The organism is Aestuariibacter salexigens DSM 15300, assembly GCF_000429145.1.
Classification (GTDB): Bacteria; Pseudomonadota; Gammaproteobacteria; order Enterobacterales; family Alteromonadaceae; genus Aestuariibacter; species Aestuariibacter salexigens.
Window position 1 is genome coordinate 1 of sequence record NZ_AUBH01000011.1, and the last position, 57,671, is coordinate 57,671.

Annotated in this window: 47 protein-coding genes and 1 pseudogene (1 of these 48 running past the window's edge); 28 read left to right on the forward strand and 20 right to left on the reverse strand. The window is 49.6% G+C overall.

Annotated elements, in window-relative coordinates:
- Window positions 1–298 (reverse strand): annotated as a pseudogene (locus G441_RS0113545) (IS3 family transposase); the annotation flags it as partial.
- A 26-nt stretch (window positions 299–324) separates the two neighbouring features.
- Between G441_RS0113545 and G441_RS0113550 the strand changes: the two are divergent.
- The gene (locus tag G441_RS0113550) at window positions 325–4,347 is read left to right on the forward strand and encodes an ATP-binding protein (RefSeq protein WP_156896374.1); all 4,023 of its coding nucleotides are present in this window, start codon (window positions 325–327) and stop codon (window positions 4,345–4,347) included.
- Here G441_RS0113550 and G441_RS0113555 read toward each other — a convergent pair.
- Window positions 4,344–4,976 carry a hypothetical protein gene (locus G441_RS0113555; RefSeq protein ID WP_156896375.1) on the reverse strand — a complete coding sequence of 211 codons (633 nt, stop codon included), beginning with the start codon at window positions 4,974–4,976 and terminating at the stop codon, window positions 4,344–4,346. The two genes, G441_RS0113550 and G441_RS0113555, sit on opposite strands and share 4 nt — an antisense overlap.
- A gap of 325 nt (window positions 4,977–5,301) precedes the next feature.
- On the reverse strand, window positions 5,302–7,452 hold the full coding sequence (locus G441_RS0113560; protein ID WP_156896381.1) for a GspE/PulE family protein: 2,151 nt from the start codon (window positions 7,450–7,452) through the stop codon (window positions 5,302–5,304).
- 466 nt (window positions 7,453–7,918) lie between these two features.
- Here G441_RS0113560 and rpsJ point away from each other — a divergent pair, with 466 nt between their 5' ends.
- From rpsJ to G441_RS0113625, 13 genes are all read left to right on the forward strand, one after another.
- Window positions 7,919–8,230, forward strand: coding sequence for a 30S ribosomal protein S10 (gene rpsJ, locus G441_RS0113565; protein ID WP_026376852.1), 312 nt, complete (start codon window positions 7,919–7,921; stop codon window positions 8,228–8,230).
- 18 nt (window positions 8,231–8,248) lie between these two features.
- On the forward strand, window positions 8,249–8,887 hold the full coding sequence (gene rplC, locus G441_RS0113570; protein WP_026376853.1) for a 50S ribosomal protein L3: 639 nt from the start codon (window positions 8,249–8,251) through the stop codon (window positions 8,885–8,887).
- 18 nt (window positions 8,888–8,905) lie between these two features.
- Window positions 8,906–9,511 (forward strand): 50S ribosomal protein L4, encoded by a 606-nt coding sequence (rplD, locus tag G441_RS0113575; RefSeq protein WP_026376854.1) that lies wholly within the window; start codon window positions 8,906–8,908, stop codon window positions 9,509–9,511.
- Window positions 9,508–9,810 carry a 50S ribosomal protein L23 gene (gene rplW / locus G441_RS0113580; RefSeq protein WP_026376855.1) on the forward strand — a complete coding sequence of 101 codons (303 nt, stop codon included), beginning with the start codon at window positions 9,508–9,510 and terminating at the stop codon, window positions 9,808–9,810. Before rplD ends, rplW begins: the two co-directional genes overlap by 4 nt.
- Before the next feature lie 14 nt (window positions 9,811–9,824).
- Window positions 9,825–10,649 carry a 50S ribosomal protein L2 gene (rplB, locus tag G441_RS0113585; RefSeq protein WP_026376856.1) on the forward strand — a complete coding sequence of 275 codons (825 nt, stop codon included), beginning with the start codon at window positions 9,825–9,827 and terminating at the stop codon, window positions 10,647–10,649.
- Window positions 10,650–10,664: 15 nt separating this feature from the next.
- Window positions 10,665–10,940, forward strand: coding sequence for a 30S ribosomal protein S19 (gene rpsS / locus G441_RS0113590; protein ID WP_026376857.1), 276 nt, complete (start codon window positions 10,665–10,667; stop codon window positions 10,938–10,940).
- 10 nt (window positions 10,941–10,950) lie between these two features.
- Window positions 10,951–11,280 carry a 50S ribosomal protein L22 gene (gene rplV, locus G441_RS0113595; protein ID WP_026376858.1) on the forward strand — a complete coding sequence of 110 codons (330 nt, stop codon included), beginning with the start codon at window positions 10,951–10,953 and terminating at the stop codon, window positions 11,278–11,280.
- Window positions 11,281–11,289: 9 nt separating this feature from the next.
- Window positions 11,290–11,994, forward strand: a complete 705-nt coding sequence (gene rpsC, locus G441_RS0113600) for a 30S ribosomal protein S3 (protein WP_026376859.1) — start codon at window positions 11,290–11,292, stop codon at window positions 11,992–11,994.
- Window positions 11,995–11,996: 2 nt separating this feature from the next.
- Window positions 11,997–12,410, forward strand: coding sequence for a 50S ribosomal protein L16 (rplP, locus tag G441_RS0113605; protein ID WP_026376860.1), 414 nt, complete (start codon window positions 11,997–11,999; stop codon window positions 12,408–12,410).
- Window positions 12,410–12,601, forward strand: a complete 192-nt coding sequence (gene rpmC, locus G441_RS0113610) for a 50S ribosomal protein L29 (protein ID WP_026376861.1) — start codon at window positions 12,410–12,412, stop codon at window positions 12,599–12,601. Before rplP ends, rpmC begins: the two co-directional genes overlap by 1 nt.
- On the forward strand, window positions 12,601–12,858 hold the full coding sequence (rpsQ, locus tag G441_RS0113615) for a 30S ribosomal protein S17 (protein WP_026376862.1): 258 nt from the start codon (window positions 12,601–12,603) through the stop codon (window positions 12,856–12,858). The genes rpmC and rpsQ overlap by 1 nt, the downstream gene beginning before the upstream one ends.
- Window positions 12,859–12,975: 117 nt before the next feature.
- On the forward strand, window positions 12,976–13,602 hold the full coding sequence (locus G441_RS0113620) for a YiaD family glycine zipper/OmpA-like lipoprotein (RefSeq protein WP_026376863.1): 627 nt from the start codon (window positions 12,976–12,978) through the stop codon (window positions 13,600–13,602).
- A gap of 162 nt (window positions 13,603–13,764) precedes the next feature.
- Window positions 13,765–14,946, forward strand: coding sequence for a 3-deoxy-D-manno-octulosonic acid transferase (locus tag G441_RS0113625; RefSeq protein WP_156896376.1), 1,182 nt, complete (start codon window positions 13,765–13,767; stop codon window positions 14,944–14,946).
- Between the two features lie 2 nt (window positions 14,947–14,948).
- On the opposite strand, the gene G441_RS19355 is transcribed toward G441_RS0113625, so the two are convergent.
- Both G441_RS19355 and G441_RS0113635 read right to left on the reverse strand, forming a co-directional pair.
- Window positions 14,949–15,671 (reverse strand): substrate-binding periplasmic protein, encoded by a 723-nt coding sequence (locus G441_RS19355; RefSeq protein WP_169726086.1) that lies wholly within the window; start codon window positions 15,669–15,671, stop codon window positions 14,949–14,951.
- 112 nt (window positions 15,672–15,783) lie between these two features.
- The gene (locus tag G441_RS0113635) at window positions 15,784–17,898 is read right to left on the reverse strand and encodes a cyclic nucleotide-binding domain-containing protein (RefSeq protein ID WP_026376866.1); all 2,115 of its coding nucleotides are present in this window, start codon (window positions 17,896–17,898) and stop codon (window positions 15,784–15,786) included.
- Between the two features lie 141 nt (window positions 17,899–18,039).
- On the opposite strand from G441_RS0113635, the gene G441_RS0113640 reads away from it, so the two are divergent.
- Entirely contained in the window at window positions 18,040–20,118 is a 2,079-nt protein-coding gene (locus G441_RS0113640) for an EAL domain-containing protein (protein ID WP_026376867.1), read from the forward strand.
- 2 nt (window positions 20,119–20,120) lie between these two features.
- Here G441_RS0113640 and G441_RS0113645 read toward each other — a convergent pair whose 3' ends face one another.
- The 3 genes from G441_RS0113645 to G441_RS0113655 form a co-directional block, all read right to left on the reverse strand.
- A complete protein-coding gene (locus tag G441_RS0113645; protein WP_026376868.1) occupies window positions 20,121–20,537 on the reverse strand; it encodes a type 2 periplasmic-binding domain-containing protein in 417 nt (138 codons plus the stop codon).
- Window positions 20,537–21,730, reverse strand: coding sequence for a TonB-dependent receptor (locus G441_RS0113650; RefSeq protein WP_034475181.1), 1,194 nt, complete (start codon window positions 21,728–21,730; stop codon window positions 20,537–20,539). Before G441_RS0113650 ends, G441_RS0113645 begins: the two co-directional genes overlap by 1 nt.
- Before the next feature lie 95 nt (window positions 21,731–21,825).
- Window positions 21,826–24,018: a M3 family metallopeptidase gene (locus tag G441_RS0113655; RefSeq protein WP_026376870.1), complete on the reverse strand. Its 2,193-nt coding sequence runs from the start codon at window positions 24,016–24,018 to the stop codon at window positions 21,826–21,828.
- Between the two features lie 185 nt (window positions 24,019–24,203).
- Here G441_RS0113655 and G441_RS0113660 point away from each other — a divergent pair, with 185 nt between their 5' ends.
- Window positions 24,204–24,773: a DUF885 domain-containing protein gene (locus G441_RS0113660; RefSeq protein ID WP_026376871.1), complete on the forward strand. Its 570-nt coding sequence runs from the start codon at window positions 24,204–24,206 to the stop codon at window positions 24,771–24,773.
- Here the strand turns inward: G441_RS0113660 and G441_RS0113665 are convergent, their stop codons facing one another.
- Genes G441_RS0113665 through G441_RS0113675 form a run of 3 tightly spaced genes read right to left on the reverse strand, consistent with a single transcriptional unit; the run spans window position 24,774 to window position 29,103 of the window.
- Window positions 24,774–25,988, reverse strand: a complete 1,215-nt coding sequence (locus G441_RS0113665) for an efflux RND transporter periplasmic adaptor subunit (RefSeq protein ID WP_051275609.1) — start codon at window positions 25,986–25,988, stop codon at window positions 24,774–24,776.
- A 17-nt stretch (window positions 25,989–26,005) separates the two neighbouring features.
- Window positions 26,006–28,387: an ABC transporter permease gene (locus tag G441_RS0113670; protein WP_026376873.1), complete on the reverse strand. Its 2,382-nt coding sequence runs from the start codon at window positions 28,385–28,387 to the stop codon at window positions 26,006–26,008.
- Window positions 28,387–29,103, reverse strand: a complete 717-nt coding sequence (locus G441_RS0113675) for an ABC transporter ATP-binding protein (RefSeq protein WP_026376874.1) — start codon at window positions 29,101–29,103, stop codon at window positions 28,387–28,389. Before G441_RS0113675 ends, G441_RS0113670 begins: the two co-directional genes overlap by 1 nt.
- Before the next feature lie 113 nt (window positions 29,104–29,216).
- On the opposite strand from G441_RS0113675, the gene G441_RS19360 reads away from it, so the two are divergent.
- Complete coding sequence (locus G441_RS19360; protein ID WP_051275611.1) at window positions 29,217–30,032, forward strand: DUF6065 family protein; 816 nt, start codon at window positions 29,217–29,219, stop codon at window positions 30,030–30,032.
- Window positions 30,033–30,038: 6 nt separating this feature from the next.
- Here G441_RS19360 and purU read toward each other — a convergent pair whose 3' ends face one another.
- Window positions 30,039–30,893 (reverse strand): formyltetrahydrofolate deformylase, encoded by an 855-nt coding sequence (gene purU / locus G441_RS0113685; RefSeq protein ID WP_026376875.1) that lies wholly within the window; start codon window positions 30,891–30,893, stop codon window positions 30,039–30,041.
- A 69-nt stretch (window positions 30,894–30,962) separates the two neighbouring features.
- Window positions 30,963–31,487 (reverse strand): RNA 2',3'-cyclic phosphodiesterase, encoded by a 525-nt coding sequence (thpR, locus tag G441_RS0113690; RefSeq protein WP_026376876.1) that lies wholly within the window; start codon window positions 31,485–31,487, stop codon window positions 30,963–30,965.
- Between thpR and hrpB the strand changes: the two genes are divergently transcribed.
- Entirely contained in the window at window positions 31,462–34,011 is a 2,550-nt protein-coding gene (gene hrpB, locus G441_RS0113695; protein ID WP_156896377.1) for an ATP-dependent helicase HrpB, read from the forward strand. The two genes, thpR and hrpB, sit on opposite strands and share 26 nt — an antisense overlap.
- A 13-nt stretch (window positions 34,012–34,024) precedes the next feature.
- On the opposite strand, the gene G441_RS0113700 is transcribed toward hrpB, so the two are convergent.
- Window positions 34,025–35,263: a lytic murein transglycosylase gene (locus G441_RS0113700; protein ID WP_084407384.1), complete on the reverse strand. Its 1,239-nt coding sequence runs from the start codon at window positions 35,261–35,263 to the stop codon at window positions 34,025–34,027.
- Window positions 35,264–35,338: 75 nt separating this feature from the next.
- On the opposite strand from G441_RS0113700, the gene G441_RS0113705 reads away from it, so the two are divergent.
- Both G441_RS0113705 and mrcB read left to right on the forward strand, forming a co-directional pair.
- Window positions 35,339–38,605 carry a S41 family peptidase gene (locus tag G441_RS0113705; protein ID WP_026376879.1) on the forward strand — a complete coding sequence of 1,089 codons (3,267 nt, stop codon included), beginning with the start codon at window positions 35,339–35,341 and terminating at the stop codon, window positions 38,603–38,605.
- A gap of 152 nt (window positions 38,606–38,757) precedes the next feature.
- A complete protein-coding gene (mrcB, locus tag G441_RS0113710; protein ID WP_034475184.1) occupies window positions 38,758–41,067 on the forward strand; it encodes a penicillin-binding protein 1B in 2,310 nt (769 codons plus the stop codon).
- Here the strand turns inward: mrcB and G441_RS0113715 are convergent.
- Complete coding sequence (locus G441_RS0113715; RefSeq protein ID WP_156896378.1) at window positions 41,064–41,741, reverse strand: hypothetical protein; 678 nt, start codon at window positions 41,739–41,741, stop codon at window positions 41,064–41,066. The two genes, mrcB and G441_RS0113715, sit on opposite strands and share 4 nt — an antisense overlap.
- Before the next feature lie 223 nt (window positions 41,742–41,964).
- Here G441_RS0113715 and glnK point away from each other — a divergent pair, with 223 nt between their 5' ends.
- The 5 genes from glnK to G441_RS0113740 all read left to right on the forward strand — a co-directional run bounded on the left by glnK (window position 41,965) and on the right by G441_RS0113740 (window position 47,231).
- On the forward strand, window positions 41,965–42,303 hold the full coding sequence (gene glnK, locus G441_RS0113720; protein WP_026376882.1) for a P-II family nitrogen regulator: 339 nt from the start codon (window positions 41,965–41,967) through the stop codon (window positions 42,301–42,303).
- 44 nt (window positions 42,304–42,347) lie between these two features.
- Window positions 42,348–43,595, forward strand: coding sequence for an ammonium transporter (locus G441_RS0113725; RefSeq protein ID WP_026376883.1), 1,248 nt, complete (start codon window positions 42,348–42,350; stop codon window positions 43,593–43,595).
- A 245-nt stretch (window positions 43,596–43,840) separates the two neighbouring features.
- Window positions 43,841–44,479, forward strand: coding sequence for a PEP-CTERM sorting domain-containing protein (locus tag G441_RS0113730; RefSeq protein WP_026376884.1), 639 nt, complete (start codon window positions 43,841–43,843; stop codon window positions 44,477–44,479).
- Window positions 44,480–44,606: 127 nt separating this feature from the next.
- Window positions 44,607–46,301 (forward strand): gamma-glutamyltransferase, encoded by a 1,695-nt coding sequence (gene ggt, locus G441_RS0113735; RefSeq protein WP_034475188.1) that lies wholly within the window; start codon window positions 44,607–44,609, stop codon window positions 46,299–46,301.
- A 6-nt stretch (window positions 46,302–46,307) separates the two neighbouring features.
- Complete coding sequence (locus tag G441_RS0113740; protein ID WP_026376886.1) at window positions 46,308–47,231, forward strand: Dyp-type peroxidase; 924 nt, start codon at window positions 46,308–46,310, stop codon at window positions 47,229–47,231.
- Between the two features lie 3 nt (window positions 47,232–47,234).
- Here the strand turns inward: G441_RS0113740 and hemL are convergent, their stop codons facing one another.
- The 4 genes from hemL to G441_RS0113760 all read right to left on the reverse strand — a co-directional run bounded on the left by hemL (window position 47,235) and on the right by G441_RS0113760 (window position 51,269).
- A complete protein-coding gene (gene hemL / locus G441_RS0113745) occupies window positions 47,235–48,521 on the reverse strand; it encodes a glutamate-1-semialdehyde 2,1-aminomutase (protein ID WP_026376887.1) in 1,287 nt (428 codons plus the stop codon).
- A 2-nt stretch (window positions 48,522–48,523) separates the two neighbouring features.
- Window positions 48,524–49,552 carry an aspartate carbamoyltransferase gene (locus tag G441_RS0113750; RefSeq protein ID WP_034475190.1) on the reverse strand — a complete coding sequence of 343 codons (1,029 nt, stop codon included), beginning with the start codon at window positions 49,550–49,552 and terminating at the stop codon, window positions 48,524–48,526.
- Window positions 49,553–49,642: 90 nt separating this feature from the next.
- Window positions 49,643–50,590 carry a glycoside hydrolase family 16 protein gene (locus G441_RS18730; protein ID WP_051275612.1) on the reverse strand — a complete coding sequence of 316 codons (948 nt, stop codon included), beginning with the start codon at window positions 50,588–50,590 and terminating at the stop codon, window positions 49,643–49,645.
- Window positions 50,591–50,606: 16 nt separating this feature from the next.
- Window positions 50,607–51,269, reverse strand: a complete 663-nt coding sequence (locus G441_RS0113760) for a TetR/AcrR family transcriptional regulator (protein ID WP_034475209.1) — start codon at window positions 51,267–51,269, stop codon at window positions 50,607–50,609.
- A 129-nt stretch (window positions 51,270–51,398) separates the two neighbouring features.
- On the opposite strand from G441_RS0113760, the gene G441_RS18735 reads away from it, so the two are divergent.
- The 3 genes from G441_RS18735 to G441_RS0113775 all read left to right on the forward strand — a co-directional run bounded on the left by G441_RS18735 (window position 51,399) and on the right by G441_RS0113775 (window position 56,603).
- Entirely contained in the window at window positions 51,399–52,553 is a 1,155-nt protein-coding gene (locus G441_RS18735; RefSeq protein WP_034475192.1) for an efflux RND transporter periplasmic adaptor subunit, read from the forward strand.
- 2 nt (window positions 52,554–52,555) lie between these two features.
- A complete protein-coding gene (locus tag G441_RS18740; RefSeq protein ID WP_034475193.1) occupies window positions 52,556–55,696 on the forward strand; it encodes an efflux RND transporter permease subunit in 3,141 nt (1,046 codons plus the stop codon).
- A gap of 172 nt (window positions 55,697–55,868) precedes the next feature.
- Window positions 55,869–56,603, forward strand: coding sequence for a DUF2982 domain-containing protein (locus tag G441_RS0113775; protein WP_051275614.1), 735 nt, complete (start codon window positions 55,869–55,871; stop codon window positions 56,601–56,603).
- 5 nt (window positions 56,604–56,608) lie between these two features.
- Here the strand turns inward: G441_RS0113775 and G441_RS18745 are convergent, their stop codons facing one another.
- Window positions 56,609–57,671, reverse strand: partial view of a hybrid sensor histidine kinase/response regulator gene (locus tag G441_RS18745; RefSeq protein WP_051275615.1) — the final stretch only. The gene runs 2,030 nt beyond the window's last position; 1,063 of the gene's 3,093 nt are visible here — the last part of the coding sequence; the start codon falls outside the window, past its right edge; the stop codon is at window positions 56,609–56,611.

Genomic DNA, 57,671 nt, shown 5'->3' on the forward strand with positions numbered 1-57,671 from the left:
CAGCTTTCATTTTCGTGTCGGCCAACTGTTGTTCGAGCTGTTTAATACGTTGTTCCGGCGTCAACTCTGTTTCTTGCTCGCTCATGGTTGCTCCCCGTTTAAAAAACCTGGGTGTGCCTAAGGACCAATCTAGACGACCATGCCTGCGAAGCCAAACTAAAACTGTCGAACTACCCTGAATACCATACTTGTATTGAGCTTGTTGATACGTCAACTCTCCCTTTTCTACCTGATCAACAACTGCCAATTTAAAAGCGAGGGAATAATCACGCTGAGTTCGTCTATTTATTGAATGCATTACACTCTCCAAAAAAGGTTGGAAAAGTGTCAACGCTATTTAGGACGGGTCACGACTATATGCTAAGCCGTCTTTTGACTCTTCTTTTTGTCATTATTCCCTTTCTTTCTCGGGCAGAGTTCGACCAAACCAAGATTTTAGATGGTGAAGCAACCGGAATGATTCACGCGATTAAATATCATGAGGGACAGATCTGGGTTGGCAGTGAGGGAGGCTTGTTCAGAATAACTGGTAATGATATCCACCATATTCCCAGTAGCAGTATTTTTAACTTTGATCGAATTGTTCAAATCGAAGTTGATAATAAAGAGCAGCTCTGGATAACAACTTACAACAATGGAGTCTATGTATTTTCCGATACAGGAGTCATTAAGCATATCGACTCGCAGAATGGACTTCCCTCAAATTCAACTTGGGCGTTATCTTTACTTGGTAACTCAAAAATGGTGGTAAGTCTCCCGGACTCGCTAGCTGTAGTAGACATAGAGTCTTTTAATATTGACCATATAATCGACAGTGACAGTTTTTCAGATCTTGAGTTTAATATCATCCAAAGCATCACAACCTCATCATCAGACACCCTTTGGGTGGCTGATAATTCGAACAGGATCTTGCGGATTAAATTCAGAGATCAGATCGAACTAACTGAACTTCCACTGAATACGACTGCACCTGCAACTTCAATATATAGGAAACAAAATGGGGATTTACTTGCAGGCACTATGGACGGTTTGTTTGTAAAAGATAAAGCTGATGATGCTTTCGTGATGTCGTATCCATTTGCTGATAATGCAAGCACAAATGAAATATTTGATATATCAGTCAACTCTTCGGGTACGACGTTAATAGCAGCTTCTCAACTTTATTATATCGACAATCTAACTGGGAATATTGAGGCCGTAGAAAAAAGCATACAGCGATACTCAGCACACACTGCTGCTTATGTCTCTCAAGTAGAATCATTGGAGAATGGAGATTTTTTAGTTGGTCATTCAGTGCTTGGACTAATGAGCTTCACCAAAGAGCTAACAGCTATCGATATAGCACATACAGGTAACGAAAAAATAACGGGACTAGTGAGTTTAAATGAAAAAAATGACGAAGCAATTATCCTTACATCAAAAGGCATCACTAAAAATAATTTAACTGGCAGTATTAATCCGCTTTTGATCGCTGACAATGCCAGAGTGATTGATGCAGATGAAAATGACTCCCGAATCTTCTTCACGTCTGGTATCGACCTTATTGAATACTCAGAAAGTTCTATGGAGTTGTCTTCCACAAGCTTAAACCTTTTAAATTCAACCATAAAAATAGAAAGTGTTACGGGTGCCTCTATCTTGGAAGACGGCCAATATCTGATATCTGCAAATGGCCTGAACGACTACGGTATTTTTATTGGTAGCGAGGAGCTCGGATATAAAAAGGTTTTAGAGAATACTTACACTACTAAATTGTATAAAAGTAGGACTCACGGCTTCTTGTTAGCGACTGCATATAACGGCTTGTTAGAGTCTGGGGACGGTTACGAATGGCATCCGGTAAAAAGCGCTTCTCATTTAAGTGATAAAAACATATCCGGTATCTTTGAAGACCGTTTAGGTAGAGTGTGGTATTTCGCTGATGGAGATGGGTTAAGTTTTCTGGATGAGAACTTGCAAGCCGATAACACAGTTCCTTTAGAATTAATAGGCAATTCACGTCATGTCAGGTCAGTTTCAGAGGATTCCGAGTCTAATATTTGGTTCACGACTACCAATGGATTATTTCGATTAGATAAGAGTCTGGAGTACTCAATTTCTATTGGAACTGAATCAGGTATATTCGAGCAAGATTTTGAATACAATGGCATTTATAAATATGGGGAGGATTCGCTTATAGTCGTTGGCGATAAATATTCCTATCTGATAAACACACGATTGCTTAATACATTTTTAAACCAACGTCAAAGTAGCGCAACTTCAGTAAGGATTACCGACGTTAATAGTTACGATCATTCGGTTAAGACCTTGGTGAAGAACGAACGTCAATTAGGAAAGATTGATAAGAGAGGTATTTCATTTCCATACTCTGACTTCCTCATATCCCTAACCTTCGCGGCAACAAACTACGCGGAAAGAAAGAATCTCGATTTTGAATACAGGTTGTTGGGCTTGAATGATGCCTGGATGAGGTCAAACGCACTAGACGGAACGGCGACATATTCGACGCTACCTCCCGGAGACTATGAGTTTCAGGTCAGGGTGTCAGATTCGAGAAGCTATGCCGAGCAGCCTATTACGTCTCTGAATATCAATGTGTTACCTCCCTGGTGGCGGACATGGCAAGCATATTTTATTTATGCGTTGTGCATTGCGTTGGGGATTGTTGGGTTTTATAAATCCAGATTGCGTCACGTTAAGTTTGAAAACAATGAATTGAATTTGCTGGTCGATGCGAGGACGAAAGACGTGCAAGCAAGTAGAGATCGTATTCAACGTTTGCTTGACCAAAAGAAAGCACTGTTTTCCAATGTTAGTCATGAGTTCCGCACGCCACTTACACTCATAGCTGGGCCCGCGGCTCAGCTTCTGGAGGATGAGCATGATGATAAAAAGCAATCCTCTCTCAATACCATTGTCAGCAACGCATCCCGGTTGACTCACCTTGTCGACCAGTTACTCGAATTAGAAGCGATAGACTCTACAACGGATTTGCCGGTGGCAAATTACTTGGTCAACGACACAGTGGCATTTGTCGTGTCTTCATTAAAGCCTTTGGCCGATGAAAAAAATCAAACGATTAATGTGGAGTATTCCAGTCAACCTCAGGCGGCACTGATTGAGGACTCCCTGGAAAAAATTATTGCGAATCTCTTGTCCAATGCAATTAAGTACACACCTCGTAACGGCAGGATAGACATTTCGGTGTCTGAGTTGGACGATGAGATTAATATCTCTATTGCAGATACAGGAGACGGTATCGCTGAATCAGATCTAGATAGAATATTTCAACGCTTTACGCGTCTTGAACAATCCATGGATAAACAAGGGAGTGGTGTTGGCCTGGCTGTGGTAAAGGAACTTGTTGAAGCAAATAAAGGTACGATTAACGTTGTTTCGCATTTGGATGAGGGTACTGAATTCAGTATTGTGTTGCCCTTAGGCTATTTCTCCGAGGCCTCTAGTGCGAAAAGCGTTATGTCACAAGCTTATGTTGATCAGGTCTACGACAATACTAAGGAAACTAACGAAGACTTTACGCAAACAACTGATACCAACGAAAAGCAAAAAACCATTTTACTCGTAGAAGATAACTCGGGACTGCTCGAGCACTTGGTTAGCGGACTTGAAGAGGATTATCATTGCATCGCTGCATCTGATGGTAAACGGGGCTTTGTAAAGGCGAGGGATATCATCCCAGACATCATCATCTCCGACGTAATGATGCCACATATGGATGGCTTTCAAATGGTTGACTATCTGAAAAGCGAACCATTAACTAACCACATTCCCGTTATTTTCTTGACTGCAAAGGGAGATAAGCAAACCCGTCTACAGAGCATTGAATATGGTATAGACGACTGCATTTCCAAACCGTTTTCATTCTGTGAATTAAGGCTAAGGATAGAACAACTGCTTGATGTAAGAGAGCTTCTCAAAAAACGCTACGCTGCTGATATAAAAGATGTATTAACAAATGAAAAATCCTCTGAAAGAAAAATAAAATTTAGCAATGAACGAGAGCAAATGTTCTTTGATAAATTTACTCTCACAATAGAGCAAAATTTTGCAAAGGAAGGGTTTAATCGAACTGCTGCTGCGAAGATGCTAGCGGTAAGTGTGCGTCAGTTAAATCGAAAACTTGGCGCCATGATTGACCATAACTTTAATGATTATCTGAAAAAGTACAGATTAACAAAGGCTCGCGAGTTGTTGCGTGCTGGTGCCCAGATTACCGAAGTGTCCTACGACGTTGGATTTTCGACGCCCTCCTACTTTTCCAATTGCTTTAAAAACGAATACGGTATTTCTCCTAAACAATATTGTGAGAAATACCGCACAGGTTAAAAGACGATAGGCGTTATGTCGTTCTGCTCCTGATCACAAGCACTGTCTTTGTACAGCGTGCGCTTAAACTGCTTTAGCGCGATAGCTAACTCGTCAGCCAAATGGCTGTGTTGCTCGCCGATATAGTGGTATACCGGCATTTCCGTGTGGGCAATCGGATAAACAGCAATCCCGTCGTCGCTTAAGCAAGGTGCTTTCACGTGGGGTGAACGCTGCATCATGTGTACATCAGCTAACCCTTCTTTTAGTGCCTTTTGGGCTAAGCCAGGTGTCGAAACAGTGAGGCAATCGAGCGCCAAAGATTCACAGAATTCGAGTGCTAAAAGCACGTCACTAACGACTACGAAGCGTGCCTCTTTCGTAAAGTTGCAGTGGGTTGCCTTCAGGCAGCCTGCTGAAAGACTTATCGTAGACATAGACTCGGGCACACGTATAACGGATGCTGCACCTTCTTCCTGGCTTCTTAACTGATATGCCAAAGCGTCCAGCTTTCCTTCTTCCGTTAATACTAACATCCGTTTATAGGGCAAGTAACTGTAGGTGATGTGCAGACCAAGAGGGGAGTACATTTTATCAAATGCGGTTTCCAACTGGGCTTGATAGATCGTACCTTGAACGAATTCTGGCACACCTATTGTGAATCCATTCGCTTGTAATGTACTGATCATTGTCCCTATGAAAAGCGCTACTCGATATAACACCAACCCTGCCTCTGTGATAAATGGGGCGCGAATTATAAAGATAACTGGTCGGATGACCAAGTAAGAAGCAGAGGGAAACGGTCAAAAAACAAGCTTGTTATGACCTTTTATACCTAACCGGTTAAGAGGTGGTGATGCGTTAACCTTTTGATTAAATTTGAAATATATCGCTTTTTAACAATGTTTAATCGTTAAAAATGTGGCCTTGCGATCCGGTTAATAAGCAAATAATGATATAAGTAAACCCTATGTTTTAACTGGTACCGCTGATAATCTGCACCTGAGCGATATCAGTATCACCCTTGATAACTTTATAGATGCCATCCTGGGTCAATGTACGCATACCATCTTTCATTGCTTGCGCTTTCATCTCAGAGACGGATGCTTCCTTGTAAACAAGACCGCGTAATTCTGGTGTCATGCCAAGCAATTCGTGTACCCCAGTACGGCCCTTATAGCCAGTCTCGCCACACTCTTCGCACCCTTTGGGGCGGTAAAGCTGTAATGGCTCCTGAATATTGAGTTCGCCCAAATGCTCTTCACCATACTGTCGATGAATAAAGCCCATATCGGCCTCAGTGGCGGTGTATTTCTCTTTACAGTTAGGACATAAGGTTCTTATCAGACGCTGCGCAAGTATACCGACACAGGCGTCGGAAAAGTTAACCGGATCCAGTCCTAAATCAAGCAAACGAGTGATCGTTTCGGGTGCTGAGTTAGTGTGTAGAGTAGACAAAACAAGGTGACCAGTCAGTGAGGCTTCAATACCGGCGTGCGCAGTTTCTTTATCACGCATCTCACCAATAAGAATGATATCCGGGTCAGCACGTAAAAACGCACGTAGAGCATTGGCAAAAGTGAAACCAATCTTGGGACTCACCTGCACCTGCTGCAGGCCTGCCTGTGTGATCTCGACCGGATCTTCTGCGGTCCAAATTTTCTTGTCTGGCGTATTCAAATATCCCAACACAGCATGCAACGTCGTCGTTTTACCAGAACCAGTGGGACCTACCACAAGCAGAATACCGTGAGGCTTTTTAATCATTTCCTCCAGACGTGTTCTGTTGCCTGGTGCCATATTAAGCTTATCTATTGGCAGAGCGCCGCCAGATGCCAGAATACGCATCACAACACCTTCACCGCCGACAGTGGGAATAGTGGCAACCCGCACCTCAACGAGTTGGCCGCCCATTTTGAAGGCGAGCTTGCCGTCTTGCGGCACCCGCTTTTCGGCAATATTGAGGTTTGACATGATTTTGATACGAGCAATCACAGCACTATGGTGTGATGCGGGTACTTGGTTCATGTCTCGACAGACACCATCAACACGCATACGAACACGTGTTGGGCCATTTTTTTCAGGGTCAATGTGAATATCAGACGCATTAAGACGTTTGGCATCGTGCAAGATTCTGGAAACCAATCGCACCACAGCTGGCGCATCATCAGACAAATCGTCAACCGATTCCTCTGATTCTTCCGAGCTGGTGCCAATCTCGTCGAGAATTTCATCCATCTCACCTGGCGCACCACCACCAGAACCTTCCCCAAGATATTGCAATATCTGGTTTGGTAGCCCGACGAAAATATCGTAGCTGTCGATACCCATGGCGCTTTCAATTTCCATCAAAAGGGCAGCGTTATTGGGCTCCGCCATCAAGACAATGGGATTCTCTTTTACATCAGCTATAACAGCAACGAAATTGCGTTTCAGATATGAAAGATTGAGCTTACTGTCGCTCCGATAGAGATGGTATTTGTCCGGGTCATAATTAACAAAGGGCACTTGATAGTGAACCGACAATGCATTGCCAATCTCTTTCTCGGGAATGCGAAGTTCTGAAATAAGGCGCTGTATTAATTGGCGCGTATCGCTGCTGCTATCGGTCAGCTCTTTGAGCTGCTTTTCTTTTACTCGGCCTTTATGAACCAAGTAGTCGAAAGGTTGGCTGGTTCCGCCAAGTTCATAACGGAATTTCTGGCCCAAAATTGCCGTAAGCTTTTTCGCTATATCCAGGTCTGTATCTGTAAACGAGCCACTTTGCTTATTGATGATTTGCAACACGCCCATCATTACGCCTGCGTTAAGAATGGGTAAGCAAAGGATGTTATTGGTTCTGAAAGAACTGGTTTTATCGAACTTGTCAGCAAACCTCAGGCGCGGATGGATATCCTGCAGTTCTTGTGCATTGTAAGGGTCTGAAATGATTAAAGGTAGCTGCGAGAGAGCGACATAACCGGCTATTGACTGCGGGCTGATTTGGACGTTGATTTCGCGCGTTTCTTTGCCCGTTTTAAATCGGGCCACCAGATCCTGATGCTGACGTCGGCGCTGAAAGATACTCATGCGTTCTGCGCCAAACAGGCTCAGTATCATGGGTTCAATTTTCTGATACGCATCCATGAGCGACGGATGCGCTTCGAGCACCCGGTCAATGCTTTCTAATTTTTGTTCAGGCCCTTGTTGGGAAATCACAGCGTCGCTATCGAACATTCTCTCGTAACTACATTATAGGCATAGGCTGACTATACGCGCAGGTAAGTTAATTTGCACCTGTACATCATGAATCAGATAGTAATACGTAGACTATTCAAAGGGAATCAAGAGTGAGGATATTTCTGGCTGTCAATAAAAGGGAATAAAAGCGCTAATTTCGTTGCATCAATACTAAATATCTGTATAATTCGCGCCCACTTGCCTGACTGGATACCGCCATCAGGACAATAAATCAGCGCCTAAGGCTTTACTGAAAGCGTTTGATTATAGAACAGGACCTCAATTGGAGGTCAACGGTTTACGCACATCCTTTCAACCCAGATATGGGGGTGGAAGGGTGAATTTTTTTGTTCTTTCGATTGGAGCTTAATCGATGGCTAATCAAAGAATTCGCATTCGTTTGAAAGCGTTTGATCACAAGTTGATCGACCAGTCAACGGCAGAGATCGTTGAAACAGCGAAACGCACAGGTGCTCAGGTTAGCGGTCCGATTCCTCTACCTACCCGCAAAGAACGCTACACCGTTCTGATTTCACCACACGTGAACAAAGATGCACGTGACCAGTATGAAATCCGCACGCACAAGCGTTTGGTAGACATCATCGAGCCTACGGATAAAACCGTAGACGCGCTGATGAGATTGGACTTGGCTGCCGGCGTTGATGTTCAAATCAGCCTGGGCTAACAAGAGAGGGTTTTAACAATGGCGATTGGTCTAGTCGGTCGTAAAGTGGGTATGACTCGCATCTTCACTGAAGATGGCGTATCTATCCCCGTGACTGTTATTGAAGCGACCCCCAACCGTGTCACTCAACTTCGTACAGAAGAAACTGACGGGTATCGCGCGCTGCAGGTAACTGCGGGCACTAAAAAAGCAAACCGCGTTAATAAGGCTGCTGCTGGTCACTTTGCGAAAGCGGGTGTAGAAGCAGGTCGTGGTCTGTGGGAGTTCCGTCTGGAAAACAACGAAGGTGAAGGCATTGAAGTCGGCAGTGAAATCACTGTTGAAATCTTCAACGACACCAAATTGATTGACGTTACCGGAACCTCTAAAGGTAAAGGTTTCCAGGGTGCGATTAAGCGTTGGAATTTTAGTTCACAGCGTATGACGCATGGTAACTCATTGTCTCACCGTGCGCCGGGTTCAATTGGTCAAAACCAAACTCCTGGTCGCGTTTTCAAAGGCAAGAAGATGGCCGGTCAGCTTGGTAACAAGCAGGTCACTACTCAGTCTTTGGAAGTAGTACGTGTTGACGTTGAGAACAACCTGATCCTGGTTAAAGGTGCCGTACCCGGCGCAACAGGCGGCGACGTTGTCGTTAAGCCTGCGGTCAAAGCATAACGTCTGGGGAGTTAAGTGATGGAATTGACATTGAAAGATGCGCAAAGCGCTCTTGAAGTATCCGAAGCTACCTTTGGACGTGAATTCAACGAAGCCCTGGTTCACCAGGTCGTTGTTGCTTTTGGCGCTGGCGCTCGTCAGGGCTCTAAAGCACAAAAAACACGTTCTGAAGTACGCGGCGGTGGTAAAAAGCCTTGGCGTCAAAAGGGTACAGGTCGTGCCCGTGCCGGTACAATTCGTAGCCCAATCTGGGTTGGCGGTGGCCGCGCGTTTGCTGCTAAGCCTCGTGACTTCGAACAGAAGGTCAACAAAAAGATGTACCGTGGTGCGATCAAAAGCATCCTGTCTGAACTGGTACGTCAGGACCGTCTGGTTGTAGTAGAGAAGTTTGGTGTTGAGCAGCCTAAAACGAAAGAGCTGCTGGCTAAACTTAAAGAACTGGAATTAAACGATGTGCTGATCGTGACTCCGGAAGTTGACGAGAACCTGTTCTTGTCCGCACGTAACCTTTACAAGGTTGACGTACGTGACGTTCAGGGTGTTGACCCGGTTAGTCTGATTGCATTCGAAAAAGTGTTGATGACTGCTGATGCAGTTAAGCAACTGGAGGAGGCGTTAGCATGATCAACGAACAACGTCTGCTGAAGGTGCTCGTTGCACCACATATTTCTGAGAAGTCAACACTGGCTGCTGAAGGCAACAATACCGTTGTATTCAAAGTGGTAAAAGACGCGAACAAAGAAGAGATCAAAGCGGCAGTTGAGAAACTGTTCGAAGTTGAAGTTAACTCTGTTCGCACTGTGAACGTAAAGGGTAAAACCAAGCGTCACGGTCTTCGTGTAGGCAAGCGTAGCGATTGGAAAAAAGCATACGTGACGCTGAAAGAAGGTCAGGATATCGACTTTGTCGGCGGCGCAGAGTAAGAGGGGAAGTAGACATGCCATTAATGAAAGCTAAACCAACTTCTGCGGGTCGTCGTCACGTTGTTCAGGTCGTTAATCCTGAACTGCACAAAGGCGCCCCTCACGCTCCATTGTTGGAAAAGAACAGCAAGAGCGGTGGTCGTAACAACAACGGTCGTATCACAGTTCGTCACATCGGTGGTGGTCACAAGCAGCACTACCGTCTGATTGACTTTAAACGTAACAAAGATGGTATTCCCGGCAAGATCGAACGCCTTGAATACGATCCAAACCGTTCTGCAAACATCGCTTTGGTGTTGTACGCGGACGGTGAGCGTCGCTACATCCTTGCACCTAAAGGTGCGAAGTCTGGTGATGCAGTTCAGTCAGGTTCTGACGCACCTATCAAAGCAGGTAATGCATTGCCGATGCGGAACATCCCAGTAGGTACTACTGTTCACGCTATCGAAATGAAGCCTGGTAAGGGCGCGCAAATTGCACGTTCTGCAGGTGCGTATGCACAGATTCTGGCCCGTGACGGAGCTTATGTCACTCTGCGTCTTCGCTCTGGCGAAATGCGTAAAGTACTGGCGGATTGCCGCGCCACTATTGGTGAAGTAGGCAACGCCGAGCACATGCTGCGTTCATTGGGTAAAGCCGGTGCAAGCCGCTGGCGTGGTGTTCGTCCTACCGTTCGTGGTGTTGCCATGAACCCGGTAGATCACCCGCATGGTGGTGGTGAAGGTCGTACTTCTGGTGGCCGTCACCCAGTTACCCCATGGGGTACACCGACTAAGGGTAAGAAAACCCGTAGCAACAAGCGTACCGATAAGCTTATCGTACGTCGTCGTAATAAGTAACAGCGAGGATTCACCATGCCACGTTCTCTCAAGAAAGGTCCTTTTATTGACCTGCACTTGTTGAAGAAGGTAGAGGCTGCAGTGGAAAAGGGCGACAAGAAGCCAATTAAAACTTGGTCACGTCGCTCCATGATCATCCCAGATATGATTGGGTTGACCATTGCGGTCCATAACGGTCGCCAGCACGTTCCTGTATTTGTCAGTGACGAAATGGTTGGCCACAAGTTGGGCGAATTTGCGCCAACGCGTACTTACCGCGGTCATATCGCGGATAAGAAAGCCAAACGATAAGGAGTCGGAAATGGAAGCTTTAGCTAAACACCGTTTTGCCCGCACTTCTGCTCAAAAGGCACGCTTGGTTGCGGATCAGATTCGCGGTTTGCACGTTGAAAAGGCGTTGGAAGTATTAACTTACAGCCCTAAGAAAAGTGCAGCGCTGGTCAAAAAAGTGCTTGAATCAGCCATTGCCAATGCTGAGCACAACGAAGGTGCTGACATTGACGAGCTGAAAGTAGCCAAAGTCTTTGTAGATGAAGGCCCAACGATGAAGCGTATCAAGCCACGTGCCAAAGGCCGTGCTGATCGTATCTTCAAGCGCAGCAGTCACATCACTGTTGTAGTAGCAGACTAGGAGTAGACAATGGGACAGAAGGTACATCCTACGGGCATACGCCTGGGTATCAGCAAACCATGGACATCTACCTGGTACGCGAATACTGCAGAGTATGCTGACAATTTGTATAACGATCATGAGGTACGCAAGTACCTGACTAAGCAGCTGAAAAATGCTTCTTTGTCTAAAATTGTTATCGAGCGTCCTGCCAAGAGCATCCGTGTGACTATTCACACTGCACGCCCTGGTGTCGTTATCGGTAAGAAAGGCGAAGACGTAGAAAAGCTGCGTAACCACGTATCTAAAATGGCCGGTGTGCCTGCGCAAATCAACATTGCTGAAGTGCGCAAGCCTGAGCTGGATGCACAATTAGTTGCAGACAGCATTTCAAGCCAGCTGGAGCGTCGTGTTATGTTCCGTCGTGCGATGAAGCGCGCGGTACAGAACGCTATGCGTCTGGGTGCTAAAGGTATCAAGGTAGAAGTTAGCGGCCGTCTTGGCGGCGCTGAGATTGCTCGTACTGAATGGTATCGTGAAGGCCGTGTGCCACTTCACACATTCCGTGCAGACATTGATTACGCAACTTCAGAAGCGCTGACCACCTACGGTATCATCGGTACCAAAGTTTGGATCTTCAAAGGTGAAGTATTGGGCGGATTGCCTGCAGCCAATGCTGAGCAGCCCGCTGCCGCACCTAAGAAGAAAGGCCGCAACGCTAAGCGAGAGGGCTAATCATGTTACAACCAAAGCGTACGAAATTTCGTAAACAGCAAAAAGGTCGTAACCGTGGTCTTGCCATTGCGGGTAGCAAGGTAAGCTTCGGCACTTACGGACTGAAGTCTGTTGGTCGCGGTCGTATGACGGCTCGCCAAATCGAAGCGGCTCGTCGTGCCATGACTCGTCACGTCAAGCGTCAAGGTAAAATCTGGATCCGTGTATTCCCGGACAAGCCAATTACTGAAAAGCCTCTGGAAGTTCGTCAGGGTAAAGGTAAGGGTAACGTTGAGTACTGGATTTGTCAGATCCAACCGGGTCGCGTGCTATATGAAATGGAAGGTGTTCCAGAATCATTGGCTCGCGAAGCGTTTGAATTGGCAGCTGCAAAACTGCCATTTAAGACAACCTTTGTAACTCGGACGGTGATGTAATGAAAGCGACAGAACTGAAAGAAAAAAGCGTAGAAGAGCTGAATGCTGAGCTGACTAATCTGCTCCGCGAACAGTTCAACCTGCGCATGCAGCATGCAACAGGTCAGCTTGAAAAATCTGACCAGCTGAAAAAAGTGCGTCGCAACATCGCGCGTGTTAAAACCATTCTGACTCAAAAGGCTGATGCGTAATGACTGAACAGAAAATTCGCACCGTACAGGGTCGTGTGGTTAGCAACAAAATGGATAAAACCATTACTGTTGCCGTAGCTCGCTTTGTTAAACACCCAATTTACGGGAAGTTCATCAAGCGCACTACCAAGCTACATGCCCATGACGAAAACAATCAGTGCAACATCGGCGATACAGTCACAGTACGTGAATGCCGCCCGTTGTCTAAGTCCAAAAACTGGATGCTGGTTGACATCGTTAACAAATCTGTAGATTAATCAGGTTTGTCATTAAATTAAAAACGCCGCTCAATTGAGCGGCGTTTTTGTTTGTTCATTTCCCGTTAATCAACGCTTTGTTATATCATCCTGCATAGAATATTTATGGAGAATGTAATGAATAAATCGGTTGTTGCGATATCGCTGGGATTAGTATTACTTTCAGGCTGTGCCAGCAACGCTACCAATACACAAAAAGGAGCCGGTATTGGTGCGGTGGTAGGTGCCGTTGCCGGTAAAGCAACCGGCGATAATGCCAAGTCCAGGTACGTGTGGGGCGCGGTGTTAGGCGCTCTGGCCGGTTCAGCGATTGGCGCGTACATGGATAATCAGGAAGCTGAACTACGCGAAGAGCTGGCGGATACGGGGGTGAAAATTGTCCGAGAGGGTGACGTCATTCGTTTGCAGATGCCAGGCAATATTACCTTCGATACCGGGCAGGCAATGACTGCTACAGGCTTTTATCTCGTCCTCGACGACGTGGCCACCGTGCTTAAGAAGTACGATAAAACCAAATTAAGCATTGAAGGCCACACCGACAGTGTCGGAGACGCTGCTTATAACCAGCAGCTTTCAATGAATAGAGCGAATAGCGTGGCCGACTATCTGGCGAGATCTGGCATTGCCTTCGCTCGCCTTCAGACGACGGGGTATGGTGAAAGTAAACCCATTGCCAGCAACGATGATGCGATGGGACGTCAACAAAACCGACGTGTAGAGCTAAGCATCGTGCCTGTGAGTTAACGCCGCTATGGTATACTTTACGCGGTATTTGAGTATTAAAGGATAGACTGTTTGTTTTTTAAAGAGCCTTTTTTAGCTCGTTTGACGCGCTGCATTTACAGTTTATTGCTCATACTTTTATTGCCGCTCATTTTCATCGGGTTGCTAATCAAAGCCCGTAAAGTGAGTGAGCAACCGCTATTCAATCAGTTACAGCGCTTTGGCCTGAACAAACAGGCGCTCACACAAGTAAAAACGGACGGCGTGTGGTTTCACTGCGCGTCCGTCGGTGAAGTGGTGACCGCGACACCGCTCATCAGAGCGTTAATGAAGTCTAAACCCGATCTGCAAATCACCGTTACAACAATGACAACTACTGGCTCAGATAGGGCTAAAGCGGAATTTGGCGACACGGTTGCGCACTGTTATCTGCCATTTGATTTACCCATTTTTGTCACTCCTTTGTTGCGTCGGCTTAAACCTCGGCGATTAGTGATCATTGAAGTCGAGTTATGGCCAAATCTGATCCGCAGTTGTGTATGCCATGGGATTGCTGTCGACATCGTTAACGCCCGCATGACCGAAAGGTCAGCGGCTCGCTACACAAAATTCGCATTGCTTTACACGCCTATGCTACACGCACTAAGTCATGTCTATGCGCAGGGCAAACGAGACGCCGAAGGTTATCTAAAGCTCGGTCTTGATCCCGCAAAGTTAACCTTGTCCAACAATCTTAAGTTTGATCGTGACCTGTCTGCACATAATCAGCAAACCGCGTGGCTCGGCTGGCATGACGTTGGAGAGCGGAGTGTCGTTGTTGGCGGTAGTACTCATTCTCCTGAAGAAGCGTTGCTGCTAAAAGCAGTGTCGAAGTTATCTGACGTGCTGCTTGTTCTTGTTCCCAGGTATCCTGAACGATTTGACGAAGTTGAAGAGCTTATAAAAACATCCGGTTTGAAATGGCAGAAATTAAGCGAGTCTCAGCATTTGCAAGCCAACACACAGGTATTGCTGGTTGATGAGATGGGTCGTCTCATGGAGTGTTATGCCCATAGTGCCATCGCATTTGTTGGCGGCTCCATTGCAGAACGAGGTGGTCATAACGCGCTTGAACCCGCTTCTCTCGGACTACCGATTCTCATGGGGCCCAGTCGTTTCAATAATCCGGGCATCTGTCAGGTACTAAGTGACGTGGGCGCTATCAAAGACGTCAGTGATGATGCAGACGTGACGCGCCATTTGACGCAGTGGTTGCAATTCCCAGATAGAGCGAAAGAACTGGGTAATAAGGGACTGTCGGTGATAAAGGAAAATCAGGGTGCGCTCAACATCACGCTTACTTCAATGCTCAATGAGCTCGATTAAGTTTACTTATCTTCATAACGCGACATTATTGACGACACTGTCCCGTCTTCATGAAGACTACGCAAAGCACTATCTAAATCGTTTACCTGTGACAAATTCATAGAAGCTTTACTGTACATCAGGTAAGCGTCACTCTCGACCGCTCCCGGTAACAACAATTTCAGTGTGACCTTATCACTTATCTCACTTTGATTGATTAAATAGCGCGTGCTTATTAAACCGCCGAGCATCGCATCTACTCTGTGGGCTTTGAGTAAATCCAGTGTCGTCTCCTCATTACTGACCCAAAGTAACTGACGGTGGAAGGTATTCTCGTCGAGCAAACGTGCATATTCACTGGAGTAGATATTGCCCCGTACTACGGCAATCAGCACATTAAAATCGTTGAGGTCGGAAAGACGGGTGATAGTGGCATCAGCCAGCGGGGAATCAGTATGAACAAACAGGCCATTGTAGCCGGGTCTGAAGGGTACGGCTGAAAACATAGCAAAAGATTCTCGCTCAGGCAGATAGGTGGCCGCCATCAGAACGTCAAGCTCGCCGCGCTGCAAATTGATTAACGATCGTTTCCACGGATACTTTTGAAATTGCACGCTGTATCCAGCCCGCTCTGCAACTGCTCTGAATAATTCTATATCCAAACCAGTTGGAGGTTGCCCTTGTAGAATGATCTGAAAGGGTGGCCAGTGCTCAATACCGACACGCAGTGTCTTATCTGCGGCCAAGACCGAAGGTACTAACACGCATGAAAACAAAAAGAATAAAAAGCGCATATACAACAAGACTGCTCACTATTCGAGCTGGTCAATATACCCTTGCGAACGAATAACGACAATATCAGCGGTTATTCAGATGCTGCTTAATCTGCTCTACAACCTTTTGCCCTTCGGTGTAGCCTTTTTCGATCACTTCATCTGCGCGCGTAAATGCAAGCATGCCAAACTCTTCTACATCAGGTTTGATGTAGCAGTCAGCCTGTTGACTTACCCGGTTACGCCGACTATCACTGGCCAGCATGGTCGACCTAAGCAGGGTTTCAAGAATTGAAGGCACTTTTAACTGCTCGCGACCGACCCATTTTCGCCATGCCAGCGCCCAGGGACTCGGTAACGCATTCAACTCGGTCAAAAATGAATTTTTGTCACTGACATCAATAGCGATAACGGTACCGTTAATTTGTTGCCGCATGACATCGACTGGCAGGTTGTTGAGTAAGCCTCCGTCCACTAAAAAGTGTCCATCCTCTATCTGCGGCTTAATGACGCCAGGAATCGAAAGGCTGGCGCGAATCGCCCGCCAGACCAGACCTTGCTGATGACAGACCTCTCTTGCCACGCTCAAATCTGATGACATGCAGTAAAACGGGATGGGCAAATCTTCGATGCATAACGCTTTAAATGAATGCTGTAGCAACGTATCTAGGCGTTCGCTGCGAGACAGAGAGATAAGTGGCAGGGTGTAGTCACCTAACGGATTAGCTTGCACGAAATAGTGATTGATGGCTTTGCGTGCTTGCTCACTGTTCCAGCCCCGCGCCAGCCACCCTCCCATCACGGCGCCTATACTGGTACCTCCAATGGCATCGATCTCGATTTGTGCTTCTTCCAGCGCCTGCATGACTCCTACGTGAGCGAATCCCTTGGCGCCGCCACCTCCGAGCACCAGACCAACTGTAGTGTCAGTCAGGTAACGGCTCATACGCCGTGTTGATTTACCATCGTCGTTGAATAGATGCAGATGGGTATCGATACCCAGAGTGTCGAGCCACGTTCGCGTTTTAGATGGCAAGTCATGCTGGTGACAAAGCACTAATGTTTTATCGGTGTGTTGCCAGCTTGGCGTTGCCATGATATTCGCAAGCTGCTGTTTCAGTGCGGCTGGTGACTGACTACTGTCAGCAAATATCCAAAGCTCATCAGCACGCTGCAAGCATGCCTGAAGCCAGTCCTTATCGGTTAGGCGGCAGTGATATAAATTTAGATCATGGTTGAGTTCCTGCTCCTCCAGCCACTCGGCCAAGACATCATTATCGGTGACCATACCGCTATCGGTACGCAATGCCAACTGTGCAAGCTGGTGATTAAAAAAGCCTGTATTGGCTTTCTCGCAAAGTGTTAAGACTGGATCAAGTCCGTCTTCCGTCACCCCATTGCAGGATAAAATCAGTCTGTTACGGGCCGCAGAATTGCGTGACAAACGTTCATTCTGTGCCTGCAGTCGCCGGATCAAGGTATTAATCATAAACTGCCCAAGCTCAGGAAATGCCTTGAACAGCCTTTGAAATGACGCCGCAGGTAATCTGGCCAGATGGCAATGTCTGGCGGCGGTGAGGGTGGCTGAGCGGGGTTCGCCGGTTAACAAGCCCATTTCGCCAAATAGTTCACCGCGAGTAATTTGTCCCACTTCTGTAGCGCTACTACCTATTGTGACTTCCAGCCTGCCGCTCAGCAACAAGTAGGCAGCATTGGCATTCTCACCTTGTTTGAACAGTGTCTGGCCAGCGTCAAGCTCCACTTCATCACAATAGCGCATTAGCTTTTGTACAAAGCGAGCCGTAACCTCAACGCTCAGGTGATTCAATGCATTGAGCATGGCCTGGCAGAAATGAAACTTTTGCAGCACGGGCGCAAACAAATCGAGCAACAAAATATTCGCTCTTTCCTTGTGTTTGACGTCTTTCCAATCATACTTCTCCGCTAAGCAAGGCGTCATCGACTTTGCATCAAGCAGGTGTGAGCTCATTTGGTTATGCGGTAACTCGCCTAGCCACTGTCCTTCGCTTACTGTTAACAGGGCGATGCTGCCGTCTCGATAGCGCATAGAAACTGAGAGCTGTCCTTGCACAACGCGATAGAATGACGTGTTGACCTCTCCAGCAGTAAATAGATGCTGGTTTTGGTCGATACTTACTTTATCGGATTTTGCGCCAAGAATAATTTGCTGGCCGTCCATGTCGAATTGCTTACTGCCGGATGCTGGGGTTCTTTTACTATAGAACAATTCTTATGAATGTCGGCTTACTTATATTTTTAAACGATGGGAAAATAGACAGCATATGATAGGCTTGTTGCATGATAATTTTGAACTCCAACCATGCTGTTCAATAGTCTTCGTTCGTCGTTGACCGCAATCATCGTGCTGGCCATTGTGTCCGTCAGCACGGCGATATTGTGGTTCACGGTTGGCATGTATGAGTCTTTTTATCGTGATTCCGCGACGGACGATCTGAATGGTCTGTCGGAGAACATGGCCAGTGATATGATCCCTTCATTGGCCGATGGCCCGGATCCCTTCCAAATTACTACGCTGCTGTTACGCCTCGACCAGTACGAAAACGTCAAGTACGCTGCCGTTTACGACAGCGATAAAAACCTTATACAGCCTTACATAGGTAATGCGACGACGGCGAATAAGACGGCTGAACAATTGGCATCACTTGCTGAGCCCGACTATGCACAACTGATTGCCCGTTCAATCGGAATGGGTGTTGAGCAGGGCAATATCATTGCGGTCAAACGCATAGGAGACATATCCCTACCACTTGGCTATCTGGTTATCGTCAATGACCTAGCCGGGCCACTTGCACGCGCCAAAGCACTGTTGTTTAGTCGTGCCTTGCCGGTGGTCGGCAGTATCCTGTTGGTTGTCGTACTGCTGATGATCGCACTACAAAATCAGGTCCTGAATCCACTTTTCGCACTGGCCAGCTTTACTCACAAAATCAAGCAGACCAAGGATTACGGGCTCACCACCAAGGTTGATGGCAAGCGTGAAATTGCTGAACTTACTCGAGATTTTAACAGCATGATGCAAGACATTAATGATGAGATGGAAAAAAACAAACAGCAGACCCAGCTGTTGCTTGAACAGCAAGAACAGATGGAAAAGCTGGCTAACTTCGATGCCTTAACCGGTCTGCCTAACCGACAGTTTTTTATGGAGAGCCTGCGCCTCGAGCTAGCCCGTGCCAAACGAGAAGGCAGCGATCTGGCGCTGATGTTTTTCGATCTAGATGGTTTTAAGCTAGTCAATGATTCTTTCGGTCATGACGTCGGCGATAAACTCCTGATAAGCATTGCACGAGATGTCAAAAAACTGATCCGTGAAGGCGATTTGCTTGCCCGGCTGGGGGGCGATGAATTTCTGATTTTGTTGCATGACAATCCCGAGTTAGACACTTTGGTTGCGATCGCAGGCAGATTGATTGATCACCTGGGCAAGCCGATGATGGTTGAACAATGGGAAGTCCAGGTTGGCGTCAGTATCGGTATTGCCAGAGCGAGCGATGCGGATTTCCAGCTATCCGACCTGATTAGTAATGCCGATGTGGCGATGTACCGCTCAAAAATGTCAGGTCGTGGACAGTTTACCGTGTTTGCCACAGATATGATGGAGAACAACAAGCGTAAGGTGTTGATAGCCAACTCCATTGCCCATGCGCTACTGCATGATGAATTCCGTCTGCACTATCAACCTAAGGTAGACCTACATAAAAACGTCTGTGGCTACGAGGCCCTTGTCCGTTGGCATCACCCCGAGCTGGGTGAAATATCGCCCGCTGAGTTTATCCCCATCGCTGAGCAAAGCGGTAAAGTATCGAGCATCACCAAGTGGGTGGTGAAACGTGCTTGTCTTGATTTGCCTGATTTGGAAAAAATTCATACAAACCACATCACAGTGGCGATCAACCTGTCTGTTCACGACCTGAAAGACGATGGATTAGCCACCGACCTTGCCTCAGTATTTGCTGAATATGGGATAAATCCAAGCAGCATTGAATTTGAAATTACCGAGTCGGCCTATCTTGAAAATCTCAATATCGCGAATGTGTTCTTTAAGAATATCCGTCGCATGGGCAGTCTTATCGCACTGGATGACTTTGGCACGGGCTATTCATCGCTGGGCTACCTGACCCAGATACGTATTGATAGTCTGAAAATCGACAAGCAATTTGTCGATAGAGTTGGGCTATCTGAACGCAGCAGTCTGATTACCCGAACCATCATTCAAATGGCCAAGCATCTTGACCTCACCATCTGTGCTGAGGGGGTCGAAACCCGGGAACAGGCCGAGTTCTTAATTGAACATGGCTGTGACTTGCTGCAGGGGTACTTATATGGCCGACCCGAGCCGCTGGAAAAGCTGTCAGCCCCCAAAGCGGTTAACGATTAACCTTACTCACTGTCGTAAATCACCCTGAGATTATCAGGCAAAGGTGTCCCAGCTGGCACATATCCAACGCTGCCCTGATGATGCTGAAGGTAAACCAGTAAGGCTTCCACTGAGGCGATTTCATTAGGTGGTTTACTGCGCCCACTGAAACGCATCTGCGCCCAATAGGATTGTATCCTTGCTTCTGTCAGGCCAACTACTTTTGTATTGAACAATACCCTTGTGGGATCGCCAGGCGGCAGCGCTATGGGAGTAAGGTTGTCGCGATTAACACCGCCCATAAACAAATCCCGAACCTGTTTTTTGCTCAGCGTCGCAGATGTGTTATCAACATTGGCTACCACTATAACCTCGCCGTCCTGAGCGAACAGGCATGCTGAAAATGCGATGGAGGTTAACAACGTGAGGAGGCGCTTCATCAGAATACCCACTCCAGAGCCACCTGATAAAGGTTTGCATTGCGACTGAAGTCGGCGCGTTCTATGGTCTCATAAAAACTGCGTTCGCCACGATTACCGTTAAGCGCTGTCCATTCAAATTTCATGGCTAAAGAGGCACTGATATCCCAGCGAGCACCAAAAGATAGACTTTCCAGATTATCAACTGGTCTGGCGTCGAGCAAAAAATCGTACGCACCGCGCAGCTGGTCAAGCTCAGGTACAAGTCTTACGGGGATTTCATTAACGCCCGCGCGATATGATATGTCAGAGTTAGCAAAGGTCGCGTAAAACTGAAAAGGATAATAATGAAAACCGGCAGTAATGTAGTAACTATCTACTTCGGGCGACAGTAACACGTCGGTAGCAATGCGCATCCACTCTACTGAGCCAAAATAGGATAAATCGTTGTAACTGGCGCTGAGCTGGAAAACCTGTACGCCCGCATCGAATGCAAGTGAATCGGCTGTGCGTTCAAAACCCGCACCGCGAATGATATTTTCGAGATCGCCCAATTCAGCAAAGTTGACGTCCAGATCGCTGGTTTGGTGGTAAGAGCCTCGGAAATTCAGATTGGCACCTTGTAAATTTAATACCAATCCATTCAGCCGTTTGATATCAGTATACACACGGGTGCCGGTCAGCAATAATTCATCTTCAAAGGTGCCATAGTAGCCTTCCAGGCTGGCTGAGAAATATTCAAGAGGAAATCTGAGCGTAGCGCTGACACCTTCATAGGTGCTAAATAAAAAGCTGCTATAGGTTTGCTGAGGCGGCGTGATCCACGGATAGGCAAAGCCTACATCAAGTACGTCGCTGTAGTTAAAAAATGGGGTGCGTAATTTACCGGCCTTAAGCTGAACATGCTGGCTAGGTTCAAAATTAAGATACAGCCACTCAATGCCTGAATCTCTCTCCTCCCCAGAGTGCAGCAATCCTTGCGCCACCAGGGTAAGCTTGTCAGTGACACTAAATTCAGCCTGAAGACCCAGTAACGACTGTTCAGACAGACTGAAGGAGTCATGATAGCCCTCATAGCTGGCTAGATCTGTGTCGAGATATCCACCCACAATGCGAGCAAAGCCTGACACTTCGAGGCGTTCACTAACCTGTACCTGCGCCTGGCCCACTTTGCAGCAAACCAACAGTGCGGCATGCAATATAAATCGTTTCATTACGCTGTTCACGATTACCCGTTGTTTAAGCATAGCAGAGAGTTCCAGATACAAAAAAGGGCCTTGAAATAAGGCCCTTTATCATGTCAACGTGCTTACTCAGTTTCACCACTGGTGACCGGGAATCCCCTGTCACGCATCAGCGCTTCCACTCTCGCGTCACGTCCACGGAAGGCGCGATACGCCTCTTCGGGATCCATGGCATTGCGTACGGAGAATAGGTACTTCACTAGGCGCTCTCCGACCTCTTTATCGTAGAAACCACCGGGTGCTTCCGCGAATGCTTCGGCCGCGTCAGATGTCAGTACTTCTGCCCACATATAGCCATAGTAGCCTGTTGCATAGCCCTCTGATGAGAACACGTGACCAAATTGTGTACTGCGATGTCGCATTACTACCTCTTCTGGCATGTTGTATTTTGCCAGCTGCTCTCGTTCGAACTGCTGAGGCTCGATGGTGTCAGGGTCGGTCGTGTGATACAGCAGGTCCATAATGGCAGAGGCCATGTATTCAGTGGTCTTAAAGCCTTCGTTGAAGGTTGCCGCATTTTTAATTTTGGCCACCAGCTCCTGTGGAATAGGCTCGCCCGTTTCATAGTGGACCAGGAATTGATTGATGACTTCGTCGGTCGTTAACCAGCGCTCTAATAACTGAGACTGGAACTCGGTGTAGTCGCGCACGCCTGAGTGAGAGGTTGGGTAGGCAACATTTGCAGACAGGAAATGTAACGCGTGACCAAACTCGTGGAAATAGGTCTCAGCATCATCCCAGGAAATCAACGTAGGCTGACCCTCTGGTCCTTTTACAAAGTTAGAGTTGTTAGATGACAGTACAGATTCTTCACCGCGGAAGGTGGTGTAGCTGCGGTATGTGGTTGCCCACGCGCCAGAGCGCTTGCCGGTTCTGGCAAACGGATCCAGATACCAAAGTCCGATAAACTTACCGCTGTCTTTGTCTTTCACTTCCCATACTTTCACATCCGGATGGAATACAGGAACCGTGCCTTCTGGTACCGGCGAGAAGTCGAAATTAAACAGACGGCCTGCTACGTAGAACATGGCATCACGCAGTTTGTCCAATTGCAGATACTGCTTCACTTCATCTGAATCAAGGTCATATTTCTGCTTACGCACTTTCTCTGCGTAGAAGCGATAATCCCACGGCTCGATAGTAATGTTAACGCCCTCGGCATCGGCAATCGCCTGCATATCCGCGACTTCTTCTTCCACCCGTGCAATCGCTGCTGGCCAAACCTTGTTCATTAATGCCATGGCATTTTCCGGGTTCTTGGCCATACGGTCTTCGAGACGCCACTGGGCATAGTTGTCATAACCCAGCAGCTGCACACGCTCATGACGCAGCTTCAGAATCTTTTTAATGATTTCGTTATTATCAAATTCATCACCGTTGTTGCCACGGTTGTAGTATGTACGCCACACTTTTTCACGCATTTCGCGGTTAGTAGAGTAGGTTAAGAAGGGGTCCATTGATGAGCGAGTGTTAGTGATTGCATACATACCCTCATGACCCCGCTCTTCGGCAGCTGTTTTGGCTGCTGACACCACTGAGTCGGGAAGTCCATCGAGCTGCTCTTTGGTTAGCAAGGTAACGTAGGCTTCTTCATCATTCAGCACGTTGCTGGAGAACTGGGTCTGTAATGTTGCCAGCTCCTGATTAATTTCGGCATAGCGCGCTTTGGCTTCACCTTCTAACGTAGCGCCGTTACGGGCAAACTGGTTGTAAACCAGCCAGGTTACACGCTGCTGCTCCGGGGTCAGTGATTGCATTTCATCACTTTCATACACGGCTTTTACGCGCTGGAACAGGTCGTCATTCTGAGTGATCTTTGAGAAAAATGCAGATAGCTTGGGTGACCACTCTTTGCGGATCTCGCGAAACTCAGGGCTGGACATGTTTGAGCTCCAGATCCCCCAATAGGTAAATACGTTACCAAGGGCGTCACCAGTGGCTTCCAGCGCTGCGATAGTATTTTCGAAATTCGGCGCTTCAGGATTGTTAACGATGGCTTCAACTTCTGCCAGATTCATTTCCATGCCTTTTTCTAACGCAGGCACGAGGTCATCTAAATCCATCTTATCAAACGCGGGGACGCCACCGTATGGACCGGTGTAGTCAGCAAGCAAGACATTTTCAGTCTGGCTCTGTTCAGGCGCAGTTTGCGCTGTCGGCGCTGATGCACTTTCAACTTGTGTGGTTTTTGTATCAGAGCAGGCACTGAGGGCCAGAGCAACCGCGGCGCTGGTCAGTGTCAGAAGGGCTTTGTTCATAGGTGTTCCCGTCTATTTTAATTATAATGATGGCGGCGTGAAAACACGTGCCGTGTAAGCTAAAACCCTTGAGTGTACAGCAGGCTTTTGGGGTGTCAAAGGCAGCTGGTCGCTAGGATCTGGTCAGTGGTCGTCTTTACGGTGGGTTCTATTGATGTGATGCACTTTCTGGACTAGTCTACGAAGTGTTACGTATTCAGGGTGCCTGTTATGATGTTTCGTCGCTTGCTTATCATGAAGCGCTTCCGGGTCACCATATGCCGATAGCTCTGGCGCAGGAAACCGACTTGCCGCTTTTTCGCCGCCAACTTGTGGTGACTGGATTTGTGGAGGGATGGGTACTGTATGCTGAGCGGCTGGCGGGCGAGTATGGCTGGTATGAAGAGGATATTTACGGTGATATTGGCCGATTATTTTATGAAGGGCTGTGCGCTGCGCGGTTAGTGGTGGATACCGGTATCCATGCCTTTGGCTGGTCGTTTGAACAAGCCAGTGAGTATTTTTCCGAGAATGTTGGTACCAGCTATGGTCTGGCACAATCAAACATTGCGCGCTATTCCGTATACACGGGTCAGGCGACTGCCTACATGGTTGGGATGCTAAAAATTGTTGAGCTACGGGAGCGTGTGCGTGATGCACTTGGAGACGAGTTTGATATCGTGGCCTTTCACACCTTAGTGCTTGATGCAGGTGCAGTGCCTTTGACGGTGTTGGAAAAGCTCGTCGATCAGGAAATTGAAAGGCTCACTCAATAGTCAGGGCTGCCGGATGACAACGCGGTCTTCATCAGTTAGCTGGCTAGAAGGATATTCGACAATGACATCTCCCGCGCTTACGCCGGTGAGGATCTGTGCGTAACGCTCACTTTTTTTGCCCAAGGTTACGGGTTGCAACCTTGCCCGGTTTTCCTCAACGACAAAAAGCATCCATTCTTTTCCTTGTCGAAAAAGCGCAGTGATTGGCACGCTTAACACCTCATCCTGTTGCCAAAGAATGATAGACGCGTCTACCTGATAACCATGTCCGAGGCGCTGCCAATGCTCGTAGGGACTGACAATATCAATAATCACATTAACCCGTTGCTCTTCAATGCCAAGTGCAGAATATTTGGTAAAGCCAAATGGTTCGACGCGGGTAACCTGACCCTTTAATGTCCCATCGCCACCCCAATTGTCGATTATCACCTCCATGCCGGGCGACACTTTTACTGCATCAACGGACAACAGCTCAACGACCAGCTCCACATCTCTTGGATCGCCAATGTCGATCAGAGGCGTGCCAGCCGACACGACGCCCTCACTTCTGGTATGAATATTTAATACGGTACCGCTGATTGGCGCGATAACCGTCATGCACTCACATTGGCCTGCCTGAGGCCGGTTTTGGGTGGGAGATTGCAATAGTGCCTGAACCTGCTGCATTTCAAAATTTTTCATTTGTAGCGCAGCGTGGGCGGTGGCCAGCGTGGCGCGAGAGGTTTTAAAGTTGCGCTGTGCATTATCAAGTTCACGTTGAGAGACCGTACCCTGGACGCGTAATTCCTGAATTCTGGATAGTTCAGCGTCAGCGAACTCAAGTTCAGCCTCGGCCTGTTTGACCGTTTCTTCTGCCAGTGCGCGGGCCGATGTCGCTGCTTGCAGCTGTGCACGAGCCTGGGCCTCACTGCGTGAGTCTAAAAATGCGGCGTCGACCGGCTCAATTTCGGCTATTCGCGTTTCTCCGGCAACGACCTGATCGCCGACGTCGTAATCGATACGTCGCAGGTGTCCCGTTATAGGGGCAGATAAGGTATACACATCATGAATGCGAGTATCGCCTTCTTCAGTGACCACAATTTGCAGCATACGCTGTTGGACTGTAGTGACATCAACCAGCTTGGGCCTTGGCCAAAACGCAACTAGCAGCCCGACGACAAGCGCCCCCAGTATGACAAGCCAGAAAAGAATGCGTTGTAGTATGGCCTTATTCACAGGCTGATTTCTCCATGTTATTCGCGGGTTTTCAGTACCCGTATCAGGTCCAGTTTGTCTACCCGTCGCCTGACCAGCGCGGCAGAGAGTAATGTCGCAATGAAAATAATCACTACTGCCTTCCCGTATGTGGAAGGCTCAATAAGGTATGGAATTCTGAAAAGCTCCGTATCAAACAAGGTAATGATAAACCACACCAGTCCGTAACCGAGTGCACACCCTAATCCGAGTCCTGCCAGGATCAGCAGCATTACTTCACCCAGTAATACGTAGGATATTTCGCCCCGGGTAAAGCCTAGCACACGCAGCGTAGCCAACTCCCTGCCGCGTTCGGACAGTGCAATGCGCGTACTGTTGTAGGCGACACCAAAGCCGAGCATGGCTGCCAGCAGACTAAACATAGACACGAATACCATGAGGTGATCTACCAGCGTACGTTGAAATGCATCCTGTGCCGCACTTTTTATAGTAATGGCGGCAACGATAGGCGTCTGTTTCAGTTCGCTGAATAGCTGTGGTTGCTGCGCCTCATCAATCAGCAGGTTAACAAAGTTCATATTGGGTGCTTCCATCAACAACCGATTGATATACGCCAGGTTGACGTAGGCCGGCATGCCGATGTACGTCTCAATCATCGCCGTCACGGTTAACGACAATGTAGGACGCCTGCCACTTAACACATTGACGGTGATGATGTCGCCGACCTTTACATTGAGTTTTCTGGCCAATCGGTGGGCGATCACCAGGCCTGACTCGGGCACGGCCACAGTGATGTCATTGGCATCATCATAAATTGGCTGCAGGCTGGCATGCTGTTGAATAGCCGTTAGCGTGCCGCGATGTGTCACATTACCAACGGACAAATCAGCACTGATGTAACGCATCGGCTCGGCTCTCAATACACCCGGCAGGTGAGTGAAATCCTGTACAGCGTGAATTGCCCTTGGCTGCGACATGCCCACTACTACATCCTGACGCTGGGCCTGCTCGAAATAAACGCGAGCCATGTGATTGAGCGCATCGTCCCACTGAAATGTCATGATCACCAGGGCGACAGAAAATCCGATGCCTGTGCTCGTCATGATTGAGCGTAAGGGCCACCGCTCAATCTGCCTGATGGCGATCCGAGTGGACTGATCTAATTTACGTTGTAATGCGCCACTGGAAATTATGCTGTGTCGATACGCCGGTGGAGAGGGAGGTGCCATGGCCTGTGCTGGAGGCAACGTCGCGGCCCGTGTGACGGCGCCAAGCGCGCCCAGCACGGATGCCAGCACACCGGCCAGGACAGCGAGTACATAGTTGTGCACACCGGGCTGAAAAATCAGCACTGGAAAGCGGAACATCTGCGCATACATGTCAATGTTGTAATGACCGAATAAAACGCCCACCGCACAGCCAATCAGTGTGCCAGTGGCGCCGATAACCAGCATCATGCGGACGTAATGCCACGCTATCTGCGTGCCGCTGTAGCCAAATGCTTTGAGCAATCCGATTTCAGTGCGTTCAGTGGCAATTAAACGACTTAGCACCATATTGGCCAGAAAAATGGCCACGGAGATAAAGATCACGGGAAGCACCATTGCCATACTTTTTTGCTGCGCAATTTCGTTCTGAATAAACCAGTTCGACATTTGCTCAGAGCGTGGGATAGCACTGATTCCACCGTAGGGCTTGAGCAGCGTATCCAATTCGGTCATGACTGCTCGTGCATCTGCTCCATGGTGTAAAGACAAGGCCACATCGTTGAATGCATCCTTCAAATCGAACGCTGAGGCCAGCACCTCTCGAGACATCCATAAAATACCAAAACGTTGGTCATCTGGTAGCAAGGCGCCGGGCCCCAGTGCATAGATAAATTCCGGGCATAGTGCGATGCCAACGACGGTAAGTGAGCGTTTACTACCTTGTAAAATCGCAGCGAGATTGTCGCCAATATCCAACTGGTGAGCATCAGCAAAGTTCTCGCTGACTATAACTTCATCCTCGGCACGGCCAGAGATCCAACGGCCTTTGCGTAATACCAACTGGTTCAATGTTGGCTGTTGATGCTCAGGAATAGACAGCAGACGGCCCGTTACGGGCTCATTAAAGTCAGGTACATCAAGTGTGACGTACTGCGAGATGCGGGTCTCTACACTCATCACACCGTCCAGCTCGGCAATACGATGGGTAAGAAAATCAGGTGCTCGCGTCAGCCCGGCAAACACATCGGCAAAACGATAGCGTTGATAGTAGGTATCCGTGGTGTCCTCCAGCGCTTCAATGGTGGTCAGTGACATCACCAATGTGGCAATACCGGACGCGATCACCAATGCCACGGCCAGTACTTGCCCACGTAATTTGACAAGATCACGCCAGCGCTTTTTATCCAGTGGCGAGAAATGAACGATGGCCATTACCAGTCAAGCTCTGCTGCTGAGACACGCTGACGGTTGTGCTCAATGCCTGCTATGCGGCCATCTGAAATAGAGACAATTCTGTCTGCCATGCCGCCGACTACCGTGTTATGTGTGATGACGGCGGTAGAGGTGCCGAGTTCTCTATTAATGGTGGCAATGGCATCCATTACCAGAATGCCTGTCTGTTTATCCAAAGCGCCGGTGGGTTCATCACACAGCAGAATATCCGGCTGTTTAGCGATCGCCCGGGCGATGGCCACCCGCTGTTGTTCGCCGCCGGACAGTTGGGCGGGGAAATGATCGAGACGGTTTTCCAGCTTTACCAGCTCCAAAGCCTGTTCGGGAGAGAGAGGATGTTGGGCAATTTCGGTCACCAGAGCCACGTTCTCGCGCGCGGTCAAACTGGGGATCAGGTTGTAAAACTGGAACACAAAACCGACGTGATCGCGTCGAAACAGGGTTAGGTCGTGCTCAGACATCCGGCTCAGATCAGCGTTGTCGAACAGCACACTGCCTGTCGTGGGTCTATCCAGACCGCCAAGAATGTTCAGCAAGGTCGACTTGCCACTGCCGGAGGCCCCAAGTAGCACCACCATTTCACCCCGGTACAGCTCAAAAGACACGCCGTCCAACGCGCGCACCTCAACTTCACCGGTCTGATAGACTTTGGTGATGTCTTTAGCAACAAGTGTGGGCAGCGTGTTGTCGGGCATACAGCTAAGTTTTGTTGATTTGCTGTCTGGCACCATAAGAAAGTTTGCTTACTGACGCCTTGATCCGCATCATACAAGCCATAACAAAAAGCTCGACCAGACAAGACGCCCTTATGAGTACACCGCAATCAACCGTCACGCCAGTGCCTGACAACACCATCATTGCTTATGCCATGCCCGGTTCACCGCCCGGCAGTGAACAACTTATCCGGCCTTGTAAAGTGACCCGTGAATGGATGGATGATACCCCTGCACGCTATGCGTATCGGTGCATCCCATTAACCGCAGCAAACTCGATGGGTTGGGAGTTGCTAAATCCGGTGGATGCACACATTACCTGGACCGGCAAAGAGGGAGGTGATCAGCTTAATTTTAAAGTGTCCGCTCGCCATCCGTTTGCGCCGGTGCCGCATTTCGGCGGCGGTACGGTGACCTGGTACCTGCCATTTTTGTTCCGTACCCCGCCTGAGTATGGCTTGCTCATCAGTGGTCCGGCAAATCACGATAAGCAACATGCGACACCGCTGGACGCGCTGGTCAGAACCGATTGGGTGCCTTTTCCGTTCACCATGAACTGGCGTCTAACCACGCCTAATGAACCAGTGATCTTCAGGGCGGGAGAACCGATTTGTCGAATCATGCCCTATCCGCTGGCGCTGCTAAATGAAATGCAAATGGAGATCCATGATATTGGAGAAGATCCGGTATTTTTAGAACGGGTCAACCAGTGGCAACAAGAACGCCAGCGTAATTACCAGAAGCAAAAAGAAGCGGAGGCCAAATGGGCCAAAGAAGGTCACAAACCGGAAATGAAAGAGCTGTGGAACTCGCAATACGCCAAGGGACAGGGCAGTGATATTGCTGAGGTAAAACACCAGAATATCTTTAAATGCGCAGAGCCGGTGGATAAGCGTAATGTCAAAAAATAATATGTATCAAGCAAATACCACGGTTTTATTCTTGTGGATGATCACGCGATCTTCCAGGTGATAGCGTACACCGTTGGCGAGTGCTGTCTTTTCACAATCTTTGCCTTTTCTGACCATATCCGCAGCACTGTCTGAGTGGCTGATACGGATCACTTCCTGCTCGATAATGGGGCCCTCGTCGAGATCTTTGGTGACATAGTGACAGGTTGCACCGATCAGTTTTACGCCCCTGTCATAAGCTTGCTGGTAGGGTCTGGCGCCCGCAAATGAGGGCAGGAAGCTGTGATGAATATTGATTGCCTTGCCAGCCAACTGTTCACAAAGGCTATTGGGCAGGATTTGCATAAAGCGGGCAAGCACAGTCAGATCAATCTTGTATTCATCCAGCAACAGGGCAATTTGGTCAAATGCTTTGGTTTTATCCTGCTGCTTAAAATCGACCCAGTGGAACGGCACCTTATACCAGTCTGCAAACTGCTTCATTTGCGGGTGATTGGCAATGATGCAGGGAATATCACAGCTCAACTCTCCAGTGTGCCAGCGATGCAGGATATCGTTCAGGCAGTGTGACTCCAGACTGGCTAATAATGCCACTCTCGGCTTTTGCAGCGAGTCGGTGATACGCCAGTTCATATTGAATTTCTCTGCCAGCGGTGAAAACCCCTTGCTGAATTCATCAATACCCAGCTTTATTGAGTCCGCCCGGATTTCATGCCGCATGAAGAAGCGACCTGTAGACAGGTCTGTATGATGGTTAGCCTCGATAATATTAGCCTGATGATCGGCTAAAAACTGACTGACCGTGGCGACCAGACCCACCTGATCCGGGCAGTCGATCACTAATCTGAATGTTTGCTGCATGTTTGTATCCTTGCCATTGCTTGCGACATTAAAGCGTGAAGTGCTGTGAGGGTAAACAGGAAATCATGCTTACTTAGTTTGTAATGGACTAAGCGGCCAGGTATGTCGGATGGGATAGGTCACGCCATGTGCGGTGGACAGCGACTCAAATAAATGAAACTGACCAAAATGACACTGTACCGACGGGGTAAACAAAGCAGCGGGCGGCTCTTTGACTTTGTGTGCAAGGGTCACATGAGGCGTATAAGTATCTGTACGCACCTGAATACTACTCGCACGGGCAGCAGATGCCGTGCTTGCTGCCAACTTTGCTAGCTGCTCAGGGATATGTTCACAGCCAATCCACAGCACCTGGGGCTTTTTAAACCATCCGGTAATGTCCAGTTCGAGCGAAAAGGTTTTCTCTATCAACGAATCCAGGTTACTGATCAACGTTTCCTGCTGACGAGCGTCAATATTACCCAAAAAAGCCAGCGTGATATGAAAATTGGCGGCGGGTACCGCTTTGGGTAACGCGGGTAAGGCCTTTTGTCGCCACGCGTCAATCGCCAACTTTTGTGGTGCCGAAATGTCCAGTCCGATAAAAGCGCGCATGCTTATCCGTGTCACAAAGGTCGTTGACGGGTATCATACGCGACAGATTAACCATTGTAGAGCCGCTGTGTTACCCATTGAGTCCGCCGTACCTGATGCAATAGCCGCATTAAAAAAGCAAAATCTGGTGTTTATCGCACCCCCCGGTGCCGGTAAATCCACAGTGTTGCCTCTTGCATTAATGAAGGACTGGCTGAAGAGCGGGCGGCGCATGATTATGCTTCAGCCCCGCCGCGTTGTGGTAAGGGCTCTGGCTGCTTATCTTGCTAAACAGCTCAATGAAAAAGTAGGAGAGTCGGTTGGTTATCAGGTGCGTGGCGAGAGAAAAATCTCCGCTAACACGCGGCTGGAGATTGTGACAGAAGGTATTCTGACCCGCAGGATACAGGCCGATCCGGAGCTGTCCGGCGTTGATTTGATCCTGTTCGATGAATTCCACGAACGTAGCCTGCACGCCGACATTGGCCTGGCTCTGGCTATTGATGTGCAACAGTCTTTGCGTGATGACCTGCGTCTGTTGGTCATGTCGGCAACGCTGGAAGGCGCGTCCGTTAAAGACCTATTGCCAGATGCTATGCAACTGCAGGTCGAAGGACGTCAGTATCCGATTGATTACCGCTATCTGCCAATCAACGCGCAACGAGATTTAACGACGCAAGTTGTCAACGCGATACAACTGGCGCTTAGCGAACAACAGGGTAGCATGCTGGTGTTTTTACCCGGCAGCGCTGACATTAAACGCGTAGCTGAGCGCCTGCAAGACGCGCTGCCTTCGCACTGTGAATTGTTTCCGCTGTATGGTGACTTGGATAAACAGACACAAATGCGTGCCATCGCGCCTGCCCCCTCTGGTCAGCGAAAAATTGTGCTGGCGACCAATATTGCTGAAACCAGTCTGACCATAGAAGGCATTGATACCGTTGTGGACTCGGGACTGGAGAAGGTCGCACAATACGACTTATCAAGAGGCGTTAATCAGCTCACCACGCAGGCCATATCTATTGCCTCCGCTACACAGCGAGCGGGCCGTGCCGGGCGCACCGGACCCGGGACATGTTATCGATTGTGGAGTGAAGAGCAACATCATCGCAAAGCCAAACAGGCAGTGCCGGCTATATTGCGGGAGGAGCTGTCCTCAGTGTTGCTGGATATTTCCGTATGGGGCACGGAATTTGCTCTACTTGAACTGCTCGATTACCCAACTACAGCACAGCTAAACGCCGCCAACCAGTTGTTGCAATCACTTGGTGTCTTTGATGCACAGCAGCGTTTAACAGCCCATGGACGTAAAGTTGCGGAGCTGGGTTTGCACCCGAGGCTTGGCAGTATGTTAGTGAAGGCCCAACAGCAGGGAGAGCAGGCCTTGCAGTTGGGATGCCTGTTAGCTGCGCTGCTTGAAGACGGACGACAACGTGAAGTCGACATTGAACTGGCACTTCAGCACGCTCTGAATAATCCTCACCAGCTTTTGGTGAAACACGCGCAGCGTTTGGCCAAGCGTTTTAGAACGTCACTGTCGCTGAGGGTAGGCAAAGACCATAACGGATGCCTGTCAGCTTTACTGTTTGCGGCGTTTCCAGACCGCGTTGGTAAAGCGCGCGGACAAGGCCGTTTTCAGCTTTCCGGTGGCACTGGCGGCTGGCTACCCGAGGATTCTCCCCTAGCTGATGAAGCATGGATAGTGGCTGCCGATCTGCAGCTTGCTGGGCGGGCTGATGCTCGCATAACCTCGGCAATGGCAGTCACGTTAGATGATATTAAAACCCATGGTAGCGCTTTGATCACCCATGAGCAGCGGTGTCAGTGGACCCCCACTGATAACGACAAGGTACTGCGCTTTACCGAAAATACGATGCTCGGGTCCTTAGTGCTTAACTCCAGGGTATCTGGCGATAAAGCTGATCTTGAGCAGGTGACCGAGGCATGGCGAGAAGAAATCATCAAATCAGGATTCTCGGCCTTACCGTTAAGTGATGCGGCACATCATTTGAGAAAACGTATTGCGCTTGCCAAACGATTAATACCTGATGAGAATTGGCCGAATTTGACAGCAGAGCATCTTATGGCAACGCTGGATGAGTGGCTATTGCCCTTTCTGGCAACACATCGTAAATGGTCTGCACTATCCGGTTTGGATTGGCAGGCATTGATCAAACAGCAGATGGACTGGCATACCCAACAGTTACTCGATAAAACGCTGCCGGTGAAGTTCACGGCACCAACGGGAACGTCTGTTACCATTGACTATCGTGATGATGGCAGTGCACATGTTGAAATCAAACTAACGGAAATGTACGGGCTGAGTGTGCATCCGGCAGTGGCCAATGGGCGGCTGCCTCTGACACTGTCACTGTTGTCACCGGCAATGCGACCGGTGCAGACCACCCAGGACATTGTTGGCTTCTGGCAAGGCAGCTATCAGGCAGTGCAAAAAGATATGAAAGCCCGTTATCCCAAGCATTTCTGGCCAGATGACCCGGCCAATGCAACGCCTACCGCTCGTACCAAACGGGCGATGAAGTAACAGCGCATAACTACTACTGCGTTTGCACGTCCATGATTGCGTTAAAAACCTGTGTATCAGGGAAGCCATCTGCAATCATATTATTTGCTAGCTCGAACTGACGCACGCCACGTCGGGTCATGGGGCCCAGAATACCGTCTGCCTCACCGACATCGATACCCAGGGTATTAAGTTTTGTTTGCAGCAGCTTCATTTGCTCAAGACTGTAGGTGGGCAAATCCGGCAATGCTGCCGCAAGCGCTGCAGCGCCCACCAGTCTATCGGCAAGGTGTCCGACCGAGATGGCGTAAAACTCAGAATTATTCCAGCGTAGGATCACATCGAAGTTGTCATATACCAGGAATGCCGGACCCTGATGACCGGCCGGAATTAACAGCGAGGCATCAATATCCACATTGCCAAGCGACGTGTCGTTTGTTTTCCGCACTCCAGCCTGATGCCAGAATGTGAGGGGTTTAGCATGGTGTTTACCTGCCAGTGAATAATCAAAACCTTCTGGCAGGGAGACTTCCCGACCCCAGCGCAGTCCCGGTTGCCAGCCCAGCTCACTGAGGAAATTGGCAGCAGAGGCTAAGGCATCCAGCTCGCTGTTCCACAAGTCAATACGTCCGTCCCCATCGCCGTCGATGGCATATTGCATATAGGCCGAAGGCATGAACTGTGTGTGTCCCATCGCACCGGCCCATGAACCAAGCATGGTGTCTACGTCAAAGGATTCCCGGTCCATCAGTTTTAATGCTGTCATTAATTCAGTGGTGAAAAATGCACTGCGGCGTTCATCACAGGCCAGCGTTGCCAGTGAGTCGATGATCGGCATCTTGCCCTTGTAACTGCCGAAGTTTGTTTCCAGCCCCCAGAATGAAATCAGATAGTGTGAGGGTACGCCATATGTGCGGGTGAGTTCGGCGAGAAAATCTTTGTGTTTGGCGAGCATTTCCCGTCCACGATTAACGCGCCAGTCGTTCACGCGCTTGGTAAAGTAGCCGGGAAAGGTCTGAATAAACTCGGGCTGACTTCTATCGTAACCAATCACCTGTTTGAGGAACCGGGCATTGCCCAATACCTCATCTGTCTGCCGGGCAGAAATACCTTCACTGCGGGCTTTGTTTTGTAAATTCGCAATACACTCTTGAAAAGGGACCTCTGACGTGGAACTAGCAAAAGCGTGACAGGTGAATACAACTAATGAAAAGAATAAAAATAGCGGGCGGAACATAACACCAAATACAAGCAAACAAACTTCATGCTTCATAGTACGCAAAGCCTATCAAACATACTATTCTTTTCATCCGTGTAGTAAGGTGAAAAAAACAAAAAGGAATGCCAGATGAATCAATCAGGATACCCGCGCGCGTTAATCGTACTTTTATTGCCACTGTTAAGCTTTTGCAGTTTTGCCTCCAAGGCAGACGATACCCGTTTGCTGCGTCAGCCTAGCATCAGCAAAAACCACATTACCTTTGTTTATGGTGCTGATGTCTGGGTGGCTGATATTAATGGCCGCAATGTTCTGCGACTGACCAGTACGCCGGCGGTAGAAACTGAGCCGCACTTGTCGCCAGACGGTAAACACATCGCGTTTAGTTCAAATCGCACCGGTAGCTATGCCGTCTATGTCATTCCGACTGAAGGCGGACAGCCGCAGCGCCTGACCTGGCATGCTGATAACGCGATGGTGCGCGGCTGGTCACCAGATGGGGAATCCGTGCTGTATGCCTCAGGCCGTGATACTGCGCCCCGTCCGATAAATCGGCTTTGGACTGTACCAGTCAGCGGCGGTCCTGCCACGCTGGTGAATAAACAATGGGCCCATAATGGTGCGTTTTCTGCAGATGGCGAAAAAATGGTCATCGACCGCATGCAGCGCTGGGACGTGGAGTGGCGTCATTACCGGGGTGGGCAGAACACGCCGCTGGTGATCCTGGACCTTGATACCAATCTGGAAACCTTCATTCCCAACGAACGCACCACAGATATTGAACCTGTTTGGGTGGGGGATCGGATATTTTTCATCTCCGACCGTGACTGGATAGCCAATATCTGGGCCTATGACCCCAAAAAAGGTGAACTCGAGCAAATCACCTTTTATGAGCAAAACGATGTTAAGCAGCTAAGCAGCAATGGCGAGTTATTAGCGTTTGAACATAACGGCTACTTACACACCTTAGATCCGAAAACCAAACGCAGCACGCGGCTTGCCATTGAGGTAAAAGGCGACTTCCCCTTGGCGGATACGCAATGGACGGACGTGAGTGAGTCCGCCACTGCAGCAACATTGTCTCCTACCGGTAAAAGAGCATTGTTTCAGGCACGTGGTGACGTCTTCACTGTGCCTGTGGAAAATGGTGATGTTCGCAATCTGAGTGAGAGCTCAGGCGCGGCCGATCGCAAACCCATCTGGTCACCAAAGGGCGACGTCATTGCCTGGTTTTCTGATATGGGCGGCGAAGGCTACAAGCTGGTATTGCAACAGCAGGACGGTCTTTCTCCCCCTAGGACTTTGAGTATCGGTGAGTCAAAAATGGCCTGGGAGCCGACGTTTTCACCCGATGGAAGCTACATTGCCTTTGTCGATGATGATGTCAGGATCAGGGTGATTAATCTGCAATCGGGTGAGTTGCAAACGGTTGATACTGGCGGCAGTAATCTGGAACGCGGTTATAACGGCATTACCTGGTCGACGGATTCCAACTGGCTTGCGTACTCCAAGGCGGCCAGTAACAGCTTCAGACAGATTTGGGTGTGGTCAAATGAAACAAAGCAAAAGACCGCATTAACAAACCGCTTTGCCGATGCCTTTGCTCCGGCCTGGGATCGGAATGGTCAACATCTGTATTTTCTGGCCAGCACTGATTACGGCTTGAACTCCGGCTGGGCGAATACCAGTTCAATGGGCGCGGAAGCAGAATATGCGGCTTATGTGGTTAATCTCCAGCAGGATGCAGCATCGCCGTTTGCACCAAAAAGTGACGAAGAGCCTGTCGAAAGCGAAGATGATGCATCGGATGCAGAATCAGACGAGGCAAAGCAGGAAGAGGAAGCTGAAAGCGATAACGGGGTCGTGATCGACTTGCAGAATATTGAGCGGCGCACTCTGGCACTTTCAGTACCTGCCGCCAATTATGCGTACACCATCAGCGGCCCAGAGGGAACGCTGTTTATTGCCGAACGTGCACCGGAAGGGCCAGTGGTTTCCTTGCACAAATTTACTCTCGAAGAGGGCAAAGCGACGCCATTCGTTGCAGGTATCACCTCGGCGAGCATTTCCCATGATGGCAAGCATCTGTTAGTCAAAAGCGGTAAAAGCTGGAAGGTGCTGGACACGGGCAAACCAAAAGCCGACGACGGTAAAACCCTCAACGTGGCACTGCAGATGAAACTCGATCGGGCACAGGAATGGCAGCAAATGTTCCACGAGGCCTGGCGTTATCAGCGTGATTATTTTTATGACCCGGATATGCATGGACGGGACTGGGATCAGGTACTGGAACGTTATGCTCCACTGGTACCCTATATTAAGCATCGTGCGGATTTAAGTTATGTGCTGGACATGGTAAATGGTGAGCTGTCAGTCGGCCATAGCTTCGTGTTTGGCGGCGATTTTCCTGAGGTTGCGAAATCAAAAGCGGGTCTGTTAGGGGCGGATTTGTCCACCGCAGATGGCTACTGGAAGATCGAGCGAATTTATACGTCAGAGAGCTGGAATCCCGGACTGAAAGGGCCACTTGATCAGCCCGGTATGGATGTGTCTGCCGGTGATTTCATTGTTGCCGTTAATGGCAAGGATGTGACCGCATCAGACAATATTTATCAGTGGTTGGATGGCACCGCTGACGTACAAACCGTGCTGCATATCAACTCCGAACCAAATAGAGACGGAGCCCGTCAGGTAGTGGTGAAACCCATTGCCAGCGAGCGTAACCTGCGTCAGCGCAACTGGATAGAGGATAATCGTCGCAAAGTCGACGAGCTGTCTGATGGCAAACTGGCGTATGTATGGGTACCAAATACCAGTAATGCAGGTTTCACCTCCTTTACACGTTATTTCTTTGCCCAGCAGGATAAGCTAGGTGCGGTGATTGATGAGCGCTTTAATGGTGGTGGTTTCCTTGACGACTACATGGTTGATTTAATGTCACGGGAGCTTCGTGCAGCCATTACCAATGAAGTGCCTGATGGCAAACCCATTCAGCTGCCCGCAGGGTTAAAAGGACCCAAAGCCTTGCTTGTTAATGAATTGGCTGGCTCCGGTGGAGATTTCTTCCCCTGGGTATTCAGACAACAGCAGATTGGTCCTTTGATTGGTGCCAGAACCTGGGGCGGACTGGTTAAATCTTCGGTGCACTATCGACTGGTCGACGGCGGTGCGCTGACGGCACCGGATAATGCCGTGTTTGACCCAATAAATAACCGGTGGATAGGCGAGAACGTCGGTATTGCGCCTGACATTGATGTGTATCAGGATGCCAGGGCGCTCAACAGCGACAGGGACCCCCAGTTGGAACGAGGCGTGCAGGAAGTACTTAAGATGCTGAATGAACGTCAGCTTGTGGAGGTGGTACCGCCTGCCTATCCCGCGCCGACCAAACGGTAAGTGTGATTATTCGCCAGAGACGCTGCTGTCTGCCAGCGTCTCTGCGGGTGGCAGGGTTGTCTTGACAGTTCAGCATGACTCAAAGATGATGGCAACCGCGCGGTTCCGCGCACTCACAAGTGTCGAGCAGTAAACGAGACCGTGGCACACGCATGACAAAAAATACCAGTACCGCAAACAAAACCAGCCGCTGGCGCAGCATAATGCGGTTTGCCTATAAACTATTTATCGTTGGCCTGGTGGTGCTGGGTGCCTATATGTTTTACCTGGATGCCACTATCAGACAACAGTTCTCGGGCAATAAATGGCAGGTCCCAGCGCAAATCTATGCTCGACCACTATCACTGTCTAATGGTCAGGAGATCACCCACAAAGAGGTGCTGGATGAACTGGATTTACTGGGCTATCGCAAAGTGGCGAAGCCAGACTCCAGTGGCGAGTACAGTTATCTGGGCAATACCATCGAATTTGTGCGACGCAGCTTTCAATTCCCCGAAGGCGAGCAGCCACAGCGGCACATCCGATTAACCTGGAAAGGCGCACGTATTCATCAAATAAGCGATCTGACCAGAAAACGGGATGTCAGCAGTGTGCAACTGGAGCCATGGTTAGTCACCCGCCTGTTAAGCAGTAATGCCGAAGACCGCATGCTGGTGAACCTGGATGACGTCCCGGAAACGCTGGTCCAGGCCCTGATCACTACCGAAGATCGCAAGTTTTTTGAGCACCATGGCGTTAATCCGCTTGCCATTGCCAGGGCATTGGTTGCGAATATCAGTGCCGGGCGCACGGTGCAGGGTGGCAGCACTCTGACGCAGCAGTTGGTTAAAAATCTTTACTTAAGTCGTGAACGCTCCATCATTCGTAAAATCCGCGAAGCATTAATGGCGTTGATTATTGATGCCCGTTACAGCAAGGAAGAGATCTTGCAAGCGTACCTCAATGAGGTATTTCTGGGCCAAAATGGTGCGGTGGGCGTGCATGGCTTCGGTTTGGCCAGCCATTTTTACTTCGACCGGCCATTAAATGAACTGGATGACGCGGAAATGGCGACCCTGGTTGGCATGATAAAAGGCCCCTCGTTTTATAATCCGCGTCGCTATCCAGAGCGCACGCTGGAAAGAAGGAATCTTGTACTTCGTTTGTTATTTGAGGACAACTACCTGTCTGCCGACGCGTATCAACGCGCCATCCAACAGCCTCTGCGAATAGCCAGCGGCGCCAGCCTGGCCAGCGGCAAACATCCGGCATTTATGGACAAAGTGAAACGCGAGCTATCACTGGTTCTGGCCGATCCGGATATTCGCCAGTCCGGTGTCAAAGTATTCACCACGCTGGATATCAATGCCCAGCGTCGTGCCGAGCGGGCAGTAAGAGATCGCGTTGCGCGCTTGGCAACTGACAGAAACATTGACGAGCTTGAGGCAGCACTGCTGGTCAGTGATATCAAAAGCGGCGAAATACGAGCGATTGTTGGCAGCGTGAATACTGATTATGCCGGATTCAACCGGGCTCTGGACGCCTCTCGCTCAATTGGCTCATTGGTTAAGCCAGCGGTATATTTATCGGCCCTTGAACAGGCTGCGACATACACCTTAGCCAGTCCGCTGAAAGATGAGCCGATTCGTATGAAGAGCAGCCACGGTAATATGTGGGAGCCTCAGAACGCTGATAAAACGTTTCGCGGGCAAGTACCGCTGGTGACGGCGTTAACTAAATCACTTAACGTGCCGACGGTATCGTTGGGTATGGAATTGGGGCTTGATACCGTTGTCGATACGCTGCATCGACTCGGTGTCGAGCAAAATATTGATGCCTATCCGGCGTTGACGCTTGGTGCACTGAATTTGTCCCTATTACAGGTCAATCAGCTGTATCAGACCATTGCCAACAATGGCTTTTATCAGCCTCTGCACGCCGTGCTAGCCGTCATGTCGCCGGAAAATGATTTGCTCTGGCAATACCGCCGGCAAGGCGAGCAGCGTATTGATGAAAAGGCCACCTACCTGCTCAATTACGCGTTACATAAGGTCACCCTCGAAGGCACCGCCAGTCAGCTTAAACAGCGCTTCGGGAACATCAATATGGCGGGCAAGACAGGCACTACCGATGATTATCGGGACAGCTGGTTTGCTGGCTTTGACCGCAATATTCTGATCACGTCCTGGCTCGGTAAAGATGACAACTCCCCCACAGGACTGACAGGTACCAGCGGCGCCATGCAGGTGTTTATGGCCTATCAGTCATTGCAAGAGCCAAAATCGCTGTCGCGACGTTTTCCGGACGGACTGGGTATTGCCCATTTCGATATCGATACGGGCAGACCCGTCACCGCCGGATGCCAAAACAGCATGAGTGTGCCTGCTATCCTTGATGCTCTGCCGGTCAACATCTACAACTGTGACGGCAGCATTAAACCGCCGAAAGAAAAATCATTCTGGGAAAAATTGTTCGGCGGTTAATCGTACGGTTTCGATGCCAGTGGGTCGTTGGGCAGCTTGTTGACCCTGGCGTCGATAAACCTGTCAATGTCGGCATATTCCCTGCAGCGCACGGTGCCTCCGACAAGCCCGGAAAACATAGCCAGTGCCTGCTTGCCCGCATTTCCGCAGTCTACCTCTTTGATGTCAGGGCCTATCAGGTGCTGTTCCTCGGCGCTCCTTACCGATGATTCCGGAAGACGTAACGTATTTTTACGTTGTTTGTATTGCTGGGATTCTCGGTTGGACAGCGCGTTGAGTGCCTGCTTGTTCTGCCGACTGAAATAGTTGGCAGACGCCTGAGAAGGGTCGATTACGGGCGCTACAGGTTGAGCCTGTCGCTCTGCAGACTGCAATGCGATCTCTTGATTAACAGCCGGAGGCGGCGTTAACTCCTCGATAATGTCACTCTTCTGCTCCACTATTGGTGTGGAGCTGTCGGGTGTAGGCACTGGCTGCGCGGGTGCTTGATACAAGTACGAGCGGATTGTTTGCAACTGACCATCCGGCTTGTGTGTTTTTCGCTCACCGTCGTGTAACCACAACACCACTCCTAGTAATACATGCGCAGTAATTGAAAACGCAAGCGCCGGACCAGACAGGTTGCGCCGATGACGCCTGGGCTCTGCACGTTGATGTAGGGCAGGAATGGTCATTGTCATTAGCATGCAACATAGAGTCAGCAGGCGGCCATTAAGTTCAAATCACCAAAACGGTGCAATGATTGACTCATGCATTAAAATAGTGCAAGTAATCGTCATCTGAAACGCTATGAAATTCTTAAGTTATTGATAAATAATAATTAATATTTGTGGCACGGCTCTTGTTGTTGTCTACCCACCTAGCATAAACACATTACACAACACTGGGAGCATCACAATGAAACTAGTCACTGCAATCATTAAGCCGTTCAAGCTTGATGATGTTCGTGAAGCGATTTCAGAGATCGGTATCGATGGATTGACAGTCACCGAAGTCAAAGGCTTTGGTCGTCAGAAAGGTCATACCGAGCTGTATCGCGGAGCAGAATATCAGGTTGACTTCCTGCCTAAGGTGAAACTGGAAATCGCCGTTCAGGATGATCATGTTGACCGTCTGGTCGAAGCAATCGCTGAAGCTGCGAAAACCGGCAAAATAGGCGATGGCAAGATCTTCGTTTATGACCTTCAACATGCCGTACGAATCCGTACCGGTGAAACAGACGGTGACGCCATCTAGGCGCCGCACTCTAACCCTCACATTCAGTTTCGGAGACGATAACAATGGAAACAACATTTGAACTAGGGTATGCACTCGATACCTTTTACTTCCTGATTTGCGGTGCGTTGGTTATGTGGATGGCAGCTGGTTTTGCCATGCTCGAGGCCGGTTTGGTGCGTGCCAAAAACACCACAGAAATTCTGACCAAAAACGTTGCGCTATACGCAGTGGCCTGCACCATGTACATGATCTGCGGCTACGGCATCATGTACGGTGGCGGCGACTTCTCGCTGTTCTTGTCGGGCATCACTGGCGACGGCGCGACTGGGATCACTGAAGAGCCAGCGACCTATGCGCCTTCAGCGGACTTCTTCTTCCAGGTGGTATTCGTTGCAACGGCAATGTCTATCGTATCTGGTGCAGTTGCAGAGCGTATGAAGCTTTGGGCATTCCTGACGTTTGCTGTTGTCATGACAGGCTTCATCTATCCAATGGAAGGCGCCTGGACATGGGGCGGCGAAGCCGTATTTGGCATGTACACGCTGGGCGACTTAGGCTTCTCAGACTTTGCAGGTTCAGGCATTGTACACATGGCTGGTGCAGCCGCAGCGCTCGCTGGCGTGCTGGTTCTTGGTGCGCGTAAAGGCAAATATACTGCAGACGGTAAAGTGAATGCGATACCTGGTGCAAACCTGCCATTGGCAACTTTAGGAACCTTCATCCTGTGGATGGGATGGTTCGGTTTCAACGGTGGTTCAGTACTTGCCACGGCGACGGTGGAAAGCGCAAACTCTGTAGCGGTCGTATTTATGAACACCAACGCTGCCGCAGCGGGTGGTCTGATTGCCGCTCTTTTACTGGCTCGCATCATGTTCGGTAAAGCCGACCTGACTATGGCGTTGAACGGTGCACTGGCCGGTCTCGTTGCTATCACTGCAGAGCCTTCTACACCAACGCCATTAATGGCGACTATTTTCGGCGCGATTGGCGGAGTGTTGGTCGTGTTCAGCATCGTAGGTCTGGATAAGATGAAGATTGATGATCCGGTAGGTGCGATTTCTGTGCACGGTGTGGTAGGTCTGCTTGGCCTACTGTTGGTGCCTGTGACGAACAGCGGCTCATCATTATCAGGCCAGATTATTGGTGCATTGACTATCTTCGTATGGGTATTTGTTACTAGTCTGGTGGTATGGCTGGCAATCAAAGCCATCATGGGCGTACGTGTCAGCGAAGAAGAAGAATACGACGGTGTGGATATGTCCGAGTGTGGTCTGGAAGCTTACCCAGATTTCACTGGTGGCCGTCAATAAATCCTCTGACCAGGGATATTAGCCGTAAACCAATAATAATAACGCGCTAAAAAACCTAAACATTGGCCCCACTGCTGACCACAGTGGGGCTTTTTTCTATGTCAGACAATGAAATCGGTGTCAGATATCTTTACACATTGTGCAGTGGGTTTTTCTAACTAACTGTTAAATATGGTTATTTTTTATTGGCAAGAAGTTTGCATCACCGGATGCGATGTAATTAATACAAGAATTGAGTGTGTAGTATGAAATTGTTGTCTGTATTAATGTTACTTTTAAGTAGCTTTATCGCCAATGCAAGTCTGATATCAATCGATATTGAAAACGCTTCGTTTGAACAAGCAAATCCATTCAACTACGTCCATCCCAACAGGAATGGCACGGGTGTAGACGCGCAATACAATCGGTCAGTCATTGGATGGACAGGGTTCGGGTGGGGTACCATGGATAGCGTAGACTTTATGTATACGGCTGTCGATGGGAATAATAACGTATGGTCCAATGGCGGTTATATCGAACAAATTCTGACATCTGCATTGAATGCGGGCACCTACACTTTCTCTCTGTGGTTTGGAGAGCGAGACGATACGCAAGGGTTGCCAACCAGCTCTGCCCAGTTATTCGCAGGAAATGTGTTGATCGGTGAAATCATTGCTACAGCAAATGATGTTAATGACGGCTGGGCGTTCTTCTCTGCATCTTTTGATGTATCCGAAGACAATGCGGCGCTCGGTGAGTCGCTTAGAATTCGCATCAACAGCGGTGGCACTCAGGTTTTGGTTGATGATGTGCGTCTTAGTCTGACCCAAGTTCCTGAGCCTTCTGCGCTATTTTTGCTATCTCTGGGCCTTCTTGGCCTCGGCGCCAGACGCGTGCATAAGTAAATTTAAAAATAACTCGGATATAAGGCACCTTTATAGGGTGCCTTTTTCATATGGGCTTTCAACTTGGCTAAATGGGGTTTACCCAGTATCCTCGTAGGTTGTGCTGAGCTGTACAGACAGGTCTACCATGAAAAAAATCACCTCTGCCCTATTTTTAATTATCGCCACTTTGGTCAGTGGGCCGGCTACTGCCTATGATCGGATCACCGGTCAGCATTTCGCTAGTCGCTCCGAAATAATCGCTGAAAATGGCATGGTCGCGACCAGCCAGCCTCTCGCTACCCAAGTGGGACTTGAGGTGCTGCGTAAAGGTGGCAATGCCATTGACGCTGCCATTGCCGCCAATGCCATGTTGGGACTGGTTGAACCCACCGGCTGCGGCATCGGTGGCGACTTGTTCGCTATCGTATGGGATGCTGAAACCAAACAGCTGTACGGATTAAATGCCTCTGGACGTTCACCCGCTACTCTTAACAGAGAAGTGTTTGCCGAGAAGGGACTCGATAAAATCCCGCCGTTTGGCCCTCTACCGGTATCGGTACCGGGTGCCGTAGATGGCTGGTTTATGCTGCACGACCGCTTTGGTAGCGTGCCAATGAGCGAAATCCTGACCCCTGCTATCGAATATGCCAAGAATGGTTTTCCTGTATCAGAGCTTATTGCTTACTATTTCGAGATGAATCGTAAGCGCATTGGCCAGTATCCGGGCTTTGCTGAAACCTTTCTGCTGAATGGCAGGACCCCAAGAAAAGGTGAAATCTTTAAAAATCCGAACCTCGCTGCGACCTATGAAAAAATTGCGACAGGGGGGCGTGATGCTTTTTATAAGGGTGACATTGCCCGAGTGATTGGAGCCTTTATGCAGGAGCAAGGCGGGTATCTGAGCTATGAAGACCTGGCAGCCCACACTTCAAACTGGGTCGAGCCTGTATCTACCAATTATCGCGGCTACGATGTCTGGGAACTGCCGCCTAATGGTCAGGGTATCGCCGCGCTGCAAATCCTGAATATTTTAGAGCAATACGATATCCAGGGCATGGGACTGGATTCCGCTGACTATATCCATACTTTTGTCGAAGCCAAGAAACTGGCATTTGAAGACAGAGCCAAGTATTACGCCGATCCTGCCTTCAACGACATACCAGTTGACTGGCTAATCTCCAAAGAATACGCGCAGCAAAGACGCAAGTTGATTGACCCTGAACAGGCGGCCAAGCGTTATGACGCCGGTTTAATTGATGGAGATACCATTTATCTCACGGTTGCTGACAAAGCCGGTAACATGGTCAGCCTTATCCAGAGTAACTATCGTGGTATGGGCTCAGGCATGATCCCCACCGATCTTGGATTTGTGCTGCAAAACCGTGGTGAAATGTTTCAGCTGGAAGAAGGCCATTTCAATACGCTGGAGCCGGGCAAACGTCCGTTCCATACCATTATTCCTGCATTTGTGACCCGTAATAACAAACCCTGGTTGAGTTTTGGCGTGATGGGCGGCGCTACGCAGCCGCAAATGCATGCGCAGATCGTCGTCAACCTGATTGATTTTGGTATGAATTTGCAAGAGGCCGGTGATGCGCCTCGCATTCTGCACAGTGGCTCCAGCGAGCCAACCGGCGAGACGATGACAGATGGTGGGTACGTGAGTCTGGAAAACGGCTTCTCTGCGCAAACGCGCCGTAAGCTGCTGCATATGGGGCATGTACTCAGAGAAGTCTCCGGTCACTATGGCGGTTATCAGGCCATCATGCGCGATCCGATAAGCGGTGTGTATTTCGGCGCCTCTGAAAGTCGTAAAGACGGTCAGGCTGCGGGGTTCTGATCGCTTATGGGGCAGGCGCAGAAAGGCGTATGTGCGGAGCCAAATTTACACGCGCAGTATCTGCTGTATAACGTCGTCGAAGATGATGCAGAAGTGATCCGAGCGAAGCTCGTGCGGCTGCTGGATATTTTTGACCACTTTGACAACGAGCATTATGAGGCCATGGTATCCGGCATGGTAGCAGTCGGTAGCCACTACTGGAGTGAGCTATACCCCGGTACACGGCCCGTAGAGTTGGCGCCTTTCCCCGATATGCAAAGCGAAGACCGCTGTGCCCCTGTCACGCCTGTGGATTTATTTATTCAGATCCGCGCCGACCGTCTGGATATCTGCCACGCTATTGGTGCCGAAGTGCATGAGCTATTGAAAATGCATGTTGAGCTGGTTGAGCAGGTTCGTGGCTTTCGTTATCTGGACGGACGTGACCTGACCGGATTTGTAAATGGCACCGCCAATGCTCGGGGCATGCGCAAGCTAGAGGTGGCATTGGTAGGCGATGATGATCCGGAATTCAGCGGCGGCAGCTATGTGCACGTGCAGCGTTATCGACATGATATGACGCGCTGGCAATATCTGGATCAAAAGCGTCAGGAGCACATTATCGGGCGCACCAAACAGGAGAATCTGGCCCTACCGCACGGCGATCTGCCAGCATTTTCACATAGCCGCCGGACCCGAATGAAAGACCCTGAAGGCAAACCGCTAGAGTTGCTCCGGCAAGGTATGCCCTATGGCGATATTACCGTGCAGGGACTATTTTTCGTGTCTTGCGCAAACAGTCCCAGCGTATTCAGGAAAATGCTCGAAAGCATGATCTACGGTGATGAACACGGTGACTACGATAAGCTGCTGGATTTCACCAGTGCGGAGACGGGGGCGGCATTTTTCGCGCCCGCTACTGATTTTATCAAGCAACGAGCGACGTCTTAAGCGTTAGAGCTTGCTCAGCACCTTATCCGCGCTATCAATGGTGCGCTGAATAATGTCATCAGAGTGGACGGCTGACACAAAGCCCGCTTCGTACGAGGCCGGTGCCAGGTACACACCTTCTTCAAGCATGCCGTGATAAAACTTATTAAAGTGTTCCTGATTACAGCTGATCACCTGCTGGTAATTGGTCACACGTTCTACTTCGGTAAAGAACAGTCCAAACATACTGCCTGCGGTATTCACCGTCATTGGGATACCATGGGCTGTGGCGACTTCTCTGATGCCATGTGCAAGGCGTTCAGTACTGGCGGTTAACTGTTGGTACAGCCCTTCCTGTTGTACCAGTTTCATGGCAGCCAGTCCTGCGGCCATGGCAACAGGGTTGCCAGACAGAGTACCTGCCTGATAGATAGGACCAGTTGGCGCAATTTTTTCCATGATTTCCCGTTTGCCACCAAACGCACCGACTGGCATACCGCCGCCAATCACTTTACCCAGGCAGGTCATGTCAGGCGTAATCCCGTAAAATTCCTGGGCACCGCCACGGGCAACCCTGAAACCGGTCATCACTTCATCAAAAATCAGCACTGCACCGTAGTGGTCGCAAATCTCCCGTAGCCCCTGTAGAAAGCCGTCAACAGGCAAAATACAGTTCATATTGCCGGTGACAGGCTCGATGATTACGCAGGCAATGTCCTCACCATGTTGTTCAAATGCATCGATAACGCTTTGCAAATTGTTATATTCAACGGTCAGGGTATGTTGCGCGAAGTCAGCGGGGACGCCTGGTGAACTCGGCACACCAAAGGTCAGCGCGCCGGAGCCCGCTTTGACTAACAGCGCATCGGCATGGCCATGATAGCAGCCCTCAAACTTGAGGATTTTATCGCGGCCGGTATAGCCCCTGGCCAGGCGAATGGCGCTCATGGTGGCTTCCGTACCGGAGTTGACCATTCTGAGCATTTCCATTGAGGGCACCAGCTTTGAGACTACCTCAGCCATCTGTATCTCTGCTTCAGTTGGGGCACCATAACTTAACCCACGGCCCGCGGCGTCTATCACGGCGTCACGGATAGCCGGGTGATTATGACCCATGACCATCGGCCCCCAGGACAGCACGTAGTCTATGTAAGATTTACCATCGGCATCGTAAATGTACGGGCCATCGGCGCGGGATATGAAGCGTGGCGTACCGCCAACGGCTTTAAATGCACGTACTGGAGAATTTACGCCACCGGGAATAATGTGCTGGGCGCGTTCAAAAAGTTGCGAAGATTTACTATCAGACATGACTACATAGTTTCCTGATGTTTATTGGTGTACCACACGACGTCTTTTTCGTATCGGCTAACGAGATCCTCTACGCCGAGGGTCAGGGCGAACAGCGCCATTCTGACCAGAACGCCGTTATCGGTTTGACGAAAAATAGCGAGGTTGGGGTGCATATTCAGATCGTTATCAAGCTCGTTGGCTTCGGCACGAGAGTCGCGGGGAAGCGGATGCATGATGACAGTCTTGGATTGAAAATGTTTAGTGTAGATTTCGGTATTAAGTCGGAAGCGTCCGCGATATTTGTTGGCCTCTTCCGGGGATGGGAAGCGTTCTTCCTGGATCCGGGTCTGGTAGCAGATGTCAGCATCCAAACTGCCTTCTAACTGCTCGGTAATGCGGATCTGATGTCCGGCATCTTCCAACACTGAAATAACGCTGTCGGGCATTCTCAGCTCATTGGGTGAAACCAGTGTGAAACGTAGATTTTTAAACTTGCTTAGTAGCTTCGATAGTGAATGCACGGTACGGCCGAATTTAAGATCGCCAATCATGGCGATGTGTAAACCGTCGATACCGCCGCCGTGGTATTCACACTCCTTTTGGATGGTATACAGATCAAGCAGTGCCTGCGTTGGATGTTCATTCGGACCATCGCCACCGTTTAGCACCGGCACCCGGCTGCCTTCTGCAAACTCGGCTACAGAGCCGGGCGCAGGGTGGCGCATGGCGATGATGTCTGAGTAACCACTTAACACTCTGGCAGTATCATATAGTGACTCACCTTTGGCTAACGCCGAGCTGCTCATCCCGGTCGTCTCTCGAACTTCACCACCAAGCAGATTAAATGCTGTACCGAAACTGACTCTGGTGCGCGTGCTTGGCTCGAAAAACAAGTTTCCAAGAATCGCCCCATCCAGCACGGTGGTGCGTTTTTCCCGCATGGCGTAGGGACGCATTTTATCTGCCACATCAAACACTTGTTGGATAGCATCGCGATCAAAATCATTGACAGAAAGGATATGCTGGCCGGTGAACGTGCTTATGCTCATAAGTGAAGCGCTCGACTCTGGTTAACGGTCTGTAAGTGCCATAAGTGTATCAAATATTGGCGTTCTGATAGTGCTTATTACTCGCACCTTTTACCAGTTGGATGCAGGATGGCTGTCTAATTGATAGTAACGTAGCCAGTCATACTGGGTTTTCATTGGATAGACGTTATCGCGCTTGTTACCGCCAAACTCATTCTGGATGACATCGTTGGGGATCCAGAAATTCATGATCACCGCCGTCGGGTTATCGGGAATAGGAGTAGGGCTTTTTTGTGGTCCAACACACTCTGGCTGACAGTCAATGTCCTCCTGACTGAGTGTCTTGACCAGCTTTCCGTCCACATACCAGCGGATGGCACCGGGCACCCACTCGATGGCGAATACGCGCCATTCGTCCACAGGCCCCACGTCAATTTTATCCTCCCAGGCCCCAAACTCACGGGTTCTCCACCATTCCCAGGTGTTGCGGCCATAGATAAGGTTGGCCTGGAACTTGTCAGGTCGCCCGCCCTCGAGCTCAATATCGATTTCTTCCCATTCCTGCTTACCAGCGTTGGGCGCATCAGCATCAAAATCGTTGGTATAGGTAAATAATGAGGAAATATAGCCGGAGGCCTGCTGCCTGGCAGGCGCTTTCATTCGTGTTTCGATGCGGCCGTAACGAATGGTTTTACTTTCCTGCGTACGAAGTTCGCCGCATGAGAAGTCATAGGGGCCTTTGTGCTGCTGATGGTCAAAAGAATAGCTGTCGGCGACGGGTTCTTCTCTTATTACCAGTTCCAGTATTCCATCGACTATCTGAACACCCTGAGGCTGAAAGCGGCAGAATGCCTCACCACCAACCGCACCATCACCTTTACGCCAGATCCTGTCATTGAATTCATCAAAACGCTCATCCAATACCAGCGTGAAGCCAGGATAGTGGCCGGTATAGTCGGGATAGGCGTCAATGTTCTGCGTGTGATCTTTTGTCACTGAACAAGATGCAAGCGTGATGCTTACACTGGCGATACAGGCGGTTTTGAAGGCGAAATTCATGGCTTTGCAAACGGCTCTATTGTTGTTCACTGGCGAGGTGTATCAATGCCAGTGTTTTTCTAACAGTGGAATTTATAAGGTGGTCACGCTGCTTTTGGTTCAATGCAAACGGCATCTCAAGAATACTGCGCATATGAAACTCACTCTTCAGCAGGTTGAAAAAGTCTATTGCCGCTTCTCTGGCCTGTTCATTGGTTAACGGGACCGTTTGTTGTTTTGCAAGATAATGGGTCAGGGCGTGCACGCTTTGCTGTGGACCTGCGTCATAAAACAGTTCGGCAACATGGGGATTGGCCCGCGCTTCGCCAATCACGACACGATACATGGCAATCACCTTTTCATCGTGCATCAGGGCCACCACCTGTGTTGCGACTTGTTTGAGAGCATCGGGCAGGGGCCCTAAATCCTGAGTGTGTCCAAAGTCGAGCTGATACTCATTACATTTCCAGTCGATGACGGCGGTATACAACTTATCTTTGTTTTTAAAATGCGAATAGACTGTCTGTTTGGATACCCCTGACTGTGCGGCAACCAGATCCATTGAGGTATTGGTAAAGCCGTGTTCGAGAAACAAATCGCTGGCCGCCGTTAATATCTGGTTACGTTTTTCCTGACTTTTTGGGCGACCGGCTCTACCCGGCTCAGACGGCGTATTTTTTGGGCAAATTGATGATCCCATTACTTCATTCATACGTTCAACAGTTATAAAATATTAATTATCATACTAGACGGTCTAGTATTTATAATCTAGCATAGTATGCAAATAAGGCTAACTCGTTGCCTGATACTACCAAACTATGGAGCTTTTATGACATCGCATGTCAATAAATTCGCAAGCAAGCATGCCGGACTTATTCTCATGAGCGTTTCTGCTGCTGCGTTTATCTGTTTGGCGGTATTGATGTCTATGGCTGGCTCTGGTCAGGCAAACTCAGCGCCGGTGCAGACCGATCTACAAAGTGTTGAAGTGATGCCGGTGTCACTGCAGTCACAATATTTGCAGCAGCATAGTGCTGTTGGACGCATCGAATCTCAGCAGCAGGCGGTGATTGGTTTTGAGCTCGCCGGTACGCTGGCGCGTTTACTGGTCGACGAAGGAGAAGCGGTAGAGGCTGGTCAGCTGTTAGCTGAACTTGATACTGCCAGGATCCAGGCGCAGCTGCAGGAAACCGATGCTGCGGTGCTCAGAGCGAGAGCCGATGCCAGACTTGCGTTGCTCTCTGAACAGCGCATCGCCGCATTGGTAAAAGATGGTCTTGAATCGCAACAACGGTTGGATGAAGCGCGCGAGTCAACAGCGGCTGCACAGGCTTTTGTCAGTGAAACGCTTGCCCGTCAACAACGTATCAAGGTGATGCTCGAACAATCGTCGCTTATCGCCCCGTTCGACGGCATGGTACTGGCGCGATTTACGGATAAAGGCGCTGTTGTGAATCCCGGCCAGGCAGTATTCGAGTTGACCGCTAATCAGCAATTGGAAGCGCGTATTGCCTTGTCAGCCGATGATGCATTTGACCTCAATGTCAGTCAGCGCTATCAACTGCAACATGGTAATGGGCAGCTTGAGGCGAGATTAAAATCAGTAGCTAAACGTCGTCGTCTCGACACGCGGACCATTGATGCCATGTTTGCGCTGGAGGCTAAAACCGAAGAGGTGTTACCCGGCGATCTGGTCGTGCTTAAATTTGACCGCACTGTTGCAGAATCCGGAAGCTGGGTACCTAATCAGGCGTTGACCAATGGTGCCAGAGGCTTGTGGAACGTTTTTACCGTCGTCGGTGAACAACAGCAGCGCATCCAGCTTCGCTCCGTGCAGGTACTGTACACCGATGGTGTGCAGTCGTATGTCAGTGGCGCACTTCAACAGGGTGACCTTTTGGTCATTAACGGTACACAGAGACTGGTGCCGGAACAATTGGTGAATGCCCGGGTGACCACTAAATCAGACGTGGTAAGGAAATAAGCATGCAGCATCGCGCGCCGCTACCCTGGTACTCGCTGTTTTTCCGCCGCGGTCACCTGCTGGTGTTAAGCATCATCATTATTCTTGTAGCAGGACTTTCAGCGGTTAAAAACCTGCCACGTCTTGAAGACCCTCGGATCGACACCCGAAATGCGCTGGTATTAACTAGCTATCCGGGCGCCTCAGCTGAACGTGTTGAAGCACTGGTGACCGACGTGCTTGAAGATGAACTGCGTCAACTGTTCGAGATTAAAGAAATCAAATCAACCTCGCGTTCAGGGATATCTATTCTGCGCATCGAACTGCAAGACTGGATAGACAACAGCAGCAACGAGCAGGTGTTCTCTAAAATACGCGACAGTCTTGGCGATGCGGCACAGCGCTTTCCGGCAGGTGCAGGCGAGCCTGAGCTGGATGAAAAACGTGGGGCAACCGCATTTACCATGCTGTTATCGGTTAAACCATACGGTCAGGCGCCGACAGATCTCACCATTATGTCGCGCATGGCAGACGAGCTGGCAGACCGATTGCGTAATGTACCGGGTACTGAACTAGTTAGGATGTATGGCGATCCGGAAGAGGAAATTATTGTTACCGTTGACCAGCAGGAGCTGGCGATTGCCGGATTAACCATCCAGCAGGTAAGCGCTGCCATTAACGCCGCCGATCCTAAACTGCCTGCCGGTATCCTGCACACTGGCAAACAGGATATTCGTATTCAGGTTGCCCAGGAACTGGATAGCCTGGACGTGATCCGCAATATTCCGCTGCGCGGTACCAACGCCAGTTACTTAAGGCTTGGCGATATTGCCAGCGTGACACGAGGCTGGCGTGAGCCGGTCAGCGATATCGCGCTGCTGGATGGCGAAAGAGTGGTATTCGTGGGCGCGCGAATGCAGCCTACAGTGCGAGTTGATAAGTGGACTGAGAATGCCTTGCGCACTGTCGAACTGTTCAATCATGACTTTCATGGCACCGTCACCGCAGAGGTGTCATTTGAGCAAAATCGCTACACCCACGAACGGCTCGTCGATTTGACCGAGAATTTACTGATGGGATCGCTGGTTGTGATGCTGGTGATCCTGGTATTTATGGGGTTGAAGGCATCATTCATCGTAGGACTGGCGCTACCGCTTTGTGCCGCATTTGCCGTGTTCTCACTCAGCTTCTTCAATGAACAAATTCACCAGATGTCGATATTTGGCATCATCATTGCGATTGGCCTGTTGATAGACAACGCCATCGTGATCACCGATGAAATCAGAATCAATCTGCTCGACAGCGCCTATAATCGACTTGAAGCCATGGTAGTCAGTGTGCGTCATCTGTTTGCTCCATTACTGGCCTCTACGCTGACCACGATCCTTGGGTTTATGCCTATCTTTCTGCTTGATGGCAACATTGGCGATTTTATCGGCCCGATCGCGATCAGTGTCGTGATGGCGCTGATTGGATCGCTGTTTATCTCACTGACAATCATTGCTGCTCTGGCTGCACGGTTTCTACCTCGTCACGATGACGTGCGTTCGGGCTGGCTTATTCACGGCGTGCAAATGCCAGATATCACCTCACGATTTGCCCGTTTTCTGGGTTCAGCGATCCGGCGACCCCTTCTCGTGTTACCGCTTTGTATCGTGCTGCCGGTGGCAGGTTTCGTACTGTCGGGACAACTTGGAAACGTGTTCTTCCCCAGTGCGGACCGCGATCAGTTCGAAGTTTATGTGTGGCTGCCACAGGGCAGCACTATCCAGCAGACATATGGATTGGTACAGGAGATTGACGGTCATATAAGTGACCAAGAGGCGGTGACTCAGGTAACCTGGCTGGTAGGAGGGTCTGCCCCGTCTGTCTACTACAATCAAGTGATGACCCGCGACAACAGTCCTCACTTTGCCAATGCGGTGATCTCAACCCTGACAGTCAAAGCGGCATCTGTACTGATTACCGAACTTCAGTCTGAGCTGCAGGAGCAGTTTCCTGAGGCCAAAATTGTGGTCAGACCGTTTGGACAGGGTCCTCCTATTTCTGCGCCCGTGGCGGTAGATATTTATGGCCCAGATTTGACCGTGTTAAATGAGTTAGGTGAGCAAGTGCGACTGGCTATGTCAGACGTGCCAGGCATTACACAATCAACTGCATCAATTACGCTCGGTGAGCCTGAACTGATTGTGCAGGCTCAGCGGGATACTGCCTTATTGTCGCAGTTAAGTTTACAAGATATCGCTTCACAACTGCAGACCGCACTGACCGGGCAGCTCGGTGGGTCAATACTGGAAAGTACAGAGGAAGTCCCGGTGCGGGTTCGTCTGTCCAACCAGCAGCGCGGTGACTTGAATCAGGTGTCTTCTGTATCGCTGCTCAGCCCGGAACTTGCTGCACAGCAAAGCTGGCTGCCGCTTGATGCGCTGGGCGAATTTTCGTTGCAACCGGCGTTAAGCGGTATTACCCGCACTAATGGTGAGCGCGTCAATCAAATCGAGGCGTATCTTCTGCCCAGCATGCCCGCAGTTGATGCCAGTAATATACTGCGCGACAAGATCGAGCAGGCAAGTATCTTCCTGCCGGAAGGCTATCGCATCAAAATGGCGGGCGATGCTGATGAACAGCAAAAAGCGCTCGGCAAGCTCGGTACCTATGCGCCAGTGCTGCTAGTATTGATGGTCTCCACTTTGGTTTTGACATTCAGTAGTGTCAAGCTGGCTACTGTGATCGTTACCGTGGCGGGCTTGTCTGTCGGGCTAGGCATGCTGAGTCTGTGGTTTTCGGGACTGCCGATAGGTTTCAATCCGTTACTCGGATGCGCTGGCCTGATTGGTGTGGCAATCAACGGCTCTATTGTGGTTATCGCTGCAATTAATGCCAATCCTCAAGCACAGGCGGGCAATACCAAAGAGATCGTCAAAGAAACCATGGGCTGTTCGCGGCATATTCTGTCGACGACGTTTACCACGGTAGGTGGCCTGATCCCATTATTGCTCTTTAGCGAAGGGACATTCTGGCCGCCATTGGCAGTGGTGCTGGCCGGTGGAGTCGGCTTCTCAGTGCTGCTATCGCTGGTATTTACACCAACGATTGTGGCGATGTTAGGTCGCCGGTCCAGACGTAAAGAGCCGCAGCTACAGGGTAATCCCATCACCGCATAATGTTGTATACTGCGACCAAATAGCAGCAAGTACAGCGGCGTTATGGGCTCTGAATTAGATCGCGATCAAAACCATAGTCAATCCCGTAGTAAGGACAAACCGGTGTGCATGCTGTGTTTGCGAATGCGTGCCATGCTGATTTGGTTTGTCATTATGTTGGTGGTGTATTTGTATGTCTGGGGATAATGCTTTAGCGATTCAGCGCGTCGATGGCGAGGACGTCATTCGCATCCGTGCCACGGCCAAGCGTAATGGCTTGACCACATTGCTGGTGGGATTAGCCGGCTTTTTCGTTGCTTATGCAGTGATCGGATTGCTGCCAGAGTCCTTTTTCCTGTTCGGTATTATGATCACCAGCGCATCCATTGTGGCGCTGCTCATAGGTTATTTTAAAATCCGTGAGCCGGCGCATAGCATGGAGCTGGATAAACAGCAGATGATTTACAAACACCGTCATGGTCAATGGACGGTCGACTGGGACAATATCCAGCGTATTGATGTCCCCAGAGTGTTTGAAGGGCTTGAGCATAAAGACCTGAATATTATTGGCATTCGCCTAAAAGACTACGCGCCGTTACTCGACAGTATTTCACCACGTCTTGCAACTAACATACTGATGGAACAGCGTCCGCTATTGTTACAAAATCGCGATCCCAACTGTGCATCGGGTACCTGTTTCGGTGATGATCTTATCGAAAGCGATCGCTTTAAACTGTCTGATGGCACAGCAATTCGAGGCATAAAGGCAATGCTTGCTAATCGAATGACCAAGCTGCGAGAACAGCTCGGTTATGACTTATATATTTCTGCGTCTGAACTCGATCGGCAGGCAGGCGAATTTGTGCAATTGCTCAGAGACTGCCAGAACCGCGTTCAGCAGGAATCAGTGCAGCAACAGGACAGTTAATCAGATTAACTGTGTAAGGCGGCCTGACCGAGTAATTGATGCCCTTCTGTAATAACGACGTTACTCTCCTGCACCAAGGCTGGGAGGTATTCAGCGGCAGTTTCGATATCATCCCTTTTTAGCGCGCTTTCAATCTCACCGCACAAATGCTGTAGTTTTGGCACACCGGTGTAGCAACACGCACCATGTAACTTATGTACCGTCGCCTGTGTGCCGATCACATCTTTGCTGTACCAGAGCATCTCAATTTCTGTAATTAATCCAGGCAGCTGCCGAACAAATTCAGTCAGTAGCTCATACGCGGCATGGCTGTCCTGATGCGCACGTCGTAACGCTTCTTGCCAGTCCAGCGTTGGCAACACGGTCAGAGCAGGTTGTTGGGGCTGGCACCAACGCTGTATTAATTCCACCAGATCCGACAAATCGATAGGTTTGGGTAGGTAGTCATCCATGCCCGATGACAACAACCGCTCCTGCTCTTCTTTAAACGCATGGGCTGTGACTGCAATGATAGGGGTGCCGAGGTTATAGTCTGTGCGCCGGATTAACTTTGACGCTTGCAATCCATCCATGTTTGGCATCTGCACATCCATCAGGATCAAGTCAAACTCTTGTTTTTCGCACAGTGAAACCGCTTCCTGACCACTGTACGCCAGAGTCAGATTAAGAGGTGAACGGCTAAGCCAGGTTTTCAGCAGGCGCAGGTTCATATCCATGTCGTCAACGGCAAGAACTTCGGCAGTGGGCAGGTTTTCCAGCCTGCGACGCAACTCATCCTGACTACTCTGGCGGGGCGCGCGTAATAACCCGGCAATTTTATGCGGGGTGAGCGGCATGCGCATTTGCGCACTGAAATACTGCTCATAATGTGGAGATTGACTAAACGGTTCGGGGCCGGAGTACAACATGATGCGTTTCTTGGCAGGGAAGCGACTGATGACCTGCAGGGTATCCTCACGCTGTGCAAGTTGGCTGACGGGCAGGGTGGCAAACAGGAAATCGAACTCTTTATCCAGCGTTTGCAGGTATTGCAGACTGTCGACGGATGTCACATTGGCACCTAATAGC

Excerpts from the sequence above, each read along its gene's own strand:
- G441_RS0113560 (WP_156896381.1), bottom strand. The coding sequence starts at position 7,452 with ATGGATGCGTATCAGAAAATTGAACCCATGATACTGAGCCTGTTTGGC.
- rpsJ (WP_026376852.1), top strand. The coding sequence starts at position 7,919 with ATGGCTAATCAAAGAATTCGCATTCGTTTGAAAGCGTTTGATCACAAG.
- rplC (WP_026376853.1), top strand. The coding sequence starts at position 8,249 with ATGGCGATTGGTCTAGTCGGTCGTAAAGTGGGTATGACTCGCATCTTC.
- rplD (WP_026376854.1), top strand. The coding sequence starts at position 8,906 with ATGGAATTGACATTGAAAGATGCGCAAAGCGCTCTTGAAGTATCCGAA.
- rplW (WP_026376855.1), top strand. The coding sequence starts at position 9,508 with ATGATCAACGAACAACGTCTGCTGAAGGTGCTCGTTGCACCACATATT.
- rplB (WP_026376856.1), top strand. The coding sequence starts at position 9,825 with ATGCCATTAATGAAAGCTAAACCAACTTCTGCGGGTCGTCGTCACGTT.
- rpsS (WP_026376857.1), top strand. The coding sequence starts at position 10,665 with ATGCCACGTTCTCTCAAGAAAGGTCCTTTTATTGACCTGCACTTGTTG.
- rplV (WP_026376858.1), top strand. The coding sequence starts at position 10,951 with ATGGAAGCTTTAGCTAAACACCGTTTTGCCCGCACTTCTGCTCAAAAG.
- rpsC (WP_026376859.1), top strand. The coding sequence starts at position 11,290 with ATGGGACAGAAGGTACATCCTACGGGCATACGCCTGGGTATCAGCAAA.
- rplP (WP_026376860.1), top strand. The coding sequence starts at position 11,997 with ATGTTACAACCAAAGCGTACGAAATTTCGTAAACAGCAAAAAGGTCGT.
- rpmC (WP_026376861.1), top strand. The coding sequence starts at position 12,410 with ATGAAAGCGACAGAACTGAAAGAAAAAAGCGTAGAAGAGCTGAATGCT.
- rpsQ (WP_026376862.1), top strand. The coding sequence starts at position 12,601 with ATGACTGAACAGAAAATTCGCACCGTACAGGGTCGTGTGGTTAGCAAC.
- G441_RS0113620 (WP_026376863.1), top strand. The coding sequence starts at position 12,976 with ATGAATAAATCGGTTGTTGCGATATCGCTGGGATTAGTATTACTTTCA.
- G441_RS0113635 (WP_026376866.1), bottom strand. The coding sequence starts at position 17,898 with ATGGACGGCCAGCAAATTATTCTTGGCGCAAAATCCGATAAAGTAAGT.
- G441_RS0113640 (WP_026376867.1), top strand. The coding sequence starts at position 18,040 with ATGCTGTTCAATAGTCTTCGTTCGTCGTTGACCGCAATCATCGTGCTG.
- G441_RS0113645 (WP_026376868.1), bottom strand. The coding sequence starts at position 20,537 with ATGAAGCGCCTCCTCACGTTGTTAACCTCCATCGCATTTTCAGCATGC.
- G441_RS0113650 (WP_034475181.1), bottom strand. The coding sequence starts at position 21,730 with ATGAAACGATTTATATTGCATGCCGCACTGTTGGTTTGCTGCAAAGTG.
- G441_RS0113655 (WP_026376870.1), bottom strand. The coding sequence starts at position 24,018 with ATGAACAAAGCCCTTCTGACACTGACCAGCGCCGCGGTTGCTCTGGCC.
- G441_RS0113670 (WP_026376873.1), bottom strand. The coding sequence starts at position 28,387 with ATGGCCATCGTTCATTTCTCGCCACTGGATAAAAAGCGCTGGCGTGAT.
- G441_RS0113675 (WP_026376874.1), bottom strand. The coding sequence starts at position 29,103 with ATGCCCGACAACACGCTGCCCACACTTGTTGCTAAAGACATCACCAAA.
- G441_RS19360 (WP_051275611.1), top strand. The coding sequence starts at position 29,217 with ATGAGTACACCGCAATCAACCGTCACGCCAGTGCCTGACAACACCATC.
- purU (WP_026376875.1), bottom strand. The coding sequence starts at position 30,893 with ATGCAGCAAACATTCAGATTAGTGATCGACTGCCCGGATCAGGTGGGT.
- hrpB (WP_156896377.1), top strand. The coding sequence starts at position 31,462 with ATGTCCAGTCCGATAAAAGCGCGCATGCTTATCCGTGTCACAAAGGTC.
- thpR (WP_026376876.1), bottom strand. The coding sequence starts at position 31,487 with ATGCGCGCTTTTATCGGACTGGACATTTCGGCACCACAAAAGTTGGCG.
- G441_RS0113700 (WP_084407384.1), bottom strand. The coding sequence starts at position 35,263 with ATGAAGCATGAAGTTTGTTTGCTTGTATTTGGTGTTATGTTCCGCCCG.
- G441_RS0113705 (WP_026376879.1), top strand. The coding sequence starts at position 35,339 with ATGAATCAATCAGGATACCCGCGCGCGTTAATCGTACTTTTATTGCCA.
- mrcB (WP_034475184.1), top strand. The coding sequence starts at position 38,758 with ATGACAAAAAATACCAGTACCGCAAACAAAACCAGCCGCTGGCGCAGC.
- G441_RS0113715 (WP_156896378.1), bottom strand. The coding sequence starts at position 41,741 with ATGACCATTCCTGCCCTACATCAACGTGCAGAGCCCAGGCGTCATCGG.
- glnK (WP_026376882.1), top strand. The coding sequence starts at position 41,965 with ATGAAACTAGTCACTGCAATCATTAAGCCGTTCAAGCTTGATGATGTT.
- G441_RS0113725 (WP_026376883.1), top strand. The coding sequence starts at position 42,348 with ATGGAAACAACATTTGAACTAGGGTATGCACTCGATACCTTTTACTTC.
- G441_RS0113730 (WP_026376884.1), top strand. The coding sequence starts at position 43,841 with ATGAAATTGTTGTCTGTATTAATGTTACTTTTAAGTAGCTTTATCGCC.
- ggt (WP_034475188.1), top strand. The coding sequence starts at position 44,607 with ATGAAAAAAATCACCTCTGCCCTATTTTTAATTATCGCCACTTTGGTC.
- G441_RS0113740 (WP_026376886.1), top strand. The coding sequence starts at position 46,308 with ATGGGGCAGGCGCAGAAAGGCGTATGTGCGGAGCCAAATTTACACGCG.
- hemL (WP_026376887.1), bottom strand. The coding sequence starts at position 48,521 with ATGTCTGATAGTAAATCTTCGCAACTTTTTGAACGCGCCCAGCACATT.
- G441_RS0113750 (WP_034475190.1), bottom strand. The coding sequence starts at position 49,552 with ATGAGCATAAGCACGTTCACCGGCCAGCATATCCTTTCTGTCAATGAT.
- G441_RS18730 (WP_051275612.1), bottom strand. The coding sequence starts at position 50,590 with ATGAATTTCGCCTTCAAAACCGCCTGTATCGCCAGTGTAAGCATCACG.
- G441_RS0113760 (WP_034475209.1), bottom strand. The coding sequence starts at position 51,269 with ATGGGATCATCAATTTGCCCAAAAAATACGCCGTCTGAGCCGGGTAGA.
- G441_RS18735 (WP_034475192.1), top strand. The coding sequence starts at position 51,399 with ATGACATCGCATGTCAATAAATTCGCAAGCAAGCATGCCGGACTTATT.
- G441_RS18740 (WP_034475193.1), top strand. The coding sequence starts at position 52,556 with ATGCAGCATCGCGCGCCGCTACCCTGGTACTCGCTGTTTTTCCGCCGC.
- G441_RS0113775 (WP_051275614.1), top strand. The coding sequence starts at position 55,869 with ATGTCTGGGGATAATGCTTTAGCGATTCAGCGCGTCGATGGCGAGGAC.